Source organism: Gottfriedia acidiceleris, from assembly GCF_050457485.1.
Classification (GTDB): Bacteria; Bacillota; Bacilli; order Bacillales; family Bacillaceae_G; genus Gottfriedia; species Gottfriedia acidiceleris_D.
This window is the reverse complement of record NZ_JBCMJM010000010.1, coordinates 57,672-115,342: the sequence shown is the minus strand read 5'-3', so window position 1 is coordinate 115,342 and position 57,671 is coordinate 57,672. Positions and strand designations below refer to the sequence as shown.

The 57,671-nt window shown below is 33.4% G+C and carries 51 protein-coding genes (2 of these 51 cut by a window edge); 10 read left to right on the top strand and 41 right to left on the bottom strand.

Going from position 1 to position 57,671, the window contains the following annotated elements:
* From ABEY15_RS12085 to ABEY15_RS12070, 4 genes are all read right to left on the bottom strand, one after another.
* A protein-coding gene (locus ABEY15_RS12085) for a sigma-70 family RNA polymerase sigma factor (protein WP_429890317.1) crosses the window boundary here: on the bottom strand, positions 1-636 show its 5' portion. It extends 84 nt beyond the left edge of the window; only the first 636 of its 720 coding nucleotides appear in the window; the start codon lies at positions 634-636; the stop codon falls past the left edge of the window.
* Between the two features lie 255 nt (positions 637-891).
* Entirely contained in the window at positions 892-1,521 is a 630-nt protein-coding gene (locus ABEY15_RS12080; RefSeq protein ID WP_429890316.1) for a DUF6944 family repetitive protein, read from the bottom strand.
* A 165-nt stretch (positions 1,522-1,686) separates the two neighbouring features.
* On the bottom strand, positions 1,687-5,973 hold the full coding sequence (locus ABEY15_RS12075; RefSeq protein ID WP_429890314.1) for a S8 family serine peptidase: 4,287 nt from the start codon (positions 5,971-5,973) through the stop codon (positions 1,687-1,689).
* Positions 5,974-6,208: 235 nt separating this feature from the next.
* The gene (locus ABEY15_RS12070; RefSeq protein ID WP_429890313.1) at positions 6,209-6,838 is read right to left on the bottom strand and encodes a hypothetical protein; all 630 of its coding nucleotides are present in this window, start codon (positions 6,836-6,838) and stop codon (positions 6,209-6,211) included.
* A gap of 579 nt (positions 6,839-7,417) precedes the next feature.
* On the opposite strand from ABEY15_RS12070, the gene ABEY15_RS12065 reads away from it, so the two are divergent.
* Positions 7,418-7,624 carry a hypothetical protein gene (locus ABEY15_RS12065; RefSeq protein ID WP_429890311.1) on the top strand — a complete coding sequence of 69 codons (207 nt, stop codon included), beginning with the start codon at positions 7,418-7,420 and terminating at the stop codon, positions 7,622-7,624.
* A 173-nt stretch (positions 7,625-7,797) separates the two neighbouring features.
* Positions 7,798-9,453, top strand: a complete 1,656-nt coding sequence (locus tag ABEY15_RS12060) for a ribonuclease J (protein WP_429890364.1) — start codon at positions 7,798-7,800, stop codon at positions 9,451-9,453.
* A 38-nt stretch (positions 9,454-9,491) separates the two neighbouring features.
* Here ABEY15_RS12060 and ligD (ABEY15_RS12055) read toward each other — a convergent pair whose 3' ends face one another.
* The 5 genes from ligD (ABEY15_RS12055) to ABEY15_RS12035 form a co-directional block, all read right to left on the bottom strand.
* Complete coding sequence (gene ligD / locus ABEY15_RS12055; RefSeq protein ID WP_429890309.1) at positions 9,492-10,736, bottom strand: DNA ligase D; 1,245 nt, start codon at positions 10,734-10,736, stop codon at positions 9,492-9,494.
* A 12-nt stretch (positions 10,737-10,748) separates the two neighbouring features.
* A complete protein-coding gene (ligD, locus tag ABEY15_RS12050; protein WP_429890363.1) occupies positions 10,749-11,693 on the bottom strand; it encodes a non-homologous end-joining DNA ligase in 945 nt (314 codons plus the stop codon).
* A 181-nt stretch (positions 11,694-11,874) separates the two neighbouring features.
* On the bottom strand, positions 11,875-12,990 hold the full coding sequence (locus ABEY15_RS12045; protein ID WP_429890362.1) for an RNA-guided endonuclease InsQ/TnpB family protein: 1,116 nt from the start codon (positions 12,988-12,990) through the stop codon (positions 11,875-11,877).
* A 167-nt stretch (positions 12,991-13,157) separates the two neighbouring features.
* Positions 13,158-13,994, bottom strand: coding sequence for a Ku protein (locus ABEY15_RS12040; protein WP_429890307.1), 837 nt, complete (start codon positions 13,992-13,994; stop codon positions 13,158-13,160).
* Positions 13,995-14,168: 174 nt separating this feature from the next.
* Positions 14,169-15,413: an MFS transporter gene (locus ABEY15_RS12035; RefSeq protein WP_429890305.1), complete on the bottom strand. Its 1,245-nt coding sequence runs from the start codon at positions 15,411-15,413 to the stop codon at positions 14,169-14,171.
* A gap of 145 nt (positions 15,414-15,558) precedes the next feature.
* On the opposite strand from ABEY15_RS12035, the gene ABEY15_RS12030 reads away from it, so the two are divergent.
* The 3 genes from ABEY15_RS12030 to ABEY15_RS12020 all read left to right on the top strand — a co-directional run bounded on the left by ABEY15_RS12030 (position 15,559) and on the right by ABEY15_RS12020 (position 17,356).
* Positions 15,559-16,029, top strand: coding sequence for a DUF2243 domain-containing protein (locus tag ABEY15_RS12030; RefSeq protein ID WP_429890304.1), 471 nt, complete (start codon positions 15,559-15,561; stop codon positions 16,027-16,029).
* A complete protein-coding gene (locus tag ABEY15_RS12025; protein ID WP_429890302.1) occupies positions 16,019-16,798 on the top strand; it encodes a cytochrome c oxidase assembly protein in 780 nt (259 codons plus the stop codon). The genes ABEY15_RS12030 and ABEY15_RS12025 overlap by 11 nt, the downstream gene beginning before the upstream one ends.
* A 72-nt stretch (positions 16,799-16,870) precedes the next feature.
* Positions 16,871-17,356 (top strand): WGxxGxxG family protein, encoded by a 486-nt coding sequence (locus ABEY15_RS12020; RefSeq protein ID WP_429890301.1) that lies wholly within the window; start codon positions 16,871-16,873, stop codon positions 17,354-17,356.
* Between the two features lie 37 nt (positions 17,357-17,393).
* Here ABEY15_RS12020 and ABEY15_RS12015 read toward each other — a convergent pair whose 3' ends face one another.
* Positions 17,394-17,768, bottom strand: coding sequence for a MerR family transcriptional regulator (locus ABEY15_RS12015; protein WP_429890300.1), 375 nt, complete (start codon positions 17,766-17,768; stop codon positions 17,394-17,396).
* 130 nt (positions 17,769-17,898) lie between these two features.
* On the opposite strand from ABEY15_RS12015, the gene ABEY15_RS12010 reads away from it, so the two are divergent.
* On the top strand, positions 17,899-18,672 hold the full coding sequence (locus ABEY15_RS12010; protein ID WP_429890299.1) for an SDR family NAD(P)-dependent oxidoreductase: 774 nt from the start codon (positions 17,899-17,901) through the stop codon (positions 18,670-18,672).
* Positions 18,673-18,719: 47 nt separating this feature from the next.
* On the opposite strand, the gene ABEY15_RS12005 is transcribed toward ABEY15_RS12010, so the two are convergent.
* The 19 genes from ABEY15_RS12005 to ABEY15_RS11915 form a co-directional block, all read right to left on the bottom strand.
* The gene (locus ABEY15_RS12005) at positions 18,720-19,931 is read right to left on the bottom strand and encodes an AraC family transcriptional regulator (protein ID WP_429890297.1); all 1,212 of its coding nucleotides are present in this window, start codon (positions 19,929-19,931) and stop codon (positions 18,720-18,722) included.
* Between the two features lie 125 nt (positions 19,932-20,056).
* Entirely contained in the window at positions 20,057-21,616 is a 1,560-nt protein-coding gene (gene hutH, locus ABEY15_RS12000) for a histidine ammonia-lyase (protein WP_429890295.1), read from the bottom strand.
* Positions 21,617-21,646: 30 nt separating this feature from the next.
* On the bottom strand, positions 21,647-23,014 hold the full coding sequence (locus ABEY15_RS11995; protein WP_429890293.1) for an MFS transporter: 1,368 nt from the start codon (positions 23,012-23,014) through the stop codon (positions 21,647-21,649).
* Positions 23,015-23,253: 239 nt separating this feature from the next.
* The gene (solA, locus tag ABEY15_RS11990) at positions 23,254-24,393 is read right to left on the bottom strand and encodes an N-methyl-L-tryptophan oxidase (RefSeq protein ID WP_429890292.1); all 1,140 of its coding nucleotides are present in this window, start codon (positions 24,391-24,393) and stop codon (positions 23,254-23,256) included.
* A 149-nt stretch (positions 24,394-24,542) separates the two neighbouring features.
* A complete protein-coding gene (gene murC / locus ABEY15_RS11985; protein ID WP_429890291.1) occupies positions 24,543-25,835 on the bottom strand; it encodes a UDP-N-acetylmuramate--L-alanine ligase in 1,293 nt (430 codons plus the stop codon).
* A gap of 300 nt (positions 25,836-26,135) precedes the next feature.
* Positions 26,136-27,251 carry a nicotinate phosphoribosyltransferase gene (locus tag ABEY15_RS11980; RefSeq protein WP_429890290.1) on the bottom strand — a complete coding sequence of 372 codons (1,116 nt, stop codon included), beginning with the start codon at positions 27,249-27,251 and terminating at the stop codon, positions 26,136-26,138.
* 95 nt (positions 27,252-27,346) lie between these two features.
* A complete protein-coding gene (locus ABEY15_RS11975) occupies positions 27,347-30,715 on the bottom strand; it encodes a DNA translocase FtsK (RefSeq protein WP_429890289.1) in 3,369 nt (1,122 codons plus the stop codon).
* A gap of 350 nt (positions 30,716-31,065) precedes the next feature.
* Positions 31,066-31,671 carry a YtpR family tRNA-binding protein gene (gene ytpR, locus ABEY15_RS11970; protein ID WP_429890288.1) on the bottom strand — a complete coding sequence of 202 codons (606 nt, stop codon included), beginning with the start codon at positions 31,669-31,671 and terminating at the stop codon, positions 31,066-31,068.
* A gap of 14 nt (positions 31,672-31,685) precedes the next feature.
* Complete coding sequence (locus tag ABEY15_RS11965) at positions 31,686-32,483, bottom strand: DUF1444 family protein (RefSeq protein WP_429890287.1); 798 nt, start codon at positions 32,481-32,483, stop codon at positions 31,686-31,688.
* Positions 32,484-32,500: 17 nt separating this feature from the next.
* On the bottom strand, positions 32,501-32,818 hold the full coding sequence (locus ABEY15_RS11960) for a thioredoxin family protein (RefSeq protein ID WP_429890286.1): 318 nt from the start codon (positions 32,816-32,818) through the stop codon (positions 32,501-32,503).
* 71 nt (positions 32,819-32,889) lie between these two features.
* The gene (locus tag ABEY15_RS11955) at positions 32,890-33,405 is read right to left on the bottom strand and encodes a DUF84 family protein (protein WP_429890285.1); all 516 of its coding nucleotides are present in this window, start codon (positions 33,403-33,405) and stop codon (positions 32,890-32,892) included.
* A 162-nt stretch (positions 33,406-33,567) separates the two neighbouring features.
* Positions 33,568-34,440: an HAD family hydrolase gene (locus tag ABEY15_RS11950; protein ID WP_429890284.1), complete on the bottom strand. Its 873-nt coding sequence runs from the start codon at positions 34,438-34,440 to the stop codon at positions 33,568-33,570.
* 166 nt (positions 34,441-34,606) lie between these two features.
* Positions 34,607-35,389, bottom strand: a complete 783-nt coding sequence (locus ABEY15_RS11945; RefSeq protein WP_429890283.1) for a DeoR/GlpR family DNA-binding transcription regulator — start codon at positions 35,387-35,389, stop codon at positions 34,607-34,609.
* A gap of 16 nt (positions 35,390-35,405) precedes the next feature.
* Complete coding sequence (locus tag ABEY15_RS11940; RefSeq protein ID WP_429890282.1) at positions 35,406-36,419, bottom strand: ABC transporter ATP-binding protein; 1,014 nt, start codon at positions 36,417-36,419, stop codon at positions 35,406-35,408.
* Positions 36,416-37,285: an ABC transporter permease gene (locus ABEY15_RS11935; protein WP_429890281.1), complete on the bottom strand. Its 870-nt coding sequence runs from the start codon at positions 37,283-37,285 to the stop codon at positions 36,416-36,418. Before ABEY15_RS11935 ends, ABEY15_RS11940 begins: the two co-directional genes overlap by 4 nt.
* Complete coding sequence (locus tag ABEY15_RS11930) at positions 37,282-38,136, bottom strand: ABC transporter permease (protein ID WP_429890280.1); 855 nt, start codon at positions 38,134-38,136, stop codon at positions 37,282-37,284. The genes ABEY15_RS11935 and ABEY15_RS11930 overlap by 4 nt, the downstream gene beginning before the upstream one ends.
* 79 nt (positions 38,137-38,215) lie before the next feature.
* Positions 38,216-39,058: an alkaline phosphatase family protein gene (locus tag ABEY15_RS11925; protein WP_429890279.1), complete on the bottom strand. Its 843-nt coding sequence runs from the start codon at positions 39,056-39,058 to the stop codon at positions 38,216-38,218.
* Positions 39,048-40,160, bottom strand: coding sequence for an ABC transporter substrate-binding protein (locus tag ABEY15_RS11920; protein ID WP_429890278.1), 1,113 nt, complete (start codon positions 40,158-40,160; stop codon positions 39,048-39,050). The genes ABEY15_RS11925 and ABEY15_RS11920 overlap by 11 nt, the downstream gene beginning before the upstream one ends.
* 299 nt (positions 40,161-40,459) lie before the next feature.
* On the bottom strand, positions 40,460-41,530 hold the full coding sequence (locus ABEY15_RS11915) for a M42 family metallopeptidase (protein ID WP_429890277.1): 1,071 nt from the start codon (positions 41,528-41,530) through the stop codon (positions 40,460-40,462).
* 161 nt (positions 41,531-41,691) lie between these two features.
* Between ABEY15_RS11915 and ABEY15_RS11910 the strand changes: the two genes are divergently transcribed.
* Positions 41,692-42,003: a PepSY domain-containing protein gene (locus ABEY15_RS11910; RefSeq protein WP_056473349.1), complete on the top strand. Its 312-nt coding sequence runs from the start codon at positions 41,692-41,694 to the stop codon at positions 42,001-42,003.
* Between the two features lie 14 nt (positions 42,004-42,017).
* Here the strand turns inward: ABEY15_RS11910 and ABEY15_RS11905 are convergent, their stop codons facing one another.
* A complete protein-coding gene (locus ABEY15_RS11905; protein ID WP_429890276.1) occupies positions 42,018-42,860 on the bottom strand; it encodes a YtnP family quorum-quenching lactonase in 843 nt (280 codons plus the stop codon).
* A 226-nt stretch (positions 42,861-43,086) separates the two neighbouring features.
* Positions 43,087-43,728 (bottom strand): tRNA (guanosine(46)-N7)-methyltransferase TrmB, encoded by a 642-nt coding sequence (gene trmB / locus ABEY15_RS11900; RefSeq protein ID WP_429890275.1) that lies wholly within the window; start codon positions 43,726-43,728, stop codon positions 43,087-43,089.
* Between the two features lie 150 nt (positions 43,729-43,878).
* On the opposite strand from trmB, the gene ABEY15_RS11895 reads away from it, so the two are divergent.
* Positions 43,879-44,157: a YtzH-like family protein gene (locus ABEY15_RS11895; RefSeq protein WP_429890273.1), complete on the top strand. Its 279-nt coding sequence runs from the start codon at positions 43,879-43,881 to the stop codon at positions 44,155-44,157.
* Between the two features lie 31 nt (positions 44,158-44,188).
* Here the strand turns inward: ABEY15_RS11895 and ABEY15_RS11890 are convergent, their stop codons facing one another.
* The 5 genes from ABEY15_RS11890 to pepV form a co-directional block, all read right to left on the bottom strand.
* Positions 44,189-44,977, bottom strand: coding sequence for a phosphotransferase family protein (locus tag ABEY15_RS11890; RefSeq protein ID WP_429890272.1), 789 nt, complete (start codon positions 44,975-44,977; stop codon positions 44,189-44,191).
* A gap of 140 nt (positions 44,978-45,117) precedes the next feature.
* Positions 45,118-47,283 carry a type I pullulanase gene (gene pulA, locus ABEY15_RS11885; protein WP_429890271.1) on the bottom strand — a complete coding sequence of 722 codons (2,166 nt, stop codon included), beginning with the start codon at positions 47,281-47,283 and terminating at the stop codon, positions 45,118-45,120.
* Positions 47,284-47,509: 226 nt separating this feature from the next.
* The gene (thpR, locus tag ABEY15_RS11880) at positions 47,510-48,061 is read right to left on the bottom strand and encodes an RNA 2',3'-cyclic phosphodiesterase (RefSeq protein ID WP_429890269.1); all 552 of its coding nucleotides are present in this window, start codon (positions 48,059-48,061) and stop codon (positions 47,510-47,512) included.
* Position 48,062: 1 nt separating this feature from the next.
* Positions 48,063-49,250 carry an MFS transporter gene (locus ABEY15_RS11875; protein ID WP_429890267.1) on the bottom strand — a complete coding sequence of 396 codons (1,188 nt, stop codon included), beginning with the start codon at positions 49,248-49,250 and terminating at the stop codon, positions 48,063-48,065.
* 126 nt (positions 49,251-49,376) lie between these two features.
* A complete protein-coding gene (gene pepV / locus ABEY15_RS11870) occupies positions 49,377-50,780 on the bottom strand; it encodes a dipeptidase PepV (protein ID WP_429890266.1) in 1,404 nt (467 codons plus the stop codon).
* A 307-nt stretch (positions 50,781-51,087) separates the two neighbouring features.
* Here pepV and ABEY15_RS11865 point away from each other — a divergent pair, with 307 nt between their 5' ends.
* Positions 51,088-51,288, top strand: a complete 201-nt coding sequence (locus ABEY15_RS11865; RefSeq protein WP_056473526.1) for a DeoR family transcriptional regulator — start codon at positions 51,088-51,090, stop codon at positions 51,286-51,288.
* Positions 51,289-51,444: 156 nt separating this feature from the next.
* Here ABEY15_RS11865 and ABEY15_RS11860 read toward each other — a convergent pair whose 3' ends face one another.
* Positions 51,445-52,167 carry a pseudouridine synthase gene (locus ABEY15_RS11860; RefSeq protein WP_069034721.1) on the bottom strand — a complete coding sequence of 241 codons (723 nt, stop codon included), beginning with the start codon at positions 52,165-52,167 and terminating at the stop codon, positions 51,445-51,447.
* A 203-nt stretch (positions 52,168-52,370) separates the two neighbouring features.
* A complete protein-coding gene (locus tag ABEY15_RS11855) occupies positions 52,371-53,990 on the bottom strand; it encodes a putative polysaccharide biosynthesis protein (protein ID WP_429890265.1) in 1,620 nt (539 codons plus the stop codon).
* 151 nt (positions 53,991-54,141) lie between these two features.
* Here ABEY15_RS11855 and ABEY15_RS11850 point away from each other — a divergent pair, with 151 nt between their 5' ends.
* The gene (locus ABEY15_RS11850) at positions 54,142-55,413 is read left to right on the top strand and encodes an NAD(P)/FAD-dependent oxidoreductase (RefSeq protein ID WP_429890361.1); all 1,272 of its coding nucleotides are present in this window, start codon (positions 54,142-54,144) and stop codon (positions 55,411-55,413) included.
* 234 nt (positions 55,414-55,647) lie between these two features.
* Here ABEY15_RS11850 and ABEY15_RS11845 read toward each other — a convergent pair whose 3' ends face one another.
* The 3 genes from ABEY15_RS11845 to leuS form a co-directional block, all read right to left on the bottom strand.
* Entirely contained in the window at positions 55,648-55,863 is a 216-nt protein-coding gene (locus ABEY15_RS11845) for a DUF2553 family protein (RefSeq protein ID WP_069034724.1), read from the bottom strand.
* Positions 55,864-56,064: 201 nt separating this feature from the next.
* The gene (locus tag ABEY15_RS11840; protein WP_069034725.1) at positions 56,065-56,364 is read right to left on the bottom strand and encodes a rhodanese-like domain-containing protein; all 300 of its coding nucleotides are present in this window, start codon (positions 56,362-56,364) and stop codon (positions 56,065-56,067) included.
* A gap of 209 nt (positions 56,365-56,573) precedes the next feature.
* Positions 56,574-57,671 carry the end of a leucine--tRNA ligase gene (gene leuS, locus ABEY15_RS11835; protein ID WP_429890264.1) on the bottom strand. The gene runs 1,320 nt beyond the window's last position, so 1,098 of the gene's 2,418 nt are visible here — the last part of the coding sequence; its start codon lies off the right edge, out of view; the stop codon is at positions 56,574-56,576.

Genomic DNA, 57,671 nt, shown 5'->3' with positions numbered 1-57,671 from the left:
AATACGATCAAGGGAAGGGATCGCTTGAATTAAGACGGTAGGGTCTTGCGCTTCTAAAGCTATTTGAAAAATTTCTTCAAGCTTCTCGCGTTCTTCCTCATTCCAAAAATATTCTAAAGAATGGGATTCCGCCTCATTGCTCGATTTATCCAAACGCTTTTTCGCTCGATGCAGGCTAGATTTTATGGCTATTTCTGTTGTTCCTAAAATGTCTGCAATTTCCTTAGATTTATATTGGAATGCTTCTTTTAGAAAAAAGATAACCGCTTGTTTTGGAGTAAAATGTTTAAGTAAGAGCTCCACACTATTCATTTTATGATCAATCGGATGACTAGCTACATATTTAGAAAGTTCAAAATCAGGAGTTATCGTTTCTTCTTTTCTTTTTCGTAAAGTATCAATCCAATGGTTGTAAGCTATTTTATTTAATAAAGCAGAATTCATTTTTTCTTTGTTATAATATTTTACTGCTTTAAAAAATGCTTCCTGAGCAATATCGTCACCGTCCCACTCATTTTGGGCTAGAAAACGACAATAGCGTTGCAGTTTTGGATAATACTCCTTCCAAACGAACTCATCAGTCATTTCATCCTGTTTTCCCTTTTCTATTCTGTGTAGGCTAAACTTACTAGACATTTTGTTCACTCCTTTATTAACACTCTCTAACCTATAAACGCAAAAGAAGTTTAAAAAGATACGGGGTCAAAAAGTTTTTTATTTAATCTATGTAATTTAAACCAAAACTCTTCTAAATTTATCCTTCATTTTCTATTTTAATGCATTTTAACACAATTACGAAAATATCTAACAACACAAAAAAGCGTGAATCATTTATCCACGCTTTTAGTCTATATTTGATATTTAATAAATAAAGTCTTGCTTTCTTTCCGATTAATTGGCCTCTGTTACTTCTTTTATTGCTCCAATGACTGAAATAACAGAACCTATTGCTTGGATCCAGCTTCCCGTCGCTACCAATATTTCGGATTCGGATTCGGATTCGGATTGGCCATTACTTTTTTTTAGATAGTCCTCATAATAGCCAATATTTTTTTGCTTATTCTCATCTTCTCTAATTTCAAATAGTGCGTCTGACCAACCTATTGCCTGCATGGTGTTTCCTATAATTTGTGTTATGCCTCCTACAATGTTTTCGGATTGGCCAGAAAATGGGGTAAGCTCAATCGCATCTCCAACATTAACACCTAACCCAAGAGCTTGTAACAAATTACCTGCAATGAATAATTTATAGGATGATTCTTTCCGAATGTCTAAAACAAGTCCTGAAACAACAGTAACATTCCCAATTGCTGTTATTTCTTTTCCAACTGCCCTAAGTACAGTCCCCTCTGCTCCAGCATCAATACCATTTCCTGTAGCCTGCAAAACATTTCCGATTAGAGTTAAGTCATCACGAACACTACTTTTTATGAAGTTGGATGGTGTAGAACCAATTGCAGCTGTTATAGTTCCAATTGATACGATTACAGATCCTACTATTGCTTTTGACTCGCCTCCCAATTCAACCACCAACCTGCTAAAAGGACCCTTTATCGTAGTATTATGAATGAAGGTCTGATTGTGTTCCTATTAGTATTAATTAAAAATATCCTCTCTAAACGGGACTATAAAAAAATCGGTAACGACATGTTGTCGTCACCGATTTACTATAAATCTATTATTCAATTACTCTAAACCAAGGTCAGTTAAAACATCATCTAAAGTTTTACCTTTATATTTCTTAACTGGCTTACCTGCATTGTCATCCCATGGATTTTGCATAGAGTAGTTATCAATTACATATTGCATATCCTTTTCATCAACTACACCATCATAGTTGATATCCGCATCACGCTTATTCGTGCCCCAATATGTTTCGATGTATAAAGCATCTTTTACGTCGATTACATTGTTTTTATCTACATCTCCACCAGGGATATAACTATAGTCAACTGGTTTAGAACCAGCTGTCACTTTACCGTCTTCTTTTATACCAACTGTAAAGTCTTTCTTGAATGTGAAATGTCCTGGTACGTCAATTGATAATGTAAATGGCTTATCTGTAATCGGTAGTCTAGTTGTAAAACCAAATGGAGCAGTTGAACTATATCCAAGTGGATCAGATACTCCGTATTCTTTTCCATCAGCATCCTTCACACTTATTTTTGAGCCAGCTTTAGCATAGTCAATCTTTTTCATATTCGGAGCACCCGTATTGTCAAATCCTAAAGCTAATCCTTCTGCCTGAACTGCTCCTCTCATTAGTGAATAAGTAGGAGTGATGTAGAAATAAGGTTGAATACCTTGAGTTGTTACTGTGCTATTATCTACATTTGTATAGACAGCTTTAAAGAATCTTGATGAACCAGTTGGATCTTCAAACGTCATTGGTCCTTTGTAGTATTGGTCTTTTGTTTTAAATGTTACATCTACTAAAGAAGTATCTCCCGTAATACCAGTAGTCGCAAGGTCACCAAGAGCTGTTGCAGTGATTGTCATTACAGTGTAAGTACCGTTAAACGGTGTAGATGTATATTTAACATCTAACTTACCATCGTATGTTCCATGCGCCTTTACATTCGTAACGTCTAAGAACTTAGTTGGATATAAGAATGAATATTCAGCTTTTTTCACTGAAGTTGCTACATTTTTAGTGGAGAATGTTACGGTTGTTGAATCACCCATGTTGATTCTTTGTTTATCCGAAATTGCTGAAGTATAAGCAGTTCCTTTTTTCACAAAGTATACGTCTTTAAAGCTTCCATAATTTTCTACAGTTGATTTATCTCTATCATAGAAATCATACTCTGTAATTGGTAATGATATAGGGCCAGCTGTTGCCAATGGTATAGTTGAATTAAAGTTACCATTTTGATCTACTGGAATATTGATTTCAGCAGAATTATTTGGATTATAATAATACATTTTATTATCGCCCTGTGAAGCAGTAATGCCTGCTGCTTGCATTTCAGCTATGTTTTTATCAAATGCATTACCTGTTACTGTAACATTTTTATCTGTTGCATTAGCAGTTTCTACGATTTGACCTGCCTCGTAGTTCATTGTAACCTTTGGTTCTTTCTCTCCATAATAAACCGGAGCATCTTTCGTGAATGTTTCACCATTATCATTTGTACCAACTAATCTAATTTTCCATAGTCCTGGATCAACTTCTTTATAATCAAATGCGATTGGGTTATCTGGATCTCCTGTTAATGGGCTATATTGACCCTGATTTAATACACCTTGGAAATAATACTCGATATTTTCATCTGCACCCATTCCATCAGCAGTACCAAGGTAACCGATTTCTTCATTTGTCTTTGGATCTACTAAGAAGAAGTCAAATGTACGCATATGAGAATTTAGTTTAAAGCTTGTACCAATTGACCATCTTGTCGCATTACTTCCTGCTTCATACGGTAATGTAAATGCTTCTGGAGTACCTTTTACATATTCAATACCTTCTTTTACTGTATGAATAGCAAACGGAATTTTATATGTTTCATCTGGATTTTTTTGATTTGTATAAATTACATAACCTTCGTATGTTCCAAGTTTTGCAGATTTAGGAACATTGATTGTCGCATCCATATTAGCACTACTGTATCGTTTCACTTTTACAGATGATTTAACATCTAATGTAACGCCATTAGCAGCAGCATCTTGGTCTGCTCTAGAGTCATTTGTGAACCTTGCACCTAATGTTTGGAATTGAACTTTTACATCAAATGTTTTATCCTCAGAACTCTTATTAAAGAACGTCATTGAACGCGAATCTGAAAGATCTTTGCTATCAACTGCTTGTTCGCCAAAACTTAATGCACCAGTAATGTTTTTAATTGTTTTGATTCCCTTACTTGCAAGTGTAATCGCATCATTAGAACTACCAGTATACGTTTTCGTTTTGTCTTTCACTTGAATTTCTGTTTGTGCATGAACAGCTTTGTATGGATTTACAAGCCCTGCCCCTACTTCATATACACTGTATTTATCGTTTAACGGATCAGCTGTATTCATAAGAGAAGCCTTAATATCCGCTGGCGTCATGTCTGGATGAGCTTGTTTTAGTAATGCCGCTACCCCAGAAACGTTTGGTGTAGCCATTGATGTACCAGATAAACGTTCATACGCATTTTGATAATCTGACAATGCATTGCCGTTATCATCTTTATGCATATAAGCAGGTACAGTTGAGAAGACTGAAACACCTGGTGCTGTTACTTCTGGTTTAATATCATATAACACACGTGAAGGACCGCGAGAACTAAAGTCTGCTAGTTTATTACCTGTTGTAACCGTTTGGCTCATATTCCCGAATGTGAAGTCGATTGTAGAACCTTTCTTAGCTTCAGTTAAAGGTAATTGATTAGCAATAGCACTACCTTGTTTGTTGTTGATTAAAAATGTTGGAAGATATCCATATGTGTTACCTAAAAATACATCTTGTAATGTATCGCCAGTAGTATTGACTAAAACAACAGCCTTTGCTCCATGTGATTTCGCAATACGTACGATATCTGCGATACCTAAGTTACCACGTTGAGCAAGGACAATTTTACCTTTTACATCGTATGGTATTGTATATTGACCATTTGCATCTCGTTTGTAATAAACAGTATCAGCTCCAGAACCTACATTTACCATTTGATATGTTTGTCCTTGGAAATCCGTTACATTATCAGTATTACCTTGCGCAGCTAACTTTAGATCAGATGGTGAATCACCTGTTGATAAATGAGCTGTTGCTGTATATTGTGGTATCGTAACAGAAGTATCACTTGCACCTACAGTAATAGCCAAAGGAGCATTACCTGGTGAGCCTAATGAATACATTCTATTTCCTGAGTTTCCTGCTGCAACAACTGCTGTTACTCCTGAAAGTACAGCATTATTTACTGCAATTGCCGTAGGATATAACGGATCATTGTAATTTGCTCCAAGAGACATACTGATAATATCCATTCCGTCTGTTACCGCTTTGTCGATACCAGCTAAAATTGCTGACGTTTGACCAGATCCATATCGTCCTAAAACACGATAAGAATAAATGTCAGCATCTGGTGCAACACCAGTAACCGCGTAATCTGCATTATTTTTACCTTGTCCAGCAATAATTCCAGCTACATGTGTACCATGCTCAGTATAATAAGCTTCTCCACCATTTGTTTCAGGCATTCCAGACTTTTTCCAATCAGCATATGTTGTTTCCATTGGATCATTGTCATTATCGACGAAATCATAACCACCTTTAAATGCACCTTTTAAATCTGGGTGATTGTAGTCAATACCAGTATCAAGAATACCAATTTTAACACCCTTTCCTGTATAACCCTCTTCATGGAGTTTTTCAACACCAGGGAAAGTTACCATGTTATGAGTTGGACCTTGTTGATCAGAACTTTCTTCTTTAGTAGTTGGATCATCCAACTGAACTTGTAAATCACTCCATACTGCCTGTACAGCATTCGATTTAAGTAATGATTTTACTTTATTAGCAGGGAGTGTCATTGATACTCCATTAAATGCCTTTTTGTATGCACGTTTAATTTTGTATGGGTTTTTCTTTTCTTTTAACTCTTTACTAAAAATTCCCTTTAAATCTTTATCAAACGTTTCGTGTGAAGCATCTACTTTTGCTTGTGCATCTGCTTCAGAAACAGTTGTTCCTTTAGTTTCTGCTACCATTACTGCTGTTTGTGCTGGCTTGTCCTTAAATTCAACAATGACAGAAGTTGGTGCATCACTTGTTAAATCTAAATCAGGTGATACTTGAAGCCCTTCTTTGTCACTCACTTTTAATTGTTTAATTGCCTCACGTTGAGCTGGTGTAAGTGCTGATAAAACTTGTTCCACCTTTGACACTTGTTGTGCATGAACATTGTGTGTAATCGAAATCGGATTAAATACGCTTGTTACAAGACCTGTTGATATTGCCAAGGTCGTAACATTTTTTTTCATTTTCTTTTTCATCCCCATCTTCCTCTCTCTCTTGATAGTTTTATTATATTTAGATTTGACATAATTTTATTTTTCGTAAATTTTATCAAATACAAATTTTTTTATAATTCGAATATTTTCTACAAAAAAAGATAAAAAAGTAGAGGAAATTCAAATAAAAAAAGCAAACGATCAGTAGTACACTAATCCGTTTGCTTTTTTCTAAAGGATAAAGTTTCAACATAATCCTAGTCTATTTTTACATCCTTCACGTTTTTCCTGCCTTTAATATGACCTTTTCGACCCGTTTTCTTTTCGTCTCTTTTTCAATATCATCCAACCTAGAAGTAAGTATCTCAACAAATAATTTTTTATTTTCTCCATTAATAATCGGCATCGACCTTTCCGCATACATCGGTAGCTGGTTCGTCGGACTTTTAACTAATTGTTCAATAAGCAACTTGAATGCCTGTTTTTCATATACCTTACTCGAACATAATTTAATAAGGATGTTTACAACTTGATCTTTCGTAATAACTGAACCTTTGTCACCAACTTCAATGATTTTTTCGATTTTAGAAAAGATTTTCTCTGGGGCTACATTTGTTATACTGTTTATTGCAGTCATCGCTCCCCATTGAAGTCGATTATTTTTACTATCTAAGAGTAAAAATAATTGATCAATATACTCGGTTAATAAAGAAGGTTTACGCTCACCGATTTCATATAAAACTTTAATACAATCATTTTGAATGCTTTTACTTTTATTAGATAGATTTTCGATCAGCTCTTTTACAGCATTTTCATCATTATGATCCACAACTTTAATCGCTAATTCTATATTAGGCTCCTCATCTCTACGACCTATAGAACTTGCTAATTTCTCTATTACTGTCATTCATACTTCCACCTTTTTATTTGACCTAACTCTTTAATCAGTATGTACATTGCAAAAAGCAAGTACACTTCCTAGGATTCTTATTTTAAGTCCTATCTCTTTTTTATTAACAAATCAGTCTAACCTGAATACATAAATTTTTCTTGAAGAAACCATCCTATTGTCAGGAGGTAAGTAGCAGATAAAAAGAATTAATAAAATTCTGTAAAAAACTTCTACAACTAATTTTATAAAAAGAAAGGAGGTAACGTTGCCTAATTGTTTGCTATGAAATGATAAATTCATGATATAATTATTATACCTACTGTGAATCTAGGATGCTCGCGAAAGTGACTTCGGCATTGGGTAGAACCATGATAGTGAGTAGACTTAATAACTGACGAAAACCAAGTCAATCAATAACAAAGTTGAGAATATTCACGCAAAAGATTACTCAACTATGTAGGATTCGTTGTATCCGAATTTACGCCCTCGGAGTGTTAGACCAAACGAAAGTAGCTTCGGCAAAATCGGACACGTAGAACTGGGAAGCAAACATCAATTTATTGATTTTTATAGATTAATGGCAACGGTGGTTTTATGTCTGAACTATTACAACCAGGGAATAAAAAACTTCCTGATTTTAATGAATTAAACGATCGGATTATTGCTGAGCATGGTACAACAGGACCGTCTTTAGTTATTAAAACAAATTTGGATCCTAAAGATTCTACCGAGGATAATCCTTATTATCGTAACGAAACACATACACCTAAAAAACCATTTAAAAATTATTTCGAAGAGTAACAGAAAAATGAGCCCGGTTTGCTTCACCGGCTCATTTTTTTTACCCAAAATAGTCGACTGAATGAATTTAACTCCTACGTACATACTAAGAAATATATGGCAATTTCTTTAAGGAAAATGTTTATACTTTTCAATGTACTAGGAGGAATAGGATTTTGAGTCCAACAAAAAGTATGCTATCGGTTTTTGCCCTAGGTGGAATTAATGAAATTGGAAAAAATATGTATGCTATTCAATACTTAAAAGAAATTATTCTAATAGACTGCGGTTCTAAGTTTCCAGACGAGAGTTTATTAGGTGTTGATTTAATCATTCCAGATATTACTTATCTATTGGAGAATCAAGAAAAGATTAAAGGTTTATTTGTTACGCACGGTCATGAAGACCATATTGGTGGAATCCCTTATCTTTTGAAGCAATTGAATATTCCTGTCTATGCAACGAGATTAACGCTCGGATTAATTGAGCTTAAATTAAAAGAGCATGGATTATTAGGTGAAACTGAACTAATTTTAATAGATTCTGATTCAGTTATTAAATTTGAACATTTTTCGATTTCATTTTTTAAAACAAATCATAGTATCCCTGATTGCTTAGGCATCGTATTCGATACGCCTGAAGGAACTGTAGTACATACTGGAGATTTTAAATTTGATTTAACACCTGTTAACAATCAATATCCGGATATTCATAAAATGGCCGAAATAGGTAGTAAAGGTGTTTTATTACTTTTATCAGAAAGTACGAACGCCGAACGGCCAGGTTCAACACCATCGGAACGGATTGTTGGAGAGCATATAATAGATGCTTTTATGAAGGCAAAACAGAGAGTGATTATTTCAACTTTTGCTTCGAATGTACATCGTGTGCAACAAATTGTTGATGCTTCTATTATAACTAATCGAAAATTAGCCCTACTTGGGAGAAGCATGGTGAATGTTGTTCAAGTTGCAATGGAGCAAGGGTACTTATCAATTCCTGAAGGTATGTTGATTGATACTGATGAAATTAATAGTTTTGCACCAGAATCAGTTACAATTTTATGTACAGGTAGTCAAGGCGAACCTCTGGCAGCTCTTGCTCGACTAGCTAATTCTAGTTTTAGAGGTGTTGATGTTTATCCAGGAGATACAGTTATTTTAGCTGCCTCTCCTATACCTGGGAATGAACGAAATGTCTCCCGAATTATTGATAATTTTTATAATCTTGGAGCAATTGTTATCTATGGTTCAGGTAGTTCGACTGGTATGCATGTTTCTGGTCATGCTTATCAAGAAGAGCTTAAGCTTATGCTTACATTAATGAAGCCAAAGTATTTTATTCCAATTCATGGTGAGAACAGAATGCTTCATCATCATCGTTCTCTTGCTGAATCTGTTGGTGTCAAACGAAATAATATTTTTATTATTAAAAACGGTGATGTTGTCGATATTCTACAATCAGAAGCGATTCAAAGCCGAAGAATTCCAGCAGGAAATATTTATGTAGATGGAATGGGCATTGGAGATGTCGGTAACATTGTCCTGAGAGATCGAAAACAACTTGCAGAAGATGGAATGCTAGTAATCGTCATTACTATTAGTAAATTGGAAAGAAAGATTATCTCTGGTCCTGATACAATATCAAGAGGATTTGTCTATGCGCGTGACTCTGAAAGTTTACTGAAGGAAGTAAACCAAATAGTTACATCTTCAGTAAATGAATTACTTGATGAAAACAAGCTCCAATGGGGAGTTATGAAGCAAAATATTAAAAAGTCTCTAGGACAATTTTTATTTACAAAAACGAAAAGAAAACCAATGATTTTGCCAATAATCATTGAAATATAAAAACAAAAAACTCCCTTATCAATCTAATTAGGGAGTTTTTACTTTGATTGATTTTCTTTAATTTTAGAAATTAAATCCACTAAAGAACTGTTTTCTTGATCAAAATAGGTTTCCATTGGACATGAACTATTTTCTAACCGGTTTAGTACGAAAGGGATTGTATAAGTTTCAATTTTTAATTCATCATTAACATCATCCCAAAATAGAGGCGTTGCAACAGTTGGTTTTTCCTTTCCCCTTGTAGAGTATGGGCAAATAATGGTTTTTCCTTTTGCATGCTGGATATAGTCAATATAAAGACGATTGCCTCGATTTTTCTTTAAACGTTCAATCGTAAAATCATCTGGAAATTTCTCAATTAAATAATGTGCAATAAAAGATGTAAATACTCTTGTTTCATCATAGGTAAGAGAATCTTCTTTTATTGGAATATGGATTTGAATGCCTTTACTTCCAGATACTTTTGGGTAGCTTTTTATTTGAAAAGAATCAAAGATTAATTTCATTTCCAACGCGGCTTTTATTGCTAAAGGAAATGCATCTGTATTAGGTGGATCCAAGTCGAATACGATTTCAATTGGGTTGTTTGCTTCATATGTTTGAAAAGGAATATGGAATTCAATAGCTAATTGATTTCCTAACCATAGCAATGTTGATACATCATTACAAATAATAAAATTATTTCCCTCATGTTCTTCGGTTTTAATAAAACTCGGAGCATAATCTGGACGGTTTTTTTGAAAAAAAGATTCACCGTCTATTCCATTCGGAAAACGAATCGTTGTTAATAAACGATTTTTTAGAAATGGAAGCATATATGTGGATATTTGAGCTAAATATGAAACAAAGCTCTCTTTTTTTATATATGGATCCTTCCATATTACTTTTTCAGGACTGGTAAGTGTTAATTCTTCCTCCAAATTAAGATTACCCAATAGTAAGCCATCCCAAGTACATTCATTCCATGCATGCTTTAATTGAAAGGATATAAATTTTGCATTTGTTAATTGGTTGTTTTCTATACTTTGAAACTCAAGTTCAATACAGATCCCAGGCTCAACAAATTTTATACTACCTTTTTTGCTTTTTTTATTTGCTTCGATTGCTTTAATCAATATACCCTTCTCTTCCTCGCTAAGTCCATTTGAAAAGGACCCCATTTGCAAAATATCATTGTCTTTTTTAAGTCCCACTAAAAAGGTTTCCTCTTTTAAATTGAAACCTAAAATAAAGAAAAAGCCTGAATAAATTTTATTACGTTTTTGAAAAAAGTAATGATTCATATCTTACTTCCCCTAATCTGTAAGAGTACATTCTTTAGGATCTTTTTCGATAAAAGCTTGGATACTTGGTTGTCTTAATGAATGACCTTCAGTCCATTCAATGAATTGTACTTTAACAGTTAATAATGGCTGAATCCATTGAATTTCCTTAATTCTTTTTGGTTGACTGCTGAATGGATTGTTTTCTATTTTTATCGTATTAATGACTGTAGTAAGGTCTTTCCATTCTGATTTCGTTAATTTTCCAGTTCCAACATGTCCTATAAACACGAGTTGATTAGTTTCATTATAAAGTCCTACTAAAATAGAATTAACTATTCCAGAGCGATACGTTACCCCACCGATAACCGCAATAACGTCCTTATAATTTTTTACTTTTTGCCACGCATTGTGCTTTCCATTGATCAAGTATTTACTATTTAAGTTTTTACATACGATGCCTTCTAAATTATGTTGTTTCGCAACTTCAAATAAGGCAACCCCATCAGTATTATTTGGAACTAACTGAATTTGCTTATTTGGTTGGATTGCTTCTATTAATAAATTTTGTCTCTCTTGGAGAGAAAATTGCGTAACCCATTCTCCATTGTAAAAAAGAATATCAAAAATCATATAGAAAATAGGTACAGCTTCTATAGCGGAATCAATCCGATCCATGCGCCTAATTCCATCCCTTCTCATTACTTCATGAAACGATGGATTGCCATTTTGATCGAGAGCGATGACCTCCCCGTCTAAAATGATTGATTGAGCAGCCGAATAAGATTTTATATCCGTTAGCTCTGGAAAAATATTTGTACGATCATTTAATTTACGGTTAAATAATTTGACTTCTTTCCCATCAAAATAGGTTAGGATTCTAACACCGTCCCATTTAATTTGCGAAATCCACTCAGGACCATTTGGTACAATATCTGAAGAAATAGGCTCAAAAGGAAAAATTGGATTTAGCTCCATTACTACCGTTGCCAAAAACTTATAAAAACCAATAAAAACCTATTATTTTTATAGATTTTGTTTATTTCCCAGTTCTACGTGCTCGATTTTACCTAACTAGGTTACTTTCGTTTGATACAACACTCCGAGGGCGTAAATTCGGATAAAACGAATCCTACATATTAGTAATGAGGTGTAGGTGTCAACTAACTAATTTATATTGTGACAAGTTGATCGCTGCGTTTAAATCTCGATCAATTTCATGACCGTATTCACATATAAATAATCGTTCGGATAATTTTAAATCATTTTTTTTATGTCCACAACTTGAACATGTTTTAGAAGATGGGTACCATCTATCAGCTTCAACAAATTCAACACCATATTTTTCACATTTATATTTCATTTGGCATTTGAATTTAAATAAACACTGCTTCGCAATTGCTTTTGAAAGATGCTTATTCTTCATCATTCCCTTGATATCTATTGTTTCCATTACTATGCGATAAGGTTTGGTTTTCACGATCTCGCTCGTGGATTGATGAAGATGATTTAGTCTGATATTTGTCAATCTTCTGTAGAGGTGTTGTATCTTCTTATTGATTTTTATAATGTTGCTTGTTTTGACGAAACGGTTTCCCTCCTTATTCATTTCATATTTACGAGAAATTTGACGTTGCAACCTACGTAGGCGTTTCTCTGCCCTTCTTACAATGCTTGTTTTGTTAATATTTTTCTTCCTAGTGCCATCTGAACAAACTGCTAATTCTTTAATTCCTACATCAATTCCAAGTGAGACATTTGTCAGTTCAACTATTGGTCTTAATTCTTTAATTCCTACAGAAAGATACCAGTATTTTCCGTCTTGACTAATTCTAGGATTAAAGAATTTTTCATCCGGTATACATTCTGAAACGACAACCCAACCGACCTTCTCAATCAATACTTTATTTCCGTCTACTTTCATCTTCACATTATCGTTATAAAAAGATGATTTGGACTTTCTTCTACTTTTGAATCGTGGTTTATCAGATATCCCTTTAAAGAATTTTTTATACGCTTCACAGAGGTCTTTTATTGCTTGTTTTGTAACGTTATTAGATACTTCATAAAGCCATGAAAATTCATCTGATTGTTTTAATACAGTTAATTCCTTTCTTAATATGCCATCAGAAATGAATTTCCCACCTGTTTTATAATTTTCTTCTTGCTTAGCCAATGCCCAATTATATGCCCACCGAGCTGTGCCAACTGATTTCCATAATTGTATTTCTTGATCTTTAGTTGGCCTTAATCTGACTCTCCTCGCTAGTATCATTGTCTTGAAACAACTTTGAATAGTTTGTTCAGTTCCACCTATTGAATCAAATTTCAAATTACTCACCTCATGTACATTTAAACACAATGGGTGACTTTCAATTAGAACAAATTGTGATATTTTTATAAAATTTAATAAATTAAAATTAACTGTTGTAACCCTCCTATTTAACTCGTTGCTTTTTTAGGCGCTTTTGTTTTAGGCTTTTTCGGAGGTGTCGCTTGTCCTTTTGTTCGATCGATACTCGCTTGTAATGCAGACATTAAATCAACAACATTTTTTTGTTCTGCCGGTTTCTCTTGCCCTGTCGCGATATAATCATTTTTATTAACTTTTTCCGAAATTAATTGCTCTAACGCTGTACGATATGTATCGGTATAGTTTTCTGGATTAAACGTTGTCGTTAATTGTTCAACTAGCATCATACCAGCCTGCAATTCACGCTCCGCCAATCCAGCCTTTTCAGGAACACCACCTGGAAGATTTTCAATTGCTCTAATCTCATCTGGAAAATGTAATGTTTCAAGAATAATCGCGTTTTTATATGGCCGAATAGCAGCTAAATGCTGTTTACTACGAATTGTAATTTTTGCGAGACCGATTTTCTTACTTTTTTTCAATATTTCGGAAAGTAAAGCATAAGCCTTTGTTCCACCAGAATCCGGACCAATATAATATGTTCGATCAAAATACACTGGATCAATTTCTGAAAGTTTGACGAAATCAATGATCGATACAGTTTTTAGTTCAAATTCTTCTTTTAATTTATTCATTTCCTCTTCTGTTATTTCTACAACTCTACCATTTGGTGTTTCAAATACTTTAATAATTTCTTCAGGAGTAACTTCATCGTCACAACTAGCAACTTTTTTATAGGAAATCGGCGTTTTACAATCCTTATGATATTGACGAAACTTTATATCCTTATCCTCAACTGCTGAAAACAACTTTACAGGAATTGTAACTAATCCCATACTGATCGTGCCTTTCCAAACTGTATGCATTCTTTCACACCTTTGTATTTTTTAAAAGTAGCTTTTGTTAAAATAGTGGGTTTAATTCAATTTGTATGTCTAGTTCGTCCTAATTAATAGTAAGGAAGTTAATCAAAAAGGGAATTTTCCTTATTAGATATTTATACTGGATAAGTCTTGATAAAAAGAAAAGTTCACTCTCGATTAAGTGAACTTTTTCTTTGTTTCTGGCATTGATTCTTGTTTAGGCTTAATAAATTTTATAGACAAAAAAAGACCTATTACAGCTAATATAATGGAAAAATACATCATATAATTATCTGGTTTTTTCATTAAGTATGCAAAAGTAGGTGGACCTGCTGCAACACCTACAAAGCGTAAAGAACTATAAAGAGATGTAATTGTTCCTCTTTCTGCTTTTTCAACTCCCTCTGTTATTAAGGCATCTAAGCTTGGTAGCGACAAACCAATCCCGATCCCACTTATCAATAAACTCGTAATAATCATATAAATATCTTTGTTAAAAATAGGGATCACAAAAGAAAGACTTATGAAGATAAAACCAATGACAATGCATTTTTTCATTGTACCTTTTTGATTTCCAATTTTTTTACCTGTCTTATATGATGTGTAGGATAAAGCAGCGAGTGGGATCGCTAACACACATCCTTTCCATATTCCAATTATGTGATAGCGCTTTTCTAAAATTTTTGATAAATAAAAAAGCATACCAAATAAAATGAACATGATAATAGCACCTAGTATAAAGATGGTATAAAGCCATTTTCCATTATTTCGAAATATATTCCGAATTGATCTGATGAACAGTTTAAACTTTTTCTTTCTTTTATCTTTTCTTTTTGATCTCATGGGCTGTTTTGGAGGTTTTACAAAAATTAAAATTAAAATAATGGATATTAAACAAAGGAACGGTATTGATAAAAATGGTAAATACCATACAACCGCTGCTAATGCAGAACCTAGTATTGGGCTTAGTACTTTTCCAAAAGTATTTGATGTCTCAACTAACCCTAATCCTTTACTAACTTCATTTTCATCCTTAAACATATCTCCCACACACGGAATAACAACAGGCATTGCCCCAGCAGAACCAACCCCCTGTATGATTCTCCCAACAATTAACCACGCGTACGGATTTTCTAATTTCCAACAAACAAAGCCAGCTAAGGCTCCTCCAATTCCCGCAATAGTTAAACTTGGAATGATTACTTTTTTTCTTCCAAATAAATCCGATAAATAACCTGCTATAGGGATAAGAATGATTGCAAAAACTGAATAAACAGTAATAATCATTGAAACTTTTAGGCCAGATATATTTAATTGTTGTTCTAATTTTGGAAGTACGGGAATCAACATTGAATTACCTAAAGTCATTACAAGAGGTACTGCAGATAGCGCCCATAAACTCCGCTTTTGTTTTTTATCCATATAACCTCCGTTTTTTGTGTAACTAAAAATAATCACAATCCTTATATTTCCCAAGTATCTTTTTTGGTTGAATTGTAATTTTTACTAATTAGTTAAAATTAAGGGCAAAATGAAAAATATACTATTTTCGAAAGGATGAGTCTTTATGACTACTCTAGAGAATTCAACTAATTATTTTCTTTTAAATTTATGGTCTGGAATTTTATTTGGCCTTGGATTGGTAGCATTTTTTGATGAAGTAGTTTTTCATCAACTTCTTCATTGGCATCATTTTTACGATAAGTCTACAACAAGTTTAGGACTTATTTCTGATGGTCTTTTTCATGCCTTTAGTTGGTTCGCAACGATTGGCTCCTTATTTATGTTTGCGAATTTAAGGAGAAAAAAATCTCTCTATATTAAAAGATGGATCGGCGGAGTTTTACTCGGAGCAGGTTTGTTTCAACTTTATGATGGAACAGTTCAGCATAAATGGCTAAAGCTTCATCAAATTAGATATAACGTCGATATTATGCCCTATGATTTAACTTGGAATATTACTGCTTCTATTATGACTTTAATAGGCTGCATTCTAATTTTTAAAACTCGAAATAGAAGTGTCCATTTTGAAAGATAATTTTATGCAATACTTTTACTTCAATGTATTTGAATTATTCTTTATTTTATTAATCTCAGTTTTTATTAGTGGATATTTAGTTGCTGCAATGAATCATAAAAAAGTAGCATGGCCTAAATCGCGCTCAATATTATGGATAGTTGGAATGCTTTGCATATTAGTTTCTGTAATTGGACCAATTGCAAAACTAAGTCACCATCTTTTCGTTTTCCATATGATAATGCATTTATTACTAGGAATGCTAGCTCCCTTGCTTATAGCTTTATCTAGACCGATTACATTATTATTAACATCATTAAAAACTCAACATGCAAGGCGAGTAACACGTCTATTAAAAAGTGTTCCTGTTCGTCTATTAACTCATCCTATTAGTACATTGCTTTTAAATATTGGAGGACTTTGGGTACTTTACAATTCTACAGTGTTTAATTTAATTCATGAGAACATCTTTTTGTTAATTTTAGTACATATCCATTTGTTTTTTGCAGGGTATTTTTTTACAATATCAATCATTGCCATTGAACCGATCTCACATAAATACAGTTATTTGTTTCGCTCAATAGTAATAATCCTTGCATTAGCAGGTCATGATATTTTATCGAAGTTTCTTTTTGCGAATTCATTAAACAATTTTGCATTTAATGATGTTCAACTCGGTGCAGTCTTAATGTTTTATGGAGGGGACTTTGTTGATATGGTCATTATTACTGTACTTTGTTTTCTCTGGTATAATTCAGCAACTCTTAAGAAGCCTAGAACCATAATTTAATGGACTTTTTTGCCACATATAATCCCTCAAAAGATGCACAAAATATTAATGCATAAAGAAGGAGGGTTAAAGATGAATAAAATTTGTCTTACATTATGCACTATTTCATTATCATTTATAATTTCAGCTAATGTTCATGCTGCTTCACCGGGACCTGATGCTACACAATTAGATCCAAGCTATGATCATAATGGTAAACATATAAAAAGGGATTTTAACAATGATTTTAATGATCCAAACCATGTTGTAAATAATACGAAAAATACAGTAAAAGAAGGGTATTATGATACGAAGAATACAGTTAAAGAAGGGTATTATAATACGAAAAATAATATAAAAAATACAACAAATGACATGTTAAATAACAATGGAGTAAATAACCCAGTAAATAATGACGGAAATTATTATCGACGAAATGTAAATGTAACGCCTACACCTGTTACTAACACATTAAATACTACTGACAATACAAATAATAATCATTTCAATTATGGCTGGCTTGGACTTCTTGGATTATTAGGATTTGCGGGTCTTCGAAAAAAGGAAAGAGTTGAATAAAAATAATAACCTTATTGGGGCATTCCCCAATAAGGTTTTATTTATGGACTATGTTTTTATTATGAATTACATCTTTATAAAAATTGATTTTTTGCTCTAACATTTTATTCGTTTCCGCTAATGTTTTAAGCTGATGTTCAATAGACTGTTTATGTTCAACTAATAGATCCAACCTAGCCAAAGATGTCTGCTCACCTTCTGTATATAAATGTGCATACTCTTTAATCTTATTAACTGGCATTTGTGTTTCTTTTAGCTTAAGGACAAATCTTAACCACTGGATGTGTGATTCAGAATACAGCCTCTCACCATTTTCATTTCGATCAGGAAGAATGATCTGTTCTTTTTCATAATAACGTAATGTATGTGTGCTTATTCCTAACATCTGAGCGACTTCACCAATTGAATACATAAGACCTCCAGTTTGAGTCAAAAATAAAAACTGTTTGACTTAGAGTTTACTCTAACCAGTATAATGAATCCGTAACTGATACACAATTAATTTAATTTTAGTATAAACCAAATTATCGGGAGGAATTAAGATGAAAAAATATACTGTCATTACAGGTGCTAGTTCAGGAATTGGTTATGAATCAGCTGTTGCATTTGCCGCACGTGGAAAAAACCTAATCATTGTTGCTCGTAGAACGGAAGAACTTGAAAAATTAAAATCAGAAATCGGTAAATTGAATTCAAATCTTGATGTCGTCATAAAAACGGCTGATCTATCTGTCGTTAAAAATGCTTATAATTTATATGAAGAACTTAAAGAATATGATATTGAAACTTGGATTAATAATGCAGGTTTTGGTAATTTCGCTTCAGTTGGTGAACAAAATTTAGCAAAAATTGAAAGTATGCTTAATTTGAATATTGAAGCTTTAACGATTTTAACTTCACTATATGTACGTGATTATTCAACAGTCGAGGGTACACAAGTTATCAATGTTTCATCTGGTGGAGGGTATACAATTATTGGTAATGCCATCACATATTGTGCGACTAAATTCTATGTAAGTGCCTTTACAGAAGGGCTGGCTCATGAATTAAAAGAAAAAGGTGCAAAAATGCAAGCAAAATTATTAGCACCAGCTGCAACTGAAACAGAATTTGCAAAAGTATCCTATGATTTAGAAGAAAACATTAAATTTGAAGGCGTTCTTCCAAAATACCATACTGCAAAAGAAATGGCCGGATTCATGTTGGACCTTTATGACAGTGAAAAGGTGGTTGGAAAAGTTGATGGAATTACTTATGAATTCCAATTATTAGATCCACTTTACCCTTATGCAACAAGATTAGAAAGGCAGGATTAAGGGAAAGTTAAAACCTGTTCCTTAACCTTAAACACTGCATCCTAATTTTAATTTTCTAACACTAAATTTAAATGTGGATATTTAGTAGCCCTATATTCAGAAGGGCTACTTTTTGTGTATTTTTTAAATATACGACTAAAGTAATTCGAATCTTGAAAACCAATTCGTGTTGCTATTTCTTGCATAGTTAAATCAGTCATTTCTAAGTAAAACATTGATTTTTCAATCCTTATTCTATTTAAAAAATCGATCACACTAGTGCCAATTTCTTTTTTGAAAAGGTGACTGAAATGATATTTACTTACACAACAAAATTGAGCAATTTCTTCCAGTGTTATACTAGTTTGATGATTTTCTCGTATATACTTAGTTGCTTTACGAATAACAGGATTCATCTGATTATTAAATGAATTGGCTATTTGAATCGTTAGCCAGTAAGCATATTCGCAAACCTTTTTTACAAATTTATCATAGCGAATAATATGATATAATTCCTGAATCATTTGAGCATTTTTTGACATGATGAGTGTTGCATTCACGCCTGACTCTACTACAACCCTAGAGATTAACATAATTAAATCGACTACCTCAGTCTTAAATACGTCTTCATTTAATCGGCATGCATTTGCTACCTTTTCAAGGAAACTTTTTAATTGATCGACTACACCTACTTCATCACCAATTCGTACAAGTGCTAATAATTCAATACGATCCTCGGTTGATAATGCTCTTAGTGTATTTTCTTCCACCGGTTTAATACCACTATGAAATATCAGTTTGTTCCCTTGAAAAAAGCGACCTGACATTGACTTTCTAGCCTCTTCAAAAGAGTGGTATAACAAATAAGGATCACTATATTTTTTACCTATTCCAATTGAAACTGTAATCTGAACCCTATCTAATGAATTTTGAATTTCTTCTGCTATTCTATAAATCTTTTTATTAAACTCGATTTCACTATCTTCATCATCTAGCTCAATTAGAAGTGCAAGCACACCTTCTTCTACCCAGTTCCACAAATACGAAACTCCGATCGTCTGATCAATTTGATTGATTAGTTCATGGCCAATTTCTTGTTTCCACTGCTTCGGGTTCTCTACTGCTAAATCAGGATAGCGATCGATTGAAATCAACATTACAACATTTGGATAAGTATCAATGCCACATCTTTTTTGAACTTCATCAAAAGTTCCTATATGGACGAGCGTACCAGAAAGTAACACATTTGAAAAAGCTGATTGAGTAGCATCTCGATTCATCTTAATTTCTCCTTTTTAGCTTATGATTTTTCTTAGTTGAACGTTTGGTAGTAAGTATTAAAATGATTGAGCCATAAAAAAAGAAGCTGTCGTACTCTTAGAGTATAACTGCTCCATTAAAAATTTCATAATTCCATGACACCTATTTTCTCTTCAACAAGTTCAACAATTACTCCATCATGAATTTGATTACGAATTGATTCAATATCATGATAAAAATAGCGATCCTCTACAACTGATGGAACTTGATTTCTAATTAACTGATATACACTTGCCGTTACCGGTGACGGTCTTAGTGAATCATGGAATTCTAGTGCTTGAGTGGCAACCATTAGTTCGATTGCTAAAATATGTTCAAGTTTTTTTGAAATCTGATAGGCTTTCCTAGCAGCGAAATAAGCAAAGCTAACAACATCCTCTTGATTTGCACATGTAGATGTATTATCAATCGTTGCTGGATGCGACAGAACTCTTATTTCATTCAGTAATCCTGCCGCGGTATATTGTGGAATCATATACCCGCTATTTAAACCAGGATTGACAACTAAGAAACTAGGAAGCTCACTTACATGATAATTTACTAATCGATCAATACGACGTTCTGTTATTTTTGCTAAGTTTGCCATACCTATACAAATCGTGTCTGCATCAATTCCCACATAGGAAGCATCAAAATTTCCGCCCATTAATGCAAACCCGTCTTCTTCCTCCGGCCAAATAATCGGATTATCACTTGAAGACATCATTTCATTATGAATATTTTCCAATGCATTTTTAAATACCTTCTTAACTGCCCCATGAACTTGCGGTATACATCTAAGACTTAGTGCATCTTGTAATCGATAGTCTTTATATTGTTTGGCAATCTCACTTCCATCTAGAATTTTTGAAACGATTCGAGCTGTCTTTGCTTGTTCCGTATGTTTTTTTACCGAGTGCAGTCGAGGATCTAAAGCTTTTATCGTTCCCTTCAATGCTTCTAATGACATAGCACCAGTAACATCCGCTGTTTTAACAGCTTGAATTGCATTATATATCGAAAGTACAGTGAATGCTGTGGCTGATGTAGTACCGCTTAATAGTGCAAGACCTTCTTTACATTCGAAGGTTACTGGTTTTAGACCGGCCCGCTCCAACGCCTCGTGGCCGCTTAATAACTCATCCTTAAACCAAGCTTTTCCTTCGCCCATTAACACTAGCGCCATATGAGCCTCAGGTGATAAATATGCTACAGATCCCTCGCCTGGAACAAACGGCAATATATCATGATTAAGTATGGCTGCAATTAGCTCTAACACTTCTATTCTAACGCCTGAATAACCTTGACCTATATTATTTAAAACCATTAATTGAATGGCTCTTACCACTTCTTTTTCAAGTGGTTCACCTACAGAAACAGCATGAGAACGGACAATATTTCGTTGAAGAGTATGAGCATCTTCCTTTGAAATCACTTCGGTTACATTGCTTCCAAATCCTGTAGTTACCCCATATACCGCTCTTTCTTCTTCAAGAAACTTTTCAATTAGATTACGAGACTTATTTATTCTAAGATAATAGTTTTCTGTAAATGATACTTTTGCATCATATCTTGCAACAGCAATTACTTCATTAATTGATAACTCATGGTCTCCAAGAATAACCTCTTTTATATTTTTTGGATGAATAAAATCGTTCATTGTCATCAAAACACCTCTTACATTGAATATCTTAAGTTAGTGACTTGAAACTGATTGTTTGTTTGGCTCTACTAAATCCTCTTCAAGCAATGGATTACTAGCTTCATTTAATGAAAGTGATTTTGTTTCCGGAGCCCAAGCGATCGAAACAATTGTACCAATGAATAGAATAATAGACATTCCGATCATAGAAGGTGCCATCCCCATTGAACTAACACTTATCGGTAAAAGGAATGTACCAACAGCTGAGCCAATTCGACTAACTGCTGTTGTCAAGCCAACTCCAGTACCACGTACCTCGGTAGGAAATAGTTCAGCAGGATACACTAATGTTAAATTAGAAGCTGCCGACATTACAAATGTAAAGATTGCAAACACAATAATTGCGATTGTATGTAGACCTTGTGGTAAGACTGTTAATGCGAATAATGAAATCGTTAAAATAATAAATGTATTAATTGTAAACCCTCTACGAGTTAACTTTTCAGTACACCATACACCAGCTAACGCTCCTACTAGAAGGAACAGGTTTAGAACCATGTCTACACCAAATGTTTCTTCAAATCCCAATTTACTTAAAATAGTTGGTAGGAATGTATAGATGGCGAAATACGGAACTACCTGACACATATAAAAAAGTGATCCGAATGTAGTACGTTTCCAAAGCTGCTTATTGAATAAATCTGTAACCTTGTATGCATGTTTAGAATTAGCATCGATTGCTTCATCCATTACAGCATTTTCACCAATATACTTTCTTACAATAGCACGTGCTTCTTCAACACGGCCCATCTTTAATAACCAACGTGGAGACTCCGGTGTTCCAAAACGTAAAAGCAAGACAACTAGACCAGGAATTGCTGCACTAACTAACATCCAACGCCATGCGTCTGGCCCTGTTTTTCCTAAATAATAACCAACTAAATTTGAAGCTACATATCCGACTGTCCATAAAACGTTTAATGAAGATAATAACATACCTCTATATTTTCTAGGTGCAAACTCAGCTAGTAAAGTAGATCCTACGGCATAATCTCCTCCAAGTGCAATACCGATTAAAATCCTTAATGCAAAAAGCGTATATGGATCGTGAACAAAAAACTGTAATGCAGATGCGATTGTAATAATAACAAAGTTTGCTAAGTAGATTTTCTGCCTACCAATGCGATCTGATAATCCGCCAAGAAACAAACTACCGAAAAAAAGTCCGATTAATGCGGAACTACCGATTAATCCTTCCCATACAGAATTTAATTTCATTTGAGGACCTAGTAGCGAAAGTGCCATGCCTATAATTCCTAAAGCATAGCCATCCGAAAAATTCGATCCAAAAGTAAGTGCCGTAATCCGAATGTGAAATTTATTAAGCGGTGCATCATCCATCATAAATTTTTTTTCCTTCAAAAGAATACCCCCTTTTTTTACTTTTCAGTTAAAAATTGTTAGTAATAAAATAACTACTTACTTAACCATTCCTAAAGCGCTTCCAAAATTTTCAGTATTTTTAATAAATTATAATTATTACTCTTTAAATTATCTCTAGATAAAGTTTCGGATTATTAGCACAATATTGCTGAAATGTTCGGTCAGGAGATGAGGTTATTTTTTTTCAATAAAATAAGAGATAGCATATCGGCCATCTCTTACTTTATAAAACGATTTAATGAAAACATACTCAAATCAAATGCAGATTTCTGATTTATTACTAGGTCAGCAATAATCTCGCCTACAACGCTTGCAAACTTAAAGCCATGACCAGAGAAACCTGTAGCAATGATTAAATTTTTGTAGTCTGGATGCTGATCGATAATGAAGTGCTCGTCCGGAGTCATTGTATATAAGCATGTTTTCCCTTTTACTAAACTTCCATTTGCAAGTGGCATATATTCACTTAAGAAATTTCTCAGATCCGTTTCATCTTCAATAAACTCTCCAAATTCTCGGTTAAACTGATCAGGATTTACAATTTGTCCTCCATCATGTCGACCAATTTTCAAGCCACTATTATGAAGACTTGGAAAGCCGTAATAATGTCGATCAATTAGATCAATCGTAAATGCTGGTAGCAAACTAGAATCATATAGTTGATGATCACATTCAAACCAAGCAACTGTTTTACGAGTAGGTTTTACAGGTATATGAATACCTGTCTTTTCAAGAATTCTGCCAGACCATGCGCCTGCACATACTACAAGTTTATCCGCTGTGTAAACAGCATTCTCTGTACGCACTTGCGTCTTATTAGTACCTACCTCAATATCCACAACAGGCGAGTTTGTTTTAAGACTATTTCCTTTCTCGATATATAGTTCTTTATATGCTCGAACACATTCTTCGCTAAAAAGAATTCCGGAAGACGTTTCTAAACAACCTATAAATCCTTCCGGTAAACGTAAGCCGGGCCATCTTGCATTAATCTCATTACTATCCATTATTTCAAGTGGCAACGAAAATTCTTTTGCACTATTTATTACTTCATTCGTAAAGGTCGAGCCGGGTGCACCAACACATAAAACGCCTGTTCTCGAAAATAATTTTTTTCCAGACAATTGTTCTAACTCTTCCCATAATTTTTGTGCCCGTAATGCTAAAGGAACGTATTCTCTACTTTCTCCATATGCATGACGAATGATTCTAGTATCGCCGTGATGGCTACCAAAGCTATGTGGTGGATCAAAAGAATCTATTAATAATACTTTCTGATTTCCTTTTGATAAATAGTATCCTGCTGCCATTCCCATAGAGCCCGCTCCAACAATAATTACATCATAGTGATTATTCAATCATTTCACTCCTTACCCTGTTCATTCGTATGACATATTCTTTTTGTCTTTACAATTTACCTTCTTATATAAGCATTTTTTGTAAAACAAGCTTTTTTAAAATATCAAAAAACCCGTCTATGATCATTCATAAACGGGTTCAATAGTTTTTATAGTTTTTCGTATGCTGCTTGGTATTTTTGAATATCACCAGCACCCATAAAAATTAATACACTATTTTTATGGTTTTGTAAATTGCTGATATTGTCATCAGTCAATAGTTCAGCACCTGCAATTTTACAAGAAAGGTCTTCAATTGTTAAAGTACCTTTATCTTCTCGTGCAGAACCAAAAATATCACATAAGTAAACTTTATCTGCTTTTTCTAATGTACCAGCAAATTCATCTAAAAATTTACTTGTGCGTGTAAATGTATGCGGTTGGAACACTGCTACGATTTCACGGTCAGGATATTTTTGACGTGCTGCTTGAATCGTCGCTTGGATCTCAGTTGGATGATGAGCATAATCATCAATTAACATTTGATCTCCGAAGCGTTTTTCACTGAAACGACGCTTTACGCCACCATATGTTAATAATCTAGCTTTAATAATATTAACATCAATATCTTCATAATGGCAAAGCGCAATTACTGCTAAAGCATTTAAAATACTATGATCACCATATCCAGTAATATCAAAAGTAGCGTAATACGTATTACGGACGAATACATCAAATGTCGTACCATTTGTATGTTTTTCAATATTACGAGCTTGGAAATCATTGTCCTCGTTAAATCCATAATACATTACAGGTACTTTTGCATAAATTCGTTGAAGATGTTCGTCATCTCCACATGCAATAATACCTTTCTTTACTTGATCAGCCATTTGTTGGAAAGCATCGAATACATCATCTACACTCTTATAATAATCCGGATGATCAAAATCAATATTAGTCATGATGCAATAGTCTGGAAAGTATGAAAGAAAATGACGACGGTATTCACAAGCTTCAAACACGAAATACTCGCTGTCTTTTTCACCTTTACCAGTACCATCTCCAATTAGAAAAGAAGTTGGACGCGCACCAGAAACTACATGGGCTAATAAACCTGTCGTAGAGGTTTTACCATGTGCTCCAGTAATTGCGACGCTAGTAAATTTATTCATATATTCCCCTAGGAATTTATGATAGCGTGCCATCGGAATTCCCTTTTCAATAGCAGCTGCAATTTCTTCATGAGTATCAGGAAAAGCATTACCTGCTATAACGAATTGACCTTCTTTAATATTTGCTTTATCAAATGGTAAAATCGTAATATTTTTTTTTCGTAATTCATTTTCAGTGAAAAAGTGCTTTTCATAATCTGATCCCTGTACGGTCAAACCAGAATCATGTAAAATTTGTGCCAAAGCACTCATTCCAGTACCTTTAATCCCTACAAAATGGTAAACTGTCATATTAAAAGAACCTCCAAAATCGATCACTAATACAACGGCCTATCTCTTAGACAGTATATGTGTGAATAAAAGAAATGGCATCAATATTTTATAAATTTGATGCATTGTTACTTTGCCGAGTCTAGTTATTTTTTTAATGATAACTAACTTAAATTTTTACGCAATTAGTATTATATCACTTTAACTCCCATAGGACTATTTATTTTAAGTCGCACTATGAGGTAATAGATGGAAAAGTAAATACTTTAAGTCATCTGCTTATATTAAAATACTATCAATCTTAAATTGATTTTTTTCCCTTTATAGTCTAGGGCTCATTTCTACACTTTCTAATCGAGGATTTTCACGAAGCTTTCTTCCAGCTTTCGCTTGTTGCACACCATTTAACTCGACATTATCACCTGTAAAGCCTATGTTAACTTTTAATAAACTTCCACCTACACCATATAAATCTACTGGTACACCTTGTTTCTCAAAAGCTAAGATTCTTTCTACAGTAAATCCACCGCTTACTACAATTTGCACATGCTGATACCCTTCTTGATCTAGTGCATTTCGTAAAGCAAAAATTAATGGAGGATTTACCCCCCTAGGGTCAAAACTTCCTAATAATTCTGGATTACAAATAAAATACTGATCAATCATTGTTTTCGATGTATCAACACGTACAGCCTTTAATTTGCTACCGTATTCTCGTGCAACCTTTAAAGCGTCGTTTATGACATCATTATTATAATCTACTAAGACAATTAAATCATCTTGTGGATAGACTTCTGTATATGCACGAGCAGCTTCCACAACATCACCATTATACATTTGAATTAGTGCATGAGGCATTGTACCCATCCCTTCATTGCCCCACCACTCATTCATTGCATGAGTTGCCTGTGCAGTTGCACCACCAATAAATGCAGCATAACCGTCACCTGCTTGAGTCGTGAAATGATCATCTCGATCTCCCATGAAAATAACAGGCTTTTTAATGCCTGCGGATTTTGCAGAATGTTTTACATTGTATACGTTTGTAGCAACAGAAGTACGTCTAGCTAAAATACCATCAATAATTCCCTCTAAATAGCCAAAATCAGCATATTTACCTTTAATAGTTAAGACAGTTTCAAATGGTTCAATCATATCTCCATCCTTTAATGAATGAACAATAAGATTTTCTGGATGATCTGCAAAAGTTTGTAAAATCGCAATTGCTTCATCCGTGCCACATAGTACCGCACTTTCTCTTTGGAAAAATTGCATAGTTACTTCAGTATCTGGCTTCTTTTTTCGAATGATTTCTCTAGTTTTTAAAAAATATACAGCTGAAAACCAGCCTTCTCCGATTCTCTCATCAAATTTAAATGTTTGGTTCGTTAATCGGCTTATTTTACCTCTTAATTTTAAATCTAATTCTTTTTCCATGAATCTTCACCTGCTGAAAAGTATCGTTCTTTTTTTTCTAGTATGGGTTAAAAAAACTTTAACATTCGTTACTTAATTTTTATCGAATTTTTAATTTATCGCTCAGAACGAAACTCCTCAAATGATGTAATCAGTACTTCACGAGGTTTACTTCCATTTTGATTCGATACGATCCCATGATCAAACATTAGGTCAATTAATCTAGCTGCACGGTTGTATCCAATTCGAAAACGTCTTTGTAACATTGAAACAGAGGCACCTTTTTGATCAATGACAAACTCTACCGCTTCTTCGAAAAGTTCATCATCAACATCCTGTGCATCCGCTTTTGCTACAAGTTCCTCTTGGTTAAATAAGTAATTCGGTTTTTGTTGGTCTTTAACAATCTCTACAACATGTTCGATTTCATCATCCGAAACATAAACGCCTTGTAATCGAATTGCTTGAGATTTTCCATTATCTAAGAATAACATATCTCCACGTCCAAGTAACTTTTCAGCTCCGCCAATATCAATAATTGTTCTAGAATCTACTTGTGAAGATACTGTAAACGCGATACGTGTCGGTATATTTGATTTAATTATGCCGGTAATGACATCAACTGAAGGTCTTTGAGTTGCAACTAATAAATGGATTCCGCATGCTCTCGCTTTTTGGGCAATACGACAAATATAAGTTTCTACATCCCCAGGAGATACCATCATTAAGTCCGCTAATTCATCAATAATAATGACTAAGTATGGTAACTCATCATTATAAGCACCTTTTTTCTTCGCTAAATCATTAAATCGCTTAATATCTCTTGCCCCAGCATGAGCAAATAAATCATAACGTCGATCCATCTCATCACATGCCCACTTTAAAGCAGCAGTAGCGGCTCTAGCGTCAGTAATAACTGGCGAAATAAGATGTGGAATATGATTATACGGTGCAAGCTCAACCATCTTAGGATCGATTAAAATTAATTTCACTTCATGAGGTTTCGCTTTGTATAAAATGCTAACTAAAATTGAATTAATACATACACTCTTTCCAGATCCTGTTGCCCCGGCAATTAACCCGTGTGGCATTTTTGAAATATCTGCATAGACAGGCTCTCCACCTATATCAAGTCCTAGTGCAACAGTTAAAGGTGACTCGCTTTGCAAAAATTTATCCTGACTAACTAATTCTCTTAAGTAAACAGGCTTACTTTCTTTATTCGGTACTTCAATGCCTATTGCACTTCGACCAGGAATCGGAGCTTCAATTCGAATATCTCTAGCTGCTAAGCTCAATTTAATATCGTCTTGTAAATTCGTTATTTTATTTACTTTCACGCCAGGCTCAGGCTGTACTTCGAAACGAGTTACTGTTGGACCTTGAGTTGCGGCGATTACTCTAGCTCCTACATTAAAATTATGTAATGTTTCTTGTAGTAGTTGCTTTTGATCTTCAACCCAATCCCCATCATTAAATTGTTCTATTGGGGGTTCAACTAATAAATCTAATTCTGGCAATTCATAAAGTACTGGTGGTTGTTCATCTAAACTTTGAGGTTCATCAGTTTGAACAATCTGATTTTTAGTCTCTAAAGTTAAATTCGTATCTGTATTACTTTCTTCAGTTTCGAGAACTGGCTGATCATGAATTACTTCAGAAGTATGTTCATGAGTATTTGCTTCAGCAATTATTTTACTTGGTTGAACTTTCTCTGAAGATAAGATTTCACTTTGTTCAGATAAACTATCATTCTCGATCAACTGTTCATTTTGTTTTATCTCGACTTCTTCATTTACCTTTTCTACTGTTGCAGCAGATTCATTTTGCAATTCACGAAGTTGTCTCATTATATTTGCTTTTCTTGAAGCCTCTACATCACTTCGAAGCATCATTACATTAAAAGGAAAATGGCGTTTTTTCTGACGTTTCTCGATTGGATTAGGTTCAGATTCTTCTTTATTAGCTTCATTTTCAGTCTTTATCTGTTCATTAGAATTTGTAACCGCATGTTGATTAATTTCAACGGATTCTTCTACTTTAGATTCTACAGTTGAATTTTCATGCTGTACCGCTTCTTCCTTAATCTCTTTAAGATTCACATCTGACTCGTATGTCAATTCCGACTCAACATCATTCTCTTCATTATTTTGAACGAGATCAATACCTTTGTCTTCGTTTTCATCAACTTGGACCAAAGTTTCAACATTGTGATCATTCGACTCATTTTGTTCAATGTTGTCTTCCAAATTTAGATTAACAAGGTTCTGTTCATCGTTTTCTCTATCTTCTTTAATGGAAGCTGGAACCGACTCATGAATAAATACTTCAGGCTGTGCTTCTTCAATCTCAACTTCAGCCTCTGTTTCAATTTTAAGGGTTTCAAGCTGTACAACTTCATCTTTCACTTCTACTGCTGGTTCAATTTGAAGGGCTTCATGCTGTACAACTTCATTCGTCTTGTCATCTTCAGCTTCTAAATCTTGATAATTCTCTACAACTCCAATTTCATGAGTTTCAAGTTGTACTTCTACATCTTTCACTTCTACTGCTGTTTCAATTTGATGGACATCATGCTGTACAATTTCATTCTTCGCTTCAACCTCAGCTTCTAAATCTTCAATCTTCTTCTCTTCAGCTTCAATTTCATGAGTTTCAAGTTGTATATCTTCAACTTTCAACGAAGATTCTATTTCATTATGATGTACTACAGCTTGTAAATATTCATTTTCAACTTGATTAGCTGCAGCTTGAATTTCTTCTTTTTCTAGTAGATTTAACACTTCAATTTTTTCTTGATTTTGATTGCCGATACTTTCTTTTTCCAAAGTGTCGATTTCAACTTTTTCAAACGAATTTTCAAGTACATTATTAATTTGAGAAGCTTCAACTCTCATTTCTTCTTTAGTTGAAGAAATGTCAGAATCTGTAGCATTTTCTACCTTTATCGGAGGCTTTTGATAACCATAAATTGGTGAAATATATTCACTTGGTCGAAATGGTGTTTTTCTTTTTGGACGAAATACAATATCGACCTTTTCTTCTTTTTCTTCTTTTTCTACTTTTACTAGTTCTTCTTCACTTTTTGAGACCTGATTTTTTTCAAGTCGACTAGATAAATTACTTTTATCGAATTGATTATTTTGAAAAGTATTGCTTACAAAGTTATTACTCTGGTTATATGTAGGTTTATATTCTTTATTTAATTTGTTTGGTGACTTATTCAAAATAACATTATTTTTTTCTTGTTTAAAAACTGGTTCAATTTTTGCTTCCTTTATCGGCTTTGGTGATGGTAATTCTTCATCTAATTCAATTGGAAATCTAAATTTTGGACGCTCATGTAAAGCGTTTCTCTTTTTTTCGATAGAGTGTGATTGATATACTTTCTCCTCAACAGGCTTTTCCTCAAAAGCTTCTTCAAACTCTTCTTCAATCTCATTAAGGCTATTCGCCTTAAAAAGGCTTTTTAACCAATTTTTCATTTTTCTCACTCTCTCTATTTCTTTTCATACCTTTTATTTTACCATGTGACATAATGACAAAAAACACATTATTATTACAAATTGCGCTAGTTCAATCATATTTCGATATCAAATATATCAGACTGTTGACAAACGCTCGCTTTCTTTATTGCTTCGCCTTACTGTGGTGCTCATTACCGTCTAAGGTACATCCGCTCCTCATCTGGCTTCGCGCCTCGAAAGACAAGCGCTTGCATTCAGCCTGACATCAATTTTATTGAATTTTGTATATATACTCATTTTATGAAAATAGGGCAAATAAAAAATACTAGACCAATTAATGGCCTAGCATTTATACGAATATATATTATTTAGTTAAAAAAAGCTTTTCCAACTTCAGTATCAGCTTCAAGAACTAAGATTCCTTTTTCTTGTGGAGCGTCAGGTAAATCAAGTTCACGTGCAGAGCAAATCATACCGAATGAATCCACTCCACGTAAATTAGCATCCTTAATGACTAATCCTGATGGCATTACTGCACCAACTTTTGCAACAACAACCTTTTGTCCTTGTTCAACATTCGGTGCACCACAAACAATTTGTAATGTATCTGTTCCAACGTCAACTTTGCAAATATTTAATTTATCAGCATTTGGATGTTTTTCTTTTTCGATTACATATCCAATAACGAATTTAGGTGAAAGGTCTAATACTAATGTATCTTCAAATCCTTCTTTTGCTAGTAATTCATTTACCGTATTAACAATGTGTTCAGTAATCGTAACGATACCATTTTCTTGAACATCTACATAAGTAGATGCCTCAAACACATTAATAGCAACTGTTTCATTCGTAACTGCACTATATACGCGTGCAATATTCCCTTTACGTTCAACTTTACGATCTTCTGATGGAATTTGTTTTAATGTAATTAATAGCGTATCGCCGATTCCTTCTTTGTTATAAAAAATATTCACTTATTTCTTCCTCTCTATTGCTTCTTTTGTTTCCCTAAAATAAATACTGGCATTAGCTTCTCATTTTCGTAAGCAAATGACAATGATGTTATTGGTATTTTCCCACTTGCAAAGAAACTCATATTCATTTGCGCCATTATATCATAACCTATGTTATTTCGAATGTCTGCAAGGATTAGTACATCTCCATGAGGAATTCCTACTAATAATTCACCTTTTACTTTTGATTGAATTTCTTTTATAAAAGTACTGTTTAGTACTCTACTCGCATCGTATCCATCATTTGTACGTACAAAATAAAAAGTATTTTCTGCAACAATATCTTCTTTTACTTGAACAGGCATTTTTCTTAAATTAAATAAAGCAATAGAATGGAGTTGCTCTTTTGTATAACCTGACTTTACTAATAATTTTTCATCAATAAGTTGATACGTTTTTTCTGAATCAATAGCATAGTAAATTCTAGTTTCTGCAGTATGCTCATCAGTTACAAATAAATTTCCTTCTTCCTTTTCAGTCGGAAACGATGTAGCTCGAATAACTGGTCGAATTTGTTCTTCAAGAAATACAGTTTCAGAGTGCATAGCAGAAAGTGCTTCTTTTATATAATAAATTAATTCATTAAATGCCTCTTCACCTTCAGCTTCATACTTTGCTACTGCACTATTTAAAGAGACACTCATCCCCTTATTACTTTCAATCCCTTCAATTCGAAGGTCTTCTTTTTCACGATCATAGATAAAACGCCAATCTTCGTTTCCAAGGCGGTTTTCTATCATTTTTTTTAAGTCTAGTGTTGTTTTTTTAGCCAATTGTTTTACCTACCTTATTAGCCTCTTAATCCTTCAAGAAACTCTTCTACTTGTTCTTTTGTTTTACGATCCTTATTTACATAACGACCAATTTCTTCACCTTTATTAAACGCTACAAAGCTTGGTATGCCAAAAATATCTAGATTTTGACATAACTCAATAAATTGGTCACGATCTACATAATAAAACGTAAAATCTTTATTTTCATCAATTATTTCTTGGAAGAACATATCTAAAAATCTGCAATCTGGACACCAATCTGCTGAAAATTGGAAAACCACTTTTTCTCCTTGTTTCGCTTGTTCGAATTGTTCAACTGATGTAATTTTTTCCATTCTTTTTCCCTCGCTTAATTCGTTTTCTTTTATTTTATCTTATTTTTATCGATATGCAAAAAGGACGCCTCTCAATCGTCTTCTTCTTTTCGTTTCTTGAATTCATATTGTCCAAAAAGTAATTCACAAATATGTTCAAAGATTTCTGTCCTAGTAATTCGGCCATTTGTAAATACTCCTACTGCCCCTTCTTTACTACGTATATCTTTTTCATTCGTATATCGTTCCATTAATACAGCAAGCTCAGTTCCATTTCGTAGATCATTAATAAATTCGCTAGGTAATAAAATTTTTGCTCCGCTCGCTAGTATTACTTCATTTTCATATACAAGTGCGCCCCAGTTACAAAGGAATAATCGATCACCTTCAATGATTACTCCACCCTCCAAACCTATGCCAATATCAGATTTCCCCTCCCGTTTGGCATTATGTGCTCGATTAATCGCACCTTCCATCGTTTCACGGTCAGTCATCGGTTGGTTTGAAACATCGGACGGAACATTTAATCCCTCTACTTTAAACTGATTAAAGACTTTTTGTACCGCTCCTACTTTTGTCGGATTTAAAGAACCTATTATTATTTTCATTGCTGTAACTCCCATTCGCTGGTCTAATGTTTTATTAAGTTATTTAAATATATTTTTAATATACAATAAAAAAGACACTTTCAAAATGAAAGCATCTTAAAGTGATAACCTACTCTTTAAAAGAATGATAATATTCTATTTACTCGAGAGCTTTCAAACCATTTATCTTTGAACTACAAAAGTATCAATGTAATGATATATAGCGTGGGCAACACCATTTTCATCATTATTTAAAGTTGTTTGTGTACAAATTGCTTTGATATCTTCTTTTGCATTTCCCATTGCAACACTATATCTGACTTTTTCGAACATCGAAATATCATTATTACTGTCTCCAATAGCCATTGCCTGATCTAATGAACCATTCAGTAAAAAAACTAATTTTTCTAATGCGATTCCTTTTGACGCAAAACGACTCGTAATTTCTATATTATGCTCAGCAGAAGACACAACCATTAACTCATTACATTTATTAAACCAATCTCTAGCTGCAGCTAATTTTTTCTTATCAAACGTACAAACTAAAATATTATTCACTTCTTCATTTCGTTGTAATATTTCATTATAATGATCGACTAAAACATACCCAAACTGATCGAACTGTCTTTGTGCAACATCAACTAGTTCCTTCATTTCTTTTTCTAATTTATCTCTTTTAAGACTATTAATTTCATTTTGGAAGCTCTCTCTTCTTTCTTTAAGAGAATAAATACTTTTATCTGTAAAAACTTCAAAATAATAGTTTCGTTCATCCAACCACTTAATAATCTGTTCAGCATTAGTACTTGAAATTGTAATTGATGAGATACATTCTCCATTTTTAGAATGGATCGTTGCCCCATTTGTTCCGATTACATATGGTGATAGCCTAGATCCTTCACAAATTTTTTGAACATCAAAATACGCTCGACCTGTCGATATAACTACTTCAATACCATTTTCCAAGGCAGATTGAATTGCTTTGATATTTTCTTCACTAATTTCATTTTCGTTATTTAACAAAGTGCCGTCTAAATCTATTGCAATGAAACTCATTATTCATAGCTCCTTTATTCTAATTTGCTTTTCATCTAGTTTAGTAGTTTTCGATAATGAGAATTCACAGGGTTGCAAACTTAAAAGGACATTAACGTTGTACTCATTACGTCGTTGCCCATTTTAAAATAGTATGACCCTACGATGATCTTTCAACATTAAATGGCTATGCATAAATCCATTCGATTTCTTCTAAATTTGCATGACCATTCCATTCATCTGGAAATTCGTGATCACATACAATCACATCGACTTTTGCCAGAGCACATACTTTACAAAATGTGTCGACACCCATTTTTGAGAAATCTGTTAATAATATCACTTGCTTAGATACTTCCACCATTTTTCGAGAGACTAATGATTCATGTAAATGGTAATTACTCACTCCATTTTGAGTTGAAACACCACCAGCTGAAATAAATGCTTTATCGATATTAAATTGATCTAATAATTGTTCTGTCATACTTCCACAAATCGATTGTTGCTTTGGGTCAATAATTCCTCCAAGTAATAATATTTGTCCTGTAAATTTATTTTGATTTAATGATTCAGTTAGCAAAGATGATACTGGTAGTGAATTCGTTATGATTGTAATGTCTTTTTTATTTTCTATACCTTGAGCAAATTCAAGCATCGTTGTCCCTACATCAATTGCGATTACATCTCCATTTGAAATTAAATCTACGGCTTTATTACCAATTTTAACTTTCGCTTCCTGATTTACAGTCGTTCGTTGCATAAAAGGAGGTTCTTCATTTTGATAAACGCTTTTTATTGCACCACCATACACCTTTTTTAAAAGTCCTTTTTCCTCTAAAATCATTAAATCTCGACGAATTGTCTCTTCTGAAACATTAAACTGCTCAACTAATTCGACCACTTTAACTTTGCCCTTTTTATTCAGTTCTTTTAAAATCTCGTTTTTTCTCTCTTCAGGTAAAACAGACATTTTAGACCTCCATAATTTATAAAATAACGCATTCTTGCTTTGGTACAATAATGTTAACATGTGCCCCTTGCTGGAACATTTGTCCTCGATGGTGAAGATAGTCTATAAGGAATGAGTTTCCTTCTGATTCAACTTCATACCTCAATACATTACCTGCCATCGTAACATCTGAAACAATTCCCTTTATTCCCCAATTTTTTTGTGAATCCATTTGATGATCATCTGTAGGTACTAATTTTAATACTTCTGGACGGATCGCTACATCATTTCCAATTAATTCTGTACTACGAACAAGTTTATGGAAGACGTTCATATCGTAAACATTATAGTTTCCAATAAATTTAGCAACGAACTTATTTACAGGTGTTGTATATATTTCGGAAGGTGTTCCTGCTTGTACTACATTCCCATTATTCATCACAAAAATTCGATCAGACATTGTCATTGCTTCTTCTTGATCATGTGTTACAAAAATAGTCGTAATATCTAATTCTTGTTGAATTCTTTTTAATTCTTTTTGTAGGCTTTTTCGAATCTTTGCATCTAATGCGCTTAATGGCTCATCTAGCAATAGTACTTTTGGTTCCATAACAAGTGCGCGAGCAAGGGCAACTCTTTGTTGCTGTCCTCCCGATAATTGATGCGGGTACGATTCTTCCTTCCCTACTAAATCGACTAATTCAATCATCTTTTTTACTCTTGAATGAATGTTTTTAGCTTTTTTCATTTTTAGTCCATAGGCGATATTTTCAAATACTGTCATATTTGGAAAAAGTGCATAAGACTGAAATACCATTCCTACTTCACGTTGGCGTGGAGATAAGTTAGTTATATCTTTCCCATCTATTAATATATTTCCAACATCGACGTCTTCAAGACCAGCAATAGCACGTAATAGCGTACTTTTTCCGCATCCACTTTGTCCTAAAAGTGTCGTAAACTCCCCTTTATTTAATGTTAAAGAAATATTATTTAAGACAATTTGATTTTGATATTTCTTAGTCACTTGATTAATCGTTACATAACTCATTTAATTTCACCTTCTAATGCAGTATTTTTTAAATGATTTTGTTTTTTTAAATTAGGCAACTTTTTATTTAAAAGGATCGGCTTTTTTTTATTTCTAAACGAGAGTTTTAAGACTGTTCCAGTTAAAAGTAAAATTACTAAATAATAAGTAATAACGATGGCACTTGTTAAATGTCCACTGCTATTAAGTTTATCTCCAAGATAGATTTGAAGGGTTTCAAATCTTCCGCCTACTAGTAAATTAGCAAATGCAAATTCACTAAATAAAAGCGCTACTGATAATAAACTTGAGACTAAAATTCCCGATATAATATTTGGAAGTACAACAGTCCAAAAGGCTTGTAATTTTGTTGCGCCAAGTAATTCTGCTGCATCAACTAGTTGAACGGCATTTAGTGTTCTAAAACTATTACGAATACCTTGATACATAAATGGAAGGATTGTTATAAAATAAGCTCCAATTAATATCCACGGAGTTCCTGAAATTTGCAATGGACCATTAGAGTATAGCTTTATTAATCCAACCGCTCCTACTATAGGTGGAATACCATACGGTAGCATTGCAATTGCTTGGAGTATCCCTTCGAATTTTCGAAAATAAACCGTAATGATAAAAATCGTTGGAAGCATGATGATCACACTTAGAGAGACAGTTATGACAATTAAAAACAATGTTCGTTGAAAGGCATCAAAAAATCGTCCATCTTGAAATAATTCAATATACCAATTTATCGTATAGCTTTCGGGTAAGATTGTATGATCCCACTTACCTGCAATTGAAAATAAAAATGTACCCACAAGTGGAATTAATAAATAGATTACAAGTAATCCAACAATTATTTTAAAAAATGTTGCAGATGATTTCATCGTAAATCCCTCCTAATGCGACGCATCATTCTTTCATTAATCCACATCGCACTAATCATCGTTGTAGCTAGAAGGACTCCTAGTGCACTACCCAGTTGTGGTTTTAATGTAACATCACTCGCAACTAGAGAAGCAATTTGTAATGACAATAAATTATAATTACTACCAACTAGTGCGTAAGCTGTAGCATATGCCCCCATAGCATTAGCAAATAAAATACTAAATGTACCAACTATACTTGGTAAAAGAACTGGAATTCCAATTCGAAGCCAGAATGATATTGTTGTTCCTCCTAATAAAGCAGACGCTTCTTTCCACTGCTGTTTTACTCCTTGAAATGAAGGATAGATCAACATAATCGCAAGTGGAATTTGGAAATAAATATACACAAGTATGAGGCCAGTCCAAGAGTATAAATTAAAGTCTGCGAATAAATCCCAGCCAAGTTTTGCAAAAAGCAAAGTAAACAGACCATTATTACCAAGTAAGATAATATATGAGAATGAAAGGGGAATTCCTTCAAAATTTGAAGTCATATTAGCGATCATTAATAGACGGTTTTGTATTTTACGTGAAAACTTTGTAAAGGAATAAGCTGCTATAACAGCAATTATGATTGAAATCACAGCTGAAATAATGGAAATAACTATACTATTTTTAATAGCTTGTAAGTAAAATTTACTTTTAAATATAGTTAGATATTGATTAATTGTTAGATGAGTTCCATCATCAGCATAAAAGCTATTCTTAATCATTGCCATTAATGGCCCAATTTCAAAACCTATTACAAACAACACAAATGGCAATAGAAGAGCTAATAAGTAAATTTTATGTTTTTTTATTTTTAGCAAAACTTCTCGCTCCCTTAAATTCATTAGAGAATTGGTTAATTTTTTGCTAAAACCAATTCTCATTTCCTAAAATTCTTTATTAACAGTTAAAAGTTGGATTAACTTCTTTATATCCCGGAAGTTGATATGAAATCATTTTCATTGATGGCTCTATATTTAAGAGTTCACAAATGAGTGGTGCAAAAGCCAACTGAGGGATTACTTCCTCATAAATTCTAGGCTCAACTTTTGGACTGATGATAAATAGCGGAACATCTCTTTCACCTGCTGTTATTCCACCATGATTTCCAGTTTCACTCATTCCATGATCAGATGTTATTAATATGTGATACCCTTCTGCTATCCAAATCGGAAGAAGTTGTGCTAATAAGCTCCCTACTTTTAAAATTTGTTCACGATATTCTTTTGATTCCGAACCGTATATTTCTCCTTTTACATCTACACCTAATGGGTGAATATATAAGAAGTGAGGATCGTATTTTCTACGTAAAGCTTCTGCATCCATAAAAACATGACTATCAGGATAGTCATCATCCCAATAAAATTTTCCATTCTGAATTGCCTTTGAGTCATCATCCTGTTCACGGTCTTCAATATAATTAAATGGTGCTCGATTATATAGTTCACTTACCCAGTAATAAGAAACCGCGCCGTTTCTCAATCCATTTTCCTTTGTAATGTGAAAGAGACTTTTTTCTTTTGATAAACGAACTGCTTGATTAGACGTTATTCCGTTTTCAGATGCAGGTGTACCAGTTAGTAAAACTTCATATAAAGGACGAGAGAGACTTGGCAGCTCAGATTTCATTTTGTATAGTGCTGCTTTATTTATTTCAACTAAATGTTGAAGAAATCCAAGAGCTTCACAAGCTTTGTCATATCTCATACCATCAACAACAATTGCTATTACTTTATTTGACATTTACTAACACCTCTTCTTGCCAAATTTGTGGTAAAGTTTTTGCAGTTTTTTCCCAAGCTTTAAAATCACTTATTGGTTTTGCATTTTTGTATTCTTCTTTTGGAACCATTTTTTCTGCTACTTCTTTTGGAAGATTTACATCACGAATTGGACGAGCAAACCCTTTAGCTAAATTAATTTGTCCTTCGTCACTCAATATATATTCTCTTGTTGCCATAGCAGCATAAGGATGCTTAGCATATTTATTGATAATGGTTGTGTATCCACTGACAACCGAACCTTCAGTTGGAATAGATACATCAAATTGATTACGGTTAATTGCTTCAGCATATCCAAGTGCATTAAAGTCCCATACAAGAGCTACTTCTACTTCACCTTTTTCGATATTTGCTGGTTTGGCATCAGTTAAGCTTAAACGACCTTGCTTAGCTAACTTTTTAAAAAAGTCGATCCCTGGTTTAATATTTGTTTCATCTCCACCATATGCAATAGCTGCAGCAAGGACGGCCATTTGGTTCTGTGTTCCTCGTTGAACATCTCCAACGGTTACTTTATAATCTCCTTTTAAAATATCGTCCCAGGATTTAGGAGGGTTATCTACCAATTCTTTATTTGTCATAAAAGCAATTGTTCCTTGATATCCAACAATCCAATCGCCATTATCGTCCTTTGCCCAATCTGGTATCTCGTCCCAATATGATGTTTTATATGGAATCGTTAACTTCTTTTGTTCCGCGATTGGTCCAAAAGACATTCCAACATCTCCAATATCCGCTGTTGCATTTTCTTTTTCAGATTCCATTTTTGCAATCTCTTCTGCACTCGATAAATCTGTATCACTATGCTTCAAAGAATATTTATCATTAACTTCTTTCCAAGTTTCACCCCAATTGGCCCATGAGTCAGGCATTCCAACACTATTAATTTCCGCCTCTTTTTTAGCCTTTGTTTCAATTTCTTTAGGAGTTAATGAATTTGGATTTGATACAATTTCACTTTTCGTATCCACAGATTTTCCGCATGCTGCTAATCCAAGAACTGTCATCCCCATAAGGACAACCTGAATTGTCTTGTAACTTTTCTTTTTAATTTCGGTTTTCATGTCATATCCCCCTGTAATAAATGTGGTTTTTTTAACACTTTTTACTACTTATTACGGTTTAATCATAAGATACTATCGTAAAACCCACATTAACTGCATGTTAAGAATTTGTTAACGACTATTTCAACTTATTAATAGTTTTGATGTTCCAAAATTTTTTAGCAATTATTTATTCGTGTTAAAAATTTGGTTTTGTGTGGAATCATGAGGTTTTCAACATTAATGGGATCGAGGAGGTAAGAGAAATCCTATAAAGATTTTCAAAATAAAAAGAAGCCCCTTTTCGAGGCTTCCTACTTTTAATAATTACGTAATGTTTCAACAGTCGTTTTATCAGTCGCTTTAACTAGCTTAACAAGTAATTCCTTTGCAGCTAAATAATCATCAACATGAATAATTGATGCCGCAGTGTGAATATAACGAGAGCAAATACCAATTACAGCAGATGGTACGCCATCGTTTGAAACATGTACTCGTCCAGCATCTGTTCCACCTTGTGAAACAAAATATTGGTAAGGAATTTTATTCGTTTCTGCAGTATCTAAAATAAATTCACGGATTCCTTTATGAGTAACCATCGTACGGTCTAAAATTCGTAATAAAACACCTTTACCTAATTGACCGAACTCAGATTTCGATCCTGACATATCATTAGCTGGGCTTGCATCTAATGCGTAAAAGATATCAGGTTTAATCATATTTGCAGCTGTTTGTGCCCCTCTTAGTCCAACTTCTTCTTGAACAGTAGCACCTGAATATAAAATATTTGGTAATGTTTCGTTTTGAACTTCTTTTAATAATTCAATCGCAAGTCCACAACCGTAACGGTTATCCCAAGCTTTTGCCATGATTTTTTTCTCATTAGCCATAGGAGTAAACGGACAAACAGGTACAATTTGTTGACCAGGACGAATGCCAATATTTAGTGCATCTTCTTTGTTATCTGCACCAATATCGATTAGCATATTTTTCATATCCATTGGTCTAGCTCTTAACTCATCGCTTAATAAATGAGGTGGAATTGAACCAATCACACCAATAACTGGTCCTTGATCTGTCATTACTTGTACTCTTTGAGCTAGCAATACTTGGTTCCACCAGCCACCTAGTGGTTGAAATCTTAACATCCCGTTTTCTGTAATTTGAGTAACCATGAAACCAACTTCATCCATATGACCTGCCACCATTACAGTAGGTCCATCTTCAGTTCCACGTTTAACTCCAAAAATACTTCCTAAACGATCTTGCACAATCTCATTTGTGTATTTCTCAAGTTCTTTTCTCATGAAGTGACGCACTTCATGCTCAAATCCTGGTGCACCTTGTAATTCTGTTAAAAATTTAAAAAGCTGTAGAGTGTCTTGATTCATAATTAAAGTTCCTCTCTGTACAAAACATATCTTCTTTTTTTATTTTATCTAAAAATAACACATAATACCAATGCTAACCGTTGAAATGTTGCTCCGGTTTGACTAAGATAAGTAGTAGAATATTATTTCAAGCGCATAATACATAAATAGAGGTGGTACAAATGAAACTTAAACGCGTCTTAATTGGCTTAGGTTTAGGTGTTGCTGGTGGACTATATTTACAAAAAAAATTATCTTCACAATATATTCCAGCAGAAAAAGCATTAAAAACAATTAAACCAGTATTTCTTTCATATGGTAATGTAACTGGAACTTGGATTCATTCAGAACCAAAGTGGGCAGATTTACCTGATTATGAAGGTGATGTTTATGAAGGTGGTTTTACAGTAGTAGAATCAGATAATGACACTACAAACTATTCATTCATCATTAATGCTGTAAATGGTGAGCTAATTTCTGCTCAAATTGTTTAACAACAATAGCCAAATTATTTGGAGCGTTCGATTGACTGTAATACTTGTCCTTCAGCGCTCCATTTTATTGCTCTAAATACATCGTCATGATAGAACGTAAACCAAGATTTTTTTTGCAGACCAAAATTAACCCATTTTTCTTTTGCGTAAATAGATGCCATTGGGTAATCATCATATGCCATAACCCATAATGGTGACTGATGTGCATGGGTAGGCATTAAATCCCCCATATGCAATAATAGCTCATCTTCTGTTTCAATTTTTATAATACTGTGCCCATCGCTATGTCCACCTGTGTGAATAATTGTTATTTCATCTGTTAAAGAATATTCTTTTTCAAATGCAATTACTTGGTGCTGAATTGCTTCCCAATTTTCTTTCCAATATGTATTACTTGAACGAATATTCGGATTTCTCATCTCATCCCATTCAATCTGAGACGTAATAATTTTTGCATTCGAAAATACAGGTTTGAATTCACCATTTTCAAATTTCGTTAATCCACTTGCATGATCAAAATGCAAATGTGTCATAATGACATAATCAATATCGTCTAGTTTTAATCCGTGCTTCGCTAATGATTCTTCTAACGCTGAATCCTCGGTAACGCCAAAATTTCTTTTTTGTTTCTCATTTAATTTATTAACACCAATGCCACTATCAATGATCATGTTTAAACCATTTGTTTGAATAAATACCGGGTCAGTACGTAAAGGAATTTGGTTTTTCTCATTAACAATATATTTTTTTGACCAAAGCGCCTTTGGAACAACTCCAAACATTGCTCCACCATCTAAATGGGTATTTCCTCCAGTAAGCCACTGAATTGTACAAGTTCCAATTTTTAACTGTTCCATACTTATCCCCCTTCTTTTTTACTAGACTTAAATATTATACCACTTTTACGAATTTACAGAATATTTTAAGATCAAGAATAGGTAAAAGAAAGGGAACAATACTGAATATGAAATGAAAATTCGTTTTAGATTGCCTAAAAATCAACAATCATATTAAAATTTCGTGTGTTATAGCAAATAAAAAAGACTATCATGATAAATATATCACGATAATCTTTTGATTAGATTAGTTTCTGTAAGCAGCTTCAACTCGGTAAATACGGTTACCTTTTGAAGAAAACTTCTCTTCGTATTCAGTCATAATATTTCCTTCAAAATCACTATTATGAAGATCTAAGCTTAAGAAATGCATAGTCATTCCGTAGTTGGCCATACTCATGATTGAAAACTCGAATAAATCTTGATTATCTGTTTTAAAATGAATTTCCCCATCATTTTTCAAGATTTGTTGATACATTTTTAAAAATGTTTTATGTGTTAATCGACGCTTTTCGTGACGAACCTTTGGCCATGGATCAGAAAAGTTTAAATATACTCGATCTATTTCTCCGTCATCAAAGAAATCCGTTAATTTTTGTGCATCTACATTTAACAGCTTTAAATTTGGAACTTCAGCTTCAATTAATTTATCTAATGCATCAGAAACTACACTTGTATATTTCTCAATGCCAATATAGTTAATATGAGGATTGGCTTTAGCCATACCGACCATAAAACGACCTCTACCAGTACCAACCTCGATATGAATTGGTTGATCATTTTGGAAAACCTCATTCCATTTCCCTTTTTGTTCTGACGGATTTGGAATTACATAATGAGCATTTTGTTTAACTTGATCTGCCGCACCTGGCTTATGTCTTAATCTCATAAGATATTACTCCCTCTCGATTTTGCAATTTATATTTACTCAAAGAAAAAACCAAGCACGATGGCACTCGGTTATTCACGTATAGTATAAAATCATTTCTTATAACACAAACTATTTCAAGTGTACTTAATAACAAAAGGATGTGAATTTATGCCTTTAAATCATGAACATCAATTAACAATTTTACGAGATATTCTAATGAATCACCAATCTGACTGTTGTGGAACTGTATCAGAATGTGAACAATTGGAAAGACTTGTTCAATCCTTATTAACGAACGACCAAATAACAGATGATGTGAAAAGCATGTTAAATGACGTTTATTTTTATAGTCAGTCTGGAAAGTATTCTGCTGATTTAGATCAGCACATTACAAACCACCAAAATCAACTCTCTCAATGGGTGACTGATTTCAATACTTATTCTTAATCTATATGACAATTTCCGAGGAAATTTTTATTTAATCTAATATCTTCTCTAGCAGGCTCTTCATTTTTTGAGTCTGCTTTTCATTTTCACGAAGAGTATACCATTTAATCCAAATAATTGTTTGAGCGACTACATACCATGTCATTCGATTTAATAGGTCTTCGGTTAATTTTATTCCATAATTTCGAAGCCATTTGTCCCAATCGTTCTGTTCTACATAGGTAAATAAAAACATGCCCAAATCAAATGCTTTATCAGCAATGATTGCTTCATCCCAATCGATTAAATATAGATTATTTGTCTCAGTAAGTAACCAATTATGATGATTTAAATCACTATGACAAACGACTAAATCCTCTGAATCAAAAGATGGCATATTTTCCTCTAAATATTCGATGCCTTTTACAATTATCTGGCTTTGTGTAAACTCTTCAGTAAGATTACCTACAATTGTTTGCAGTAAATCCTGAGGTTCTAAAGGATTAATTCCTAGCTTCGTTAACATATATAACAATTCTTTGGAAGAATGGATACGATATAAAAATTGCGCAACCCCTTTCGCAGAGAGCTCATAAGGTTCTAAACTACGTGCAATCACCCACTCTTGAGCAGTAAGTACATCACCATTTTCTAGTCTTCTAGTCCAAACTAATTTTGGAACAAAGCCAGCTGCTGATAAAACTGCTAAAAAAGGAGAAGAATTTCTTTTTAGAAATAATCTCTTATCATTATTTTCTGCTATATACGCTTCACCAGTAAAACCACCGGCTGGCGAGATTGTCCATTCTTTTCCGAGTATTTCTTGTATATGATTATCCATTGTTCTTCCGTTCCTTGTTGTTATATATGTTTGTATTTACTATTATTTTATTACAAAAAGAAAGATAGCCTATTACAATCAGCTGTAATAAGCCATCTTTTACAAGTTTACATTGTTTAATTAGAATCTGCAAGTAGTTGCTAGTATTTTACTAATACAACGGTCGAAAGCGATGGCATTGGTAATTTATTATAATCCACTTTCATCCCTTTATTAACATAATGATTATGACCATCCCATATAAATTCCCAATTGTCTTCTTCATTTCCTAAATCAATATAAATATCAGAGAGACCATTATGAAATAACACCATAATCTCTTTAACTTGGTCGATTTCTTCTAACCCGCTAATTCGGTAACCAATTAGATCTCGATGAATATTGACTGGCGTTACATACTTTTCTATTTCTTCTTTCAAAGAAAAACGGAAACTATTAAAGCGCTTTCGAATTGTGATAAATTCTTTTATAATTTCAATCGATGTCGCTTCACGTTCTGCTCTTGCCCAATCAATACTATTTATTGTGTCGCCTGAATTATAACTGTTTTCGATCCCTTTTTTTGTTCTAAAAAACTCCTGGCCACTATGCAGAAACGGTACACCAAACGAAAATAATACAATACTTGTTCCAAGTAAATGCCTTTTCTTTAGTATTTCCTCATTCTCTTTCTGATTGGAAAGCTTTAATCTATCCCACATAGTGTGATTATCATGTGATTCAACATAATTTATTGATTGATATGGCTCTTTAAATAAATTTACTTGTTTATTAATCCCAACGCTTCCTAAAAGTAAATCAGACAAGTAATCATTATGAATATTATTGCCTTGTATAAACCCTATTTCTTGAAATGAAAAAGTACTTCCTTTTATTCCATCGCGAAATTTATCATTAAAAAACCCAACCATTGATAGTTGATGACTTTGGTTTATTGTTGCTTTTCGAGAAGATGGACTTAATGCTGTATTTAAATCCCAACCTTCTCCAAAAATGATTATTTCTGGTTTTAAGATTGTCAGTTCAGTTACTATTTCATTCATTGTATCCGTATCCAATATTCCCATTAAATCAAACCTAAACCCATCGATGTCATATTCTTTAGTCCAATATTTTATTGATTGTAGAATAAATCGTCTAGCCATCAATCTTTCAGATGCAAAGTCATTCCCAACTCCTGTACCATTCGATGGTAAACCACGTTCATCTTGTCTAAAATAATATCCTGGTACAATTTTTTCGAATTGACTAGTTTGTAATTCATAAACATGATTGTAAACAACATCCATAATAATCCGTAAACCATGCTCATGATAAACTGAAATAAGTTTCTTTAATTCATTTATTCTTTCTATTGGTTCATCCGGTTTTAAGCTATAACTACCTTCTGGTGCATTGAAATTCAATGGATTATAGCCCCAATTGTAGCTTTGGAAAGGGTTATTTTCATCTATTCCTTCAAAATCAAAAAATGGTAATAATTCAATATGTGTAACTCCTAACCTGCATATATAATCTAAACCTGTTGAAAAACCATTGTACATCGTATCTTTTTCATGAAATCCTTGAAAAGACCCCTTTTTTTGAATCCCACTTAGTGGATGTGAAGTAAAATCTCGAATACTGGCTTCGTAAATAATACAATCAGTATACTTATTTGGTGGTTTACTATTTACCTTACTAACTTTGCTACTCTTCGATAAATCAATTACTACACTATGTTTACCATTTACAGTAACTGCTTTTGCATAAGGATCGACAGCTTCTCGCCAAATCAGATTCACACATACTAAAAAATTATAAACTAAACCGTCACAATCACGGTCGATTACTGCTTTCCATGTCCCTTTTCCTTCTCGCTCCATAGACATTTCAGTAAACTTTTCTTCTTCACCGTATTCTTGATAAATTCTTAACTTAACCTTAGAAGCAGTAGGTGCCCATAATTTAAATTGTGTAGAATTACTTGTGTAAACCGCACCTAAATCCTCTCCATCATAGGCATATTTTTCATCAAAGTCCTTCGAACGAATAACTCCACCTACTTGTAAATCTGTGCGAATACCAAATTCATCTTCAATCTCATACTTTTTTTCTAACAAAATTACTTCAGTAGTCAAAACAGTATATTTAAAAAAACGCTCAAACTCTATTCGAGATACGACAGGGAGCCTAGTTTTCCGACCATCCACTTCAATTAGTTCAAAATATGACTGCACTGTATGTTTGTTCGTTTTGGGAATAATCATTGTTATTTCTTGAAATCCATCTATATAAGCTTCAAAAGCCCTTTTAATATGAAACAACGCTATTCACCATCCAGACTATAAATTTAAAACTTTTAAATAAAAACACGCATTTTCATTATTTATTAAATCGATATGATTAGTATATTCACAAAGAGTTAAATTGGATTCAAAACAAAAATGATGTTACCATTCCGTTTTCATGCTTCTTCTGAAAGTATTCGTTAGTTTCTTCAAATATTTCTTATATCTAACCAATTTGTTCAAGTTTTTAAATAATATTTATTTACTTTAATGAAATGGATTCAGCAATATGGTAACTTGGTTTTTGGGAAGGTTGAATCTTATATAAAATGACTTCATTCACTTTAAACTTTAAAGGTTCTTCTTCCCAACTAAGTGGGATTTCAAATTCCTTATCGAACCTATCATTATATTTCTTTGCGATTGTAATATGAGGATTATATGGTCGTTTATCAATTGAAAAACCGCTTTCTTCACAAATCTTACTAATTCTATTTTGTAATCCCAATAATTCAACACTATTTTCTAAACCAAACCACCATACACGTGGCTGTACTGTACTCCCAAAAATACCTAACTGGTGAATCGACAAATCAAAACTTTTAAAATCGATAAGCTCTTTTTGTAGTTGATCCATAAGCTCTACACTTTTTGTATATGTAACAGGACCTAAAAATGATAAAGTAATATGAAAATCATCTTTAAAAGTCCATTTCTTTAAAGGTAATTTTGTATACCATCTTTTTGAATAATCATCTAAAATTTCTTTTATTTGTATTGGCAAAGGAACAGCAAGAAAATAATGTTCACTCAAATTACGCAATCTCCTTTTTATCTTTTATGTTAGAATCCTTTTTTAAGTATTGCATGATTCCAACTGCAACTATACTAAGAGATCCAAATAAAATATAAATTGCTTTAATTGAAAATGCCTCTGATATAAATCCACTTATGAAAGTACAGAACCACTCTCCCAACCCTAAGCCTAAACCAGAATAAATTGTAACAGCAGTTGCTTTTAAAGAATCCGGTGCTTGATCTCTTACAAACTGGAGAGCTGCTGGAATAAATAATCCAACCGATAGTCCTTGTGTAAGACAAGATAAAAAAAGAATCGAAATCGGAGGATTTGTAAAATAAAAATACCATCTTAAAGCCGATACTAAAGCGGTTGCAATTAATATATTATATATCCCAAAACGATCAATTAATCTCTTGGCTACTTGCAAAAATGGTGCTTCACTACCTGCAGAAATTAGAAATGCAATACCAACACCCGTTAATGTTCCACCTAAAGATTGAATATATAAACCGAAATAAGTATTATTTGCACTAATTGGTCCAAAAACTAAAAAGGCACAAACTAAAAATAATAAAAATCTTTTATTAGATAACAAAATCGGGACTCCTTTTAAGATTGGCTCCCTTTTGCTGATTGTCGTAGCGTTAGGAATAAAAATTGAAATACCTAAGCCGACTAGAATACAAAAAGCAAATACGAAAAATATAATGACTAAACCAAAAACTTCAGCTAATCTTCCCGAAACTAATACAGCAAATGCAAAACCAATTGAGCCATATAATCGAATAGCTCCGTAATTCCCACCAATTTTTTGGACAAAATTCAGTGCAATACTATCTGAAAGAGGAATTAAAGCACTTTGTGTCATCGATAACATGATAACAACAAATAAAAGCATGCCATACGAAGTGATTGTAGAATAGAAAAGTGCAATTACGATTGTGGAGATTTGCGCTATAAGCAACATTTTTTTAGGATTAAGCGTCATGTCACTAACCATTCCCCATAGAGGCTGTGAAAAAATAGCAACGATTGGTGTTAAAGACATTAATATTCCAATTTGTGAAGTTGATAAATCCAACACATTTTTAAAGTAAGAAGAAAGTAAAGGTCCTAGCGATCCTATTGCAAAAAATAAACAAAAATAATAGCCCTTAAAAATAAGTAAGATACTATTTTTACGTGCTTGTAATGTGTTCAAAAATTCTCAACTCCTAAAAAAATACATAAAAAAGGGGAGGAAATTTTCTCCCCTTACTAACGAAAAACGCTCGCTTTACCTTATTGTCTCAAAAAATCGAGTCGTTTAATCAGTCTAAAACTATAATTACTTAACTAATTCAGCAATCGACTGTGCATAAATTGAAATTGCTTTTAATAAATCATCAATTTCAGCATATTCATCTTTTTGATGAGCTACTTCCGGTTTCCCTAAGAATAATGGTCCAAAAGCTACACCTGCACTTAATGAACGTGCGTATGTGCCACCACCGATTGTTAACAATGTTGCTTCCTCACCCGTTTGCTCTTCATATACTTTTTGTAAAGTTTGAATTAATGGGTGATCTTTTGGAACATGGTGAGGCTTAGAATTTTTAATTTCATTAAATTCAAAGCTATATTTACTTCCACGTTCAGTAAGTGTTGAAATAACAAAGTCAATATCAGTTGTCACTGGATAACGTAAAGTTAATCCAAATGAACCACCATTATTTTCATCGTATTGCATAATTCCTAAATTAATTGTTAAATCTCCAGTAATATCATCATTAAACGCAACGCCAATGTTTTTACCACGAGAGTCACCTTTGAAGTTTTCAACGATAAACTTTAAGAAACGATCAGCATTAACATTAAATTCAAATTGATTTAAGAAGCTTGCTAATGCAATACCCGCATTCTTACCTTTATCAGGTTCCATTCCATGTACTGAAACGCCTTCTACTGCTAAAACTTGGTGTCCATTTTCTTCAGAAACTTGAGCTTTACATCCTAGCTCACTAACATGTTTTGTAAATGCTTCTTGATCAAAGTTTGGTCCTGAAACGATCGCTTTTGCATAATCAGGTACCATATTTACTCTTCTACCTGAAGAGAATGAAACTAATTTATATTCACTCTCGTTATCTTCATTTAACTGCATTTGTTTGAAATTAATATCTAATATTCCCTTTTCAGCGTAAATAATAGGGAAATCTGCATCAGGTGCAAAGCCCATTGTTGGCATTTCTTCTTTTTCAAAGTAGTGATCAACACAACGCCATTGGCTTTCTTCATCGGTTCCAAGAATCATACGTACGCGTTTATTAATTGGTAAACCTAATTCTTTAACAATCTTCATTGCATAATAAGCGGCCATTGTAGGACCCTTATCATCAATTGCGCCTCGTGCATAAATATTTCCATCTTTAATAATTGCATCAAATGGATCATGAGACCAGCCATCTCCAGCAGGTACAACATCTAAGTGACAAAGAATTCCTACTAGTTCTTCGCCGCTTCCCATTTCTAAGTGACCAGCATATCCATCAACATTTTTTGGAATAAACCCGTCTTTTTCACCTAAATTTAACATGTATGTAAGTGCTTCATTAATACCTTTACCCATAGGTGCTTCTTTTGTAATTGTCGCCTCATCATAAACGCTTTCAATATTAAGAAGTTCAATCGTTTGCTTTAAATAATCTTCTTTACGTTTTAAAACTTCTTCCATCCAATTAATTTGTGTCATAGAAATACCTCCTTTAATATAAACAGTTTATCACCTTTTAAAATTTAAACATAATTTATTAATAAATGGAACGAAAAAAGAAGGAATATGACACTCTTTGTAGAATATATTACCTTAAACTTGCAAAATGATTACGTTTGCGCAAATTTTCATTAAATTTTTGTATTATTTTCATAAATTTCGTTATGAAACTACTGAAAAAGAGTAAAATGAAAATATAAGCTTAACTAGTAATATACTTAACTAACCTGTTATGAAACAATGCGGTAGGTAAAGGAGTGGTTTTTTGAATTCTGGAACTTCTCGAATGCTGACTCGAATTAAAGCCATTTACATGTACATTAGTGAAAATGGCACCGTTTCTACAAAAGACCTAGTGGAGGAGTTTGGTATTACACCTAGAACAATCCAACGAGATTTAAACATTTTAGAGTTTAATAATCTAGTTTATAGTCCAAGTAGGGGAAAATGGGCCGTAACAGGGAAAAAAGTAAAAGCTTCTTCGTAAAAAAAGAAAAACAAAAACCTATGATTGTCTTGTCTGACGTCTAATCAAGGGTTTTTGTTTTTCTTTTGGCTCTCAATTAAGAATATATTAGTTGATATCCGTTTAAACTTTATGCTTACATTTTGATTCATCTTAACCTAATTTATACGTAACGCTTTATTTCTCTTCGTTAACCGACTTTAATAGGTCAATCTCTTCATCAGTCAATTCTCGATATTCACCTAACTCTAAATCTTCATCTAACTTTAAAGGACCCATCTCAAGTCTTTTTAAGTAAGTAACTTTCTTTCCTACTGCTTCAAACATTCTTTTAACTTGATGGAATTTACCTTCCATAATAACTAATTCGATTTCAGATTCTTCTCCGGATTTAAGAATTGTTAAATAACCAGGTTTTGTTAAATAACCATCCTCTAGTGTTACGCCTTTTTCAAATGCTTTAATATCAGCTTCAGTTACTACTCCATCAATCGTTGCATAATACTTCTTTGGTACGTGTTTTTTAGGAGAAAGTAATTGGTGTGCCAAATGACCATCATTCGTAATTAATAACAATCCTTCAGTATCTTTATCTAAACGTCCAACTGGAAATGGCTCGAAAATGATATCTTCATATTCTAATAATCCGATTACAGTTTCATGCTCCGAATCTTCTGTAGCAGATATAACACCTGGTGGTTTGTTCATCATTAAATAAACAAACTCTTTATACTCTACTACTTCACCATTAACCGTTACAACTTGCTGTTCAATATCAACATGCTCTTTTGGGCTTTTTACAACATTATCACCAATTTTTACAACACCTTGTTTTAATAAAGACTTTACTTCTTTCCTACTGCCATATCCCATATTGGCTAAAATTTTATCAATTCTCATTAATTAGCACCTTTTCTTTCTAAATAAAAGTTTAAGAAAACTCGCCGATTAGCGAGCTTTTTTAGCGAAGTCAGAGGCGTAGTTGCATTAATACTTAATTCGTGAAATCAGCTTCTACGTCATTTTCCTCTCCGCTGTCAATTTAAACACTCTTAATGTGTAAAAAAAGGTGAACCACTAAAAAGAAGGTTCACCATATATTTTTATCCTCTTTTTCCAAACTTAAAACGATTCTTTAAACGCGCTCCTAAAATAATTTCAAATAAGTTTAATTTGTATGCAACCCCTAAATAAACAATAGCCCCTACAATTGCTCCAATTATGACAAGGAACATTGAAATCATTCGACCATCTTTATAAGTCCACCAGAATCCTAATACGTATTCTACAGCATAAACCGCTCCAGCCATTAAGCCAGATAAGATAATCATAAAGATGATCCTTCTAAATACTTTATTGAAAGAGAACTGCGCATTTTTACGAATATAATAGAAATTGTATACGATTGAAAATAAATAGCCTAATGCGGTCGCTGATACCGCGCCATATGTTTTAAATAAATGGATTAATGGTACATTTAAAATAATTTTTAATATTACTCCACCTATTAAACCAATAATCGCATATTTTTGTTTATCTAACCCTTGTAAAATGGCTACATTTACTGTGAAAAGTGAATACAATAAAGCTACTGGAGCATAAAAGCCTAGTATACTTCCACCAAGTGTACTTTTTTGATAAAATGCACTATAAATTGGTTCAGCCAAAACTGAGATACCTACTACAGCAGGAAGAGTTAGGAAGAATACAACCTGGTAGGTTTGGGTAATTTGACTTTGTAGCTTTTTATGATTTTTATTTACGAATGCTTCAGTTATAGCAGGAACAAGTGTTAAACCAAATGCCGTTGCTAATGAAACAGGAATCATAACTAGTTTGTGACTTGTGTATGAAAACATTACATAAGTATTCTCTGCAATATCTTTTAATCCTATTGCTTCCATTGCTCTATTATAAGTAAACTGATCCACTAATTGATATAACGGGATAGCAAGTCCAACAAAGACATATGGAATTGAATAAGAAAATAATTCTTTAAACATTTCTAATTTAGTAGGATAGATTAATCCTTTTGATTTTGGAAGAAGTTCATCTAAATGAACTTTTCGCTTTCTCCAATACCATAGTAAATTTAAAATACCACCTACAGCACCAATTGTAGCTGCAAACGTCGATAACCCTACTGCTTGAGTAATGGTTCCACCCATAACTTTTAGAATGATATAACTTCCAACTAGAGTAAATACAATACGTACAATTTGTTCAATTAACTGAGATACAGTAGTTGGGCCTGTTGATTGATGCCCCTGGAAAAAACCTCTATATAAACTCTGAGAAGGTACTAATATTAATGCAGTACTTACTATTCGCATAACTGAAACTACATCTTCTACACTATTACCTTTTGTATCTTTTGGAATCATAAGAGGTGCGATATAAGGTGCTATGATATATAACGTTAAAAACGAAAATATACCTGTACATATTAGGAGTAGCTGACTTGCATGAAAAAGCCTTCTACTTGTTTCATATTCTTCAATAGCATTGTACTTCGAAACGAACTTTGCTACAGCCAACGGAACACCTGCAGTAGCTATACTGATGAACAATGTATATGGAACGTAACCATAATTATATAATGCAGACCCTTTTGAACCAACTAACGCATAAAAAGGGAATGTATAGATCATTCCTAGAAATTTTATTAAAAACGTACCAGCAGTTAATATGAAGGTACCTCGTAGCAACTTTGAATCTGACATAAACTGCCTCCTACCAATTCTCGATCAAACTAACTAATCTATCTTACCATATCATATAAAAAGAAAAAATTAAAAAATGATAAGAAGTTGGAGCTTACTTGAAATAATGGTAAACTTACTAAAAGAAATTTGTAACGAAAGTAGTGAAATAATGGTTTATGACGTGATTGTAATTGGTGGCGGAACTTCTGGTCTGATGGCTGCAATTAGCGCTGCTGAAAACAAAGCTAAAGTACTTTTACTTGAAAAAGGAACTAAATTAGGGCAAAAACTCCTTATATCAGGTGGTGGTCGTTGTAACGTAACAAATCGCTTACCTATAGAGGAAGTTATTAAACATATACCTGGAAATGGCCGATTTTTATATAGTGCATTCTCTATATATAATAACGAGGATATCATACAGTTTTTTGAAAACATGGGGGTTGCATTAAAAGAAGAGGATCACGGGAGAATGTTTCCTGTATCAAATGACTCAAAATCAGTATTAAATGCATTAATGCAAAAACTAAAAAAACATCATGTAGATATTCAGACCAATCGAACTGTTAAAGACGTACTCTATGAAGATGGTAAAGTAGTAGGAATCATATTGGATGATCGAACAGTCATTCACTCAAAAAGTGTTGTCCTTGCGGTAGGCGGTAAATCTGTTCCACACACAGGTTCGACAGGTGACGGATATGCTTGGGCAAAAAAAGCTGGTCATACAATAACTGAACTCTTTCCAACAGAAGTACCTATTACTTCAAGTGAAGATTTTATTCAAAATAAATCATTACAAGGCCTTGCTTTAAGAGACATAGAATTAAGTGTATTAAATCCAAAAGGCAAAAAAGTAATAGCCCATAAAATGGACATGCTCTTTACTCATTTTGGAATTTCAGGCCCTGCCGCACTACGATGTAGCCAATTTGTATATAAAGTACAACAGAAGTTTAAAACAAAAAATGTAACGATGGCGATTGATTGTTTCCCAGAGCAAAACGAGGAATCACTATTCCAAGACGTAAACAGTATTCTAAAAGAAGAACCTAAAAAAGCGATTAAGAACGTTCTTAAAGGTTATGTACCTGAAAGATATTTACTATTTCTGCTTTCAAAATGCGAAATTGATGAGGCAACTCCTTGTAATGAAATTGCTACTTTGAAATTAAGAGAGCTTGTCCAATTATTTAAGGGCTTTTCATTTGTAGTAAACGGAACTCTTTCTATTGAAAAAGCATTCGTTACAGGCGGTGGCGTCTCAACAAAGGAAGTTCATCCAAAAGAAATGTCATCTAAAATCATGAATGGTCTTTATTTTTGTGGAGAAATATTAGATATTCATGGTTACACTGGTGGCTATAACATAACCGCTGCTTTGGTAACTGGTAGATTAGCAGGAGCATCAGCTGCAGAATATTCTCAAACGAATTTCTAAGAAATAAACAAAGGACCGAACGAATACATTTTTTCGCTAGGTCCTATAAACTTTACATATAGAAAAGCATAAGGATTGATTCTTAAGAAAATTTATAAAAGTTAAACTGTTATTCCCCAAACTTATTGCCATAGTTGTATTCGAAAAACAATCAAACTGATTTTCTAGTTTTAACTTATGCTTTTCGCTTATTATATTTTTCTTTGGCACAAATCCACCGTCCCTAATTTAAGGTCAAAGGCGAGCGTTCGATTGTTCGTGTTGCAAGTTCACTAATAAATAGAATCGTCCATCCTCTTCAACATACCCATCTGCCAATTGGAAAGATTGTTTTAAGTCTTTAAAGTAAAACTTTCCAATTAAATACTTTGAAGAATACAACTCCATATGCCCATCTTTAAATTTACCAATTATTTTATCGGTAATATCAATTTTTAATGTTTTAGGCAAATCAACCCCCTCCTTTCTAACAAGCAAAGACCTCAATGAAAAAATATATGAGGTTCTACTTTAATATATGTCATAACTCACGTTGTTAATATTCATTATGCCAAAAAACATTAGCCTAAATTAAACCAATTAAATAAAAAAACCCAACAAAAACGTTGGATTTCAGTAGGTAGACAAAATATCGATACAGATAAAATTTTTTTATTTGATCTCGCCTTCCCAGGCCATCATTCCACCTTCCATGTTGATCGCCTTATAGCCTAGCTCATTTAAATACTCACAAACATTCTCACTACGAACGCCTGCCTTACAAATAAAAATGTATTCAAATTCTTTATTAAAAACATCTAATTTGCTTGGAATTTGCCCCATAGGAATATGAACTGCTTCCGGAATTTTTCCATACTCAACCTCATAGTCCTCTCGTACATCTACTAAAAATAGCGTTTCTCCTGACTCTAAACGCTCTTTAACTTCATTTGCAGAAATCGTATTCATCATTGCTCACCCTTTCTTTATAGCAACATCTTAACAACTAATTATTTTCTATGCAAAAAGTAAGTTTAATTCTTTCCACCTTTTTCTGGGGGATGAGCTAGTAAAAAAGCAAAAACTCGAAATTTACTTACCCTTAAAAGGGACTTGGGTGGTAAAAAAAGCAATAATAAACAAAGAAAAAACCTCAAATGAGGTTTTTTCGAATTAACTATTTAGTTAGCAACGATATTTACTAATTTACCAGGTACAGCAATGATTTTTCGAACAGTTTTACCTTCAACTTGTTCCTTAACTGCATCGTCTGATAATGCAATTTGCTCCATTTGCTCACGAGAAGCATCTTTTGCAACAAGTAATTTCGCTTTTACTTTACCATTAATTTGTACTACGATTTCAATTTCGTCTTCTACAAGCTTAGCTTCATCGTATGCTGGCCATGTAGCATATGCAATTGAATCACTATGACCTAGCTTACTCCAAAGTTCTTCACCGATATGAGGAGCAACTGGTGCTATTAATTTTACAAAACCTTCAACCATTTCTTTAGGTAATTGGTCAGCTTTATATGCTTCATTAATAAACACCATCATTTGTGAAATTGCAGTGTTAAAGCGTAAACCTTCAAAGTCCTCTGTTACTTTCTTTACTGTTTGGTGATATGTTTTTTCAAGACTGCTAGAAGTAACACCATCAACAATTTTATCTGAAAGCTCTTCATTATCTGTAACAAATAAACGCCATACTCGGTCTAAGAAACGGCGAGAACCATCTAATCCATTTTCTGACCAAGCGATTGATGCATCTAATGGCCCCATGAACATTTCATATAAACGTAATGTATCAGCACCGTGGCTAGCAACGATATCATCAGGATTTACAACGTTCCCTTTAGACTTAGACATTTTTTCATTATTTTCCCCTAAGATCATTCCTTGGTTGAATAGCTTTTGGAATGGTTCTTTTGTAGGAACTACACCTAAATCATAAAGGAATTTATGCCAGAAACGAGCGTATAGTAAGTGAAGAACTGCATGCTCTGCTCCTCCAATATATACATCAACTGGTAACCAATGCTTTAGTAATTCAGAATCTGCGATTGCTTCGTTATTATTTGGATCAATATAACGTAAGTAATACCAGCAGCTTCCGCCCCATTGTGGCATTGTATTTGTTTCACGTCTTCCTTTTTTACCTGTTACTGGATCAACTACATTAACCCATTCAGAAATATTCGCTAATGGTGATTCTCCAGTACCACTTGGGCGAATATCTTCTGTTTTCGGAAGAATTAATGGTAATTCCTCATCAGG

Excerpts from the sequence above, each read along its gene's own strand:
- ABEY15_RS12075 (WP_429890314.1), bottom strand. The coding sequence starts at position 5,973 with ATGAAAAAGAAAATGAAAAAAAATGTTACGACCTTGGCAATATCAACA.
- ABEY15_RS12070 (WP_429890313.1), bottom strand. The coding sequence starts at position 6,838 with ATGACAGTAATAGAGAAATTAGCAAGTTCTATAGGTCGTAGAGATGAG.
- ABEY15_RS12065 (WP_429890311.1), top strand. The coding sequence starts at position 7,418 with ATGTCTGAACTATTACAACCAGGGAATAAAAAACTTCCTGATTTTAAT.
- ABEY15_RS12060 (WP_429890364.1), top strand. The coding sequence starts at position 7,798 with ATGCTATCGGTTTTTGCCCTAGGTGGAATTAATGAAATTGGAAAAAAT.
- ligD (WP_429890309.1), bottom strand. The coding sequence starts at position 10,736 with ATGAATCATTACTTTTTTCAAAAACGTAATAAAATTTATTCAGGCTTT.
- ligD (WP_429890363.1), bottom strand. The coding sequence starts at position 11,693 with ATGGAGCTAAATCCAATTTTTCCTTTTGAGCCTATTTCTTCAGATATT.
- ABEY15_RS12045 (WP_429890362.1), bottom strand. The coding sequence starts at position 12,990 with ATGATACTAGCGAGGAGAGTCAGATTAAGGCCAACTAAAGATCAAGAA.
- ABEY15_RS12040 (WP_429890307.1), bottom strand. The coding sequence starts at position 13,994 with ATGCATACAGTTTGGAAAGGCACGATCAGTATGGGATTAGTTACAATT.
- ABEY15_RS12035 (WP_429890305.1), bottom strand. The coding sequence starts at position 15,413 with ATGGATAAAAAACAAAAGCGGAGTTTATGGGCGCTATCTGCAGTACCT.
- ABEY15_RS12030 (WP_429890304.1), top strand. The coding sequence starts at position 15,559 with ATGACTACTCTAGAGAATTCAACTAATTATTTTCTTTTAAATTTATGG.
- ABEY15_RS12020 (WP_429890301.1), top strand. The coding sequence starts at position 16,871 with ATGAATAAAATTTGTCTTACATTATGCACTATTTCATTATCATTTATA.
- ABEY15_RS12015 (WP_429890300.1), bottom strand. The coding sequence starts at position 17,768 with ATGTATTCAATTGGTGAAGTCGCTCAGATGTTAGGAATAAGCACACAT.
- ABEY15_RS12010 (WP_429890299.1), top strand. The coding sequence starts at position 17,899 with ATGAAAAAATATACTGTCATTACAGGTGCTAGTTCAGGAATTGGTTAT.
- ABEY15_RS12005 (WP_429890297.1), bottom strand. The coding sequence starts at position 19,931 with ATGAATCGAGATGCTACTCAATCAGCTTTTTCAAATGTGTTACTTTCT.
- hutH (WP_429890295.1), bottom strand. The coding sequence starts at position 21,616 with ATGACAATGAACGATTTTATTCATCCAAAAAATATAAAAGAGGTTATT.
- murC (WP_429890291.1), bottom strand. The coding sequence starts at position 25,835 with ATGACAGTTTACCATTTTGTAGGGATTAAAGGTACTGGAATGAGTGCT.
- ABEY15_RS11980 (WP_429890290.1), bottom strand. The coding sequence starts at position 27,251 with ATGGAAAAAGAATTAGATTTAAAATTAAGAGGTAAAATAAGCCGATTA.
- ABEY15_RS11975 (WP_429890289.1), bottom strand. The coding sequence starts at position 30,715 with ATGAAAAATTGGTTAAAAAGCCTTTTTAAGGCGAATAGCCTTAATGAG.
- ABEY15_RS11960 (WP_429890286.1), bottom strand. The coding sequence starts at position 32,818 with ATGGAAAAAATTACATCAGTTGAACAATTCGAACAAGCGAAACAAGGA.
- ABEY15_RS11955 (WP_429890285.1), bottom strand. The coding sequence starts at position 33,405 with ATGAAAATAATAATAGGTTCTTTAAATCCGACAAAAGTAGGAGCGGTA.
- ABEY15_RS11950 (WP_429890284.1), bottom strand. The coding sequence starts at position 34,440 with ATGAGTTTCATTGCAATAGATTTAGACGGCACTTTGTTAAATAACGAA.
- ABEY15_RS11945 (WP_429890283.1), bottom strand. The coding sequence starts at position 35,389 with ATGTCTGTTTTACCTGAAGAGAGAAAAAACGAGATTTTAAAAGAACTG.
- ABEY15_RS11940 (WP_429890282.1), bottom strand. The coding sequence starts at position 36,419 with ATGAGTTATGTAACGATTAATCAAGTGACTAAGAAATATCAAAATCAA.
- ABEY15_RS11935 (WP_429890281.1), bottom strand. The coding sequence starts at position 37,285 with ATGAAATCATCTGCAACATTTTTTAAAATAATTGTTGGATTACTTGTA.
- ABEY15_RS11925 (WP_429890279.1), bottom strand. The coding sequence starts at position 39,058 with ATGTCAAATAAAGTAATAGCAATTGTTGTTGATGGTATGAGATATGAC.
- ABEY15_RS11920 (WP_429890278.1), bottom strand. The coding sequence starts at position 40,160 with ATGAAAACCGAAATTAAAAAGAAAAGTTACAAGACAATTCAGGTTGTC.
- ABEY15_RS11915 (WP_429890277.1), bottom strand. The coding sequence starts at position 41,530 with ATGAATCAAGACACTCTACAGCTTTTTAAATTTTTAACAGAATTACAA.
- ABEY15_RS11910 (WP_056473349.1), top strand. The coding sequence starts at position 41,692 with ATGAAACTTAAACGCGTCTTAATTGGCTTAGGTTTAGGTGTTGCTGGT.
- ABEY15_RS11905 (WP_429890276.1), bottom strand. The coding sequence starts at position 42,860 with ATGGAACAGTTAAAAATTGGAACTTGTACAATTCAGTGGCTTACTGGA.
- trmB (WP_429890275.1), bottom strand. The coding sequence starts at position 43,728 with ATGAGATTAAGACATAAGCCAGGTGCGGCAGATCAAGTTAAACAAAAT.
- ABEY15_RS11895 (WP_429890273.1), top strand. The coding sequence starts at position 43,879 with ATGCCTTTAAATCATGAACATCAATTAACAATTTTACGAGATATTCTA.
- ABEY15_RS11890 (WP_429890272.1), bottom strand. The coding sequence starts at position 44,977 with ATGGATAATCATATACAAGAAATACTCGGAAAAGAATGGACAATCTCG.
- pepV (WP_429890266.1), bottom strand. The coding sequence starts at position 50,780 with ATGACACAAATTAATTGGATGGAAGAAGTTTTAAAACGTAAAGAAGAT.
- ABEY15_RS11865 (WP_056473526.1), top strand. The coding sequence starts at position 51,088 with ATGCTGACTCGAATTAAAGCCATTTACATGTACATTAGTGAAAATGGC.
- ABEY15_RS11860 (WP_069034721.1), bottom strand. The coding sequence starts at position 52,167 with ATGAGAATTGATAAAATTTTAGCCAATATGGGATATGGCAGTAGGAAA.
- ABEY15_RS11855 (WP_429890265.1), bottom strand. The coding sequence starts at position 53,990 with ATGTCAGATTCAAAGTTGCTACGAGGTACCTTCATATTAACTGCTGGT.
- ABEY15_RS11850 (WP_429890361.1), top strand. The coding sequence starts at position 54,142 with ATGGTTTATGACGTGATTGTAATTGGTGGCGGAACTTCTGGTCTGATG.
- ABEY15_RS11840 (WP_069034725.1), bottom strand. The coding sequence starts at position 56,364 with ATGATGAATACGATTTCTGCAAATGAAGTTAAAGAGCGTTTAGAGTCA.